The sequence below is a fragment of the Gordonia zhenghanii genome, from assembly GCF_021738965.1.
Classification (GTDB): Bacteria; Actinomycetota; Actinomycetes; order Mycobacteriales; family Mycobacteriaceae; genus Gordonia; species Gordonia zhenghanii.
Genome location: NZ_JAKKOQ010000021.1, coordinates 1 through 56,479 on the forward strand (window position 1 = coordinate 1; position 56,479 = coordinate 56,479).

The 56,479-nt window shown below is 67.3% G+C and carries 50 protein-coding genes; 32 read left to right on the forward strand and 18 right to left on the reverse strand.

Going from position 1 to position 56,479, the window contains the following annotated elements:
• Positions 1-320: 320 nt before the first annotated feature.
• The 4 genes from L5G32_RS18145 to L5G32_RS18160 form a co-directional block, all read right to left on the reverse strand.
• A complete protein-coding gene (locus L5G32_RS18145) occupies positions 321-1,094 on the reverse strand; it encodes an alpha/beta fold hydrolase (RefSeq protein ID WP_237012484.1) in 774 nt (257 codons plus the stop codon).
• 90 nt (positions 1,095-1,184) lie between these two features.
• Positions 1,185-2,015: an HTD2 family dehydratase gene (locus tag L5G32_RS18150; RefSeq protein ID WP_237012485.1), complete on the reverse strand. Its 831-nt coding sequence runs from the start codon at positions 2,013-2,015 to the stop codon at positions 1,185-1,187.
• Positions 2,012-2,797, reverse strand: coding sequence for a 3-oxoacyl-ACP reductase FabG (fabG, locus tag L5G32_RS18155; protein WP_237012486.1), 786 nt, complete (start codon positions 2,795-2,797; stop codon positions 2,012-2,014). Before fabG ends, L5G32_RS18150 begins: the two co-directional genes overlap by 4 nt.
• Positions 2,797-3,972 carry an acyl-CoA dehydrogenase family protein gene (locus L5G32_RS18160; protein WP_237012487.1) on the reverse strand — a complete coding sequence of 392 codons (1,176 nt, stop codon included), beginning with the start codon at positions 3,970-3,972 and terminating at the stop codon, positions 2,797-2,799. Before L5G32_RS18160 ends, fabG begins: the two co-directional genes overlap by 1 nt.
• Positions 3,973-4,059: 87 nt before the next feature.
• Between L5G32_RS18160 and L5G32_RS18165 the strand changes: the two genes are divergently transcribed.
• The 3 genes from L5G32_RS18165 to L5G32_RS18175 all read left to right on the forward strand — a co-directional run bounded on the left by L5G32_RS18165 (position 4,060) and on the right by L5G32_RS18175 (position 8,099).
• Positions 4,060-5,280, forward strand: a complete 1,221-nt coding sequence (locus tag L5G32_RS18165; RefSeq protein WP_237012488.1) for a CoA transferase — start codon at positions 4,060-4,062, stop codon at positions 5,278-5,280.
• 108 nt (positions 5,281-5,388) lie between these two features.
• On the forward strand, positions 5,389-6,090 hold the full coding sequence (locus L5G32_RS18170) for an ATP-binding cassette domain-containing protein (protein WP_237012489.1): 702 nt from the start codon (positions 5,389-5,391) through the stop codon (positions 6,088-6,090).
• A complete protein-coding gene (locus tag L5G32_RS18175) occupies positions 6,090-8,099 on the forward strand; it encodes a YhgE/Pip domain-containing protein (protein WP_237012490.1) in 2,010 nt (669 codons plus the stop codon). The genes L5G32_RS18170 and L5G32_RS18175 overlap by 1 nt, the downstream gene beginning before the upstream one ends.
• 88 nt (positions 8,100-8,187) lie before the next feature.
• Here L5G32_RS18175 and rnhA read toward each other — a convergent pair whose 3' ends face one another.
• The 4 genes from rnhA to L5G32_RS18195 are packed head-to-tail and all read right to left on the reverse strand — an operon-like array spanning position 8,188 to position 10,494.
• Positions 8,188-8,652 carry a ribonuclease HI gene (rnhA, locus tag L5G32_RS18180; protein WP_237012491.1) on the reverse strand — a complete coding sequence of 155 codons (465 nt, stop codon included), beginning with the start codon at positions 8,650-8,652 and terminating at the stop codon, positions 8,188-8,190.
• 22 nt (positions 8,653-8,674) lie between these two features.
• Entirely contained in the window at positions 8,675-9,013 is a 339-nt protein-coding gene (locus L5G32_RS18185) for a YidH family protein (protein ID WP_237012492.1), read from the reverse strand.
• Positions 9,010-9,537 (reverse strand): DUF1697 domain-containing protein, encoded by a 528-nt coding sequence (locus L5G32_RS18190; protein ID WP_237012493.1) that lies wholly within the window; start codon positions 9,535-9,537, stop codon positions 9,010-9,012. The genes L5G32_RS18185 and L5G32_RS18190 overlap by 4 nt, the downstream gene beginning before the upstream one ends.
• 48 nt (positions 9,538-9,585) lie before the next feature.
• Positions 9,586-10,494, reverse strand: a complete 909-nt coding sequence (locus L5G32_RS18195; protein ID WP_237012494.1) for a LysR family transcriptional regulator — start codon at positions 10,492-10,494, stop codon at positions 9,586-9,588.
• A 91-nt stretch (positions 10,495-10,585) separates the two neighbouring features.
• Here L5G32_RS18195 and L5G32_RS18200 point away from each other — a divergent pair, with 91 nt between their 5' ends.
• The 4 genes from L5G32_RS18200 (at position 10,586) to L5G32_RS18215 (ending at position 15,253) form a co-directional block, all read left to right on the forward strand.
• The gene (locus tag L5G32_RS18200) at positions 10,586-11,518 is read left to right on the forward strand and encodes an EamA family transporter (protein ID WP_237012529.1); all 933 of its coding nucleotides are present in this window, start codon (positions 10,586-10,588) and stop codon (positions 11,516-11,518) included.
• 228 nt (positions 11,519-11,746) lie between these two features.
• Positions 11,747-12,694 (forward strand): phosphate/phosphite/phosphonate ABC transporter substrate-binding protein, encoded by a 948-nt coding sequence (locus L5G32_RS18205; RefSeq protein WP_237012495.1) that lies wholly within the window; start codon positions 11,747-11,749, stop codon positions 12,692-12,694.
• 22 nt (positions 12,695-12,716) lie between these two features.
• Complete coding sequence (phnC, locus tag L5G32_RS18210; RefSeq protein WP_237012496.1) at positions 12,717-13,532, forward strand: phosphonate ABC transporter ATP-binding protein; 816 nt, start codon at positions 12,717-12,719, stop codon at positions 13,530-13,532.
• Positions 13,526-15,253, forward strand: coding sequence for a PhnE/PtxC family ABC transporter permease (locus L5G32_RS18215; RefSeq protein WP_237012497.1), 1,728 nt, complete (start codon positions 13,526-13,528; stop codon positions 15,251-15,253). Before phnC ends, L5G32_RS18215 begins: the two co-directional genes overlap by 7 nt.
• A 37-nt stretch (positions 15,254-15,290) precedes the next feature.
• Here the strand turns inward: L5G32_RS18215 and phnF are convergent, their stop codons facing one another.
• Positions 15,291-16,022 (reverse strand): phosphonate metabolism transcriptional regulator PhnF, encoded by a 732-nt coding sequence (gene phnF / locus L5G32_RS18220; RefSeq protein ID WP_237012498.1) that lies wholly within the window; start codon positions 16,020-16,022, stop codon positions 15,291-15,293.
• Between the two features lie 177 nt (positions 16,023-16,199).
• Between phnF and phnG the strand changes: the two genes are divergently transcribed.
• The 9 genes from phnG to phnN are packed head-to-tail and all read left to right on the forward strand — an operon-like array spanning position 16,200 to position 23,414.
• Positions 16,200-16,694, forward strand: a complete 495-nt coding sequence (gene phnG, locus L5G32_RS18225) for a phosphonate C-P lyase system protein PhnG (protein WP_237012499.1) — start codon at positions 16,200-16,202, stop codon at positions 16,692-16,694.
• Entirely contained in the window at positions 16,691-17,302 is a 612-nt protein-coding gene (phnH, locus tag L5G32_RS18230) for a phosphonate C-P lyase system protein PhnH (RefSeq protein ID WP_237012500.1), read from the forward strand. Before phnG ends, phnH begins: the two co-directional genes overlap by 4 nt.
• The gene (locus L5G32_RS18235; protein ID WP_237012501.1) at positions 17,302-18,489 is read left to right on the forward strand and encodes a carbon-phosphorus lyase complex subunit; all 1,188 of its coding nucleotides are present in this window, start codon (positions 17,302-17,304) and stop codon (positions 18,487-18,489) included. Before phnH ends, L5G32_RS18235 begins: the two co-directional genes overlap by 1 nt.
• Positions 18,486-19,376 carry an alpha-D-ribose 1-methylphosphonate 5-phosphate C-P-lyase PhnJ gene (locus tag L5G32_RS18240; RefSeq protein WP_308192064.1) on the forward strand — a complete coding sequence of 297 codons (891 nt, stop codon included), beginning with the start codon at positions 18,486-18,488 and terminating at the stop codon, positions 19,374-19,376. Before L5G32_RS18235 ends, L5G32_RS18240 begins: the two co-directional genes overlap by 4 nt.
• The gene (gene phnK, locus L5G32_RS18245) at positions 19,373-20,152 is read left to right on the forward strand and encodes a phosphonate C-P lyase system protein PhnK (RefSeq protein WP_237012502.1); all 780 of its coding nucleotides are present in this window, start codon (positions 19,373-19,375) and stop codon (positions 20,150-20,152) included. The genes L5G32_RS18240 and phnK overlap by 4 nt, the downstream gene beginning before the upstream one ends.
• The gene (gene phnL, locus L5G32_RS18250; RefSeq protein ID WP_237012503.1) at positions 20,149-20,919 is read left to right on the forward strand and encodes a phosphonate C-P lyase system protein PhnL; all 771 of its coding nucleotides are present in this window, start codon (positions 20,149-20,151) and stop codon (positions 20,917-20,919) included. Before phnK ends, phnL begins: the two co-directional genes overlap by 4 nt.
• Positions 20,912-21,682, forward strand: coding sequence for a DUF1045 domain-containing protein (locus L5G32_RS18255; protein WP_237012504.1), 771 nt, complete (start codon positions 20,912-20,914; stop codon positions 21,680-21,682). Before phnL ends, L5G32_RS18255 begins: the two co-directional genes overlap by 8 nt.
• Entirely contained in the window at positions 21,679-22,860 is a 1,182-nt protein-coding gene (locus tag L5G32_RS18260) for an alpha-D-ribose 1-methylphosphonate 5-triphosphate diphosphatase (protein ID WP_237012505.1), read from the forward strand. The genes L5G32_RS18255 and L5G32_RS18260 overlap by 4 nt, the downstream gene beginning before the upstream one ends.
• Positions 22,857-23,414 carry a phosphonate metabolism protein/1,5-bisphosphokinase (PRPP-forming) PhnN gene (gene phnN, locus L5G32_RS18265; RefSeq protein WP_237012506.1) on the forward strand — a complete coding sequence of 186 codons (558 nt, stop codon included), beginning with the start codon at positions 22,857-22,859 and terminating at the stop codon, positions 23,412-23,414. The genes L5G32_RS18260 and phnN overlap by 4 nt, the downstream gene beginning before the upstream one ends.
• Here phnN and L5G32_RS18270 read toward each other — a convergent pair.
• The 5 genes from L5G32_RS18270 to L5G32_RS18290 form a co-directional block, all read right to left on the reverse strand.
• On the reverse strand, positions 23,402-25,360 hold the full coding sequence (locus tag L5G32_RS18270; RefSeq protein ID WP_237012507.1) for an ABC transporter ATP-binding protein: 1,959 nt from the start codon (positions 25,358-25,360) through the stop codon (positions 23,402-23,404). The two genes, phnN and L5G32_RS18270, sit on opposite strands and share 13 nt — an antisense overlap.
• Complete coding sequence (locus tag L5G32_RS18275; protein WP_237012508.1) at positions 25,357-27,090, reverse strand: ABC transporter ATP-binding protein; 1,734 nt, start codon at positions 27,088-27,090, stop codon at positions 25,357-25,359. Before L5G32_RS18275 ends, L5G32_RS18270 begins: the two co-directional genes overlap by 4 nt.
• A gap of 53 nt (positions 27,091-27,143) precedes the next feature.
• Positions 27,144-27,935 (reverse strand): family 1 encapsulin nanocompartment shell protein, encoded by a 792-nt coding sequence (locus L5G32_RS18280; RefSeq protein ID WP_237012509.1) that lies wholly within the window; start codon positions 27,933-27,935, stop codon positions 27,144-27,146.
• A gap of 63 nt (positions 27,936-27,998) precedes the next feature.
• Entirely contained in the window at positions 27,999-29,003 is a 1,005-nt protein-coding gene (locus L5G32_RS18285) for a Dyp-type peroxidase (protein ID WP_237012510.1), read from the reverse strand.
• A 162-nt stretch (positions 29,004-29,165) separates the two neighbouring features.
• Positions 29,166-30,131, reverse strand: a complete 966-nt coding sequence (locus L5G32_RS18290) for an alpha/beta hydrolase (RefSeq protein ID WP_237012511.1) — start codon at positions 30,129-30,131, stop codon at positions 29,166-29,168.
• Positions 30,132-30,432: 301 nt separating this feature from the next.
• Between L5G32_RS18290 and L5G32_RS18295 the strand changes: the two genes are divergently transcribed.
• Positions 30,433-32,100, forward strand: coding sequence for an FAD-binding dehydrogenase (locus tag L5G32_RS18295; RefSeq protein ID WP_237012512.1), 1,668 nt, complete (start codon positions 30,433-30,435; stop codon positions 32,098-32,100).
• 8 nt (positions 32,101-32,108) lie between these two features.
• Here the strand turns inward: L5G32_RS18295 and L5G32_RS18300 are convergent, their stop codons facing one another.
• The 3 genes from L5G32_RS18300 to L5G32_RS18310 all read right to left on the reverse strand — a co-directional run bounded on the left by L5G32_RS18300 (position 32,109) and on the right by L5G32_RS18310 (position 35,832).
• Entirely contained in the window at positions 32,109-32,729 is a 621-nt protein-coding gene (locus L5G32_RS18300) for a hypothetical protein (protein ID WP_237012513.1), read from the reverse strand.
• A gap of 112 nt (positions 32,730-32,841) precedes the next feature.
• A complete protein-coding gene (gene pgfA, locus L5G32_RS18305; protein WP_237012514.1) occupies positions 32,842-34,404 on the reverse strand; it encodes a cell envelope lipid trafficking protein PgfA in 1,563 nt (520 codons plus the stop codon).
• Positions 34,405-34,452: 48 nt separating this feature from the next.
• Positions 34,453-35,832, reverse strand: coding sequence for an ABC1 kinase family protein (locus L5G32_RS18310; protein ID WP_237012531.1), 1,380 nt, complete (start codon positions 35,830-35,832; stop codon positions 34,453-34,455).
• Between the two features lie 156 nt (positions 35,833-35,988).
• On the opposite strand from L5G32_RS18310, the gene nadB reads away from it, so the two are divergent.
• From nadB to L5G32_RS18385, 15 genes are all read left to right on the forward strand, one after another.
• A complete protein-coding gene (gene nadB, locus L5G32_RS18315; protein ID WP_237012515.1) occupies positions 35,989-37,653 on the forward strand; it encodes an L-aspartate oxidase in 1,665 nt (554 codons plus the stop codon).
• A gap of 97 nt (positions 37,654-37,750) precedes the next feature.
• A complete protein-coding gene (locus L5G32_RS18320; RefSeq protein WP_237012516.1) occupies positions 37,751-39,223 on the forward strand; it encodes a hypothetical protein in 1,473 nt (490 codons plus the stop codon).
• A 36-nt stretch (positions 39,224-39,259) separates the two neighbouring features.
• A complete protein-coding gene (locus tag L5G32_RS18325; protein WP_237012517.1) occupies positions 39,260-40,333 on the forward strand; it encodes a TIGR03857 family LLM class F420-dependent oxidoreductase in 1,074 nt (357 codons plus the stop codon).
• Positions 40,330-41,355 carry a phosphotransferase gene (locus L5G32_RS18330; protein WP_237012518.1) on the forward strand — a complete coding sequence of 342 codons (1,026 nt, stop codon included), beginning with the start codon at positions 40,330-40,332 and terminating at the stop codon, positions 41,353-41,355. The genes L5G32_RS18325 and L5G32_RS18330 overlap by 4 nt, the downstream gene beginning before the upstream one ends.
• A gap of 69 nt (positions 41,356-41,424) precedes the next feature.
• On the forward strand, positions 41,425-41,763 hold the full coding sequence (locus L5G32_RS18335) for a metal-sensitive transcriptional regulator (protein WP_237012519.1): 339 nt from the start codon (positions 41,425-41,427) through the stop codon (positions 41,761-41,763).
• Between the two features lie 76 nt (positions 41,764-41,839).
• Positions 41,840-42,046 carry a heavy-metal-associated domain-containing protein gene (locus L5G32_RS18340; protein ID WP_237012520.1) on the forward strand — a complete coding sequence of 69 codons (207 nt, stop codon included), beginning with the start codon at positions 41,840-41,842 and terminating at the stop codon, positions 42,044-42,046.
• Entirely contained in the window at positions 42,043-42,222 is a 180-nt protein-coding gene (locus L5G32_RS18345; RefSeq protein ID WP_237012521.1) for a hypothetical protein, read from the forward strand. The genes L5G32_RS18340 and L5G32_RS18345 overlap by 4 nt, the downstream gene beginning before the upstream one ends.
• Positions 42,219-44,489: a heavy metal translocating P-type ATPase gene (locus tag L5G32_RS18350; RefSeq protein ID WP_237012522.1), complete on the forward strand. Its 2,271-nt coding sequence runs from the start codon at positions 42,219-42,221 to the stop codon at positions 44,487-44,489. The genes L5G32_RS18345 and L5G32_RS18350 overlap by 4 nt, the downstream gene beginning before the upstream one ends.
• Complete coding sequence (locus L5G32_RS18355) at positions 44,486-45,331, forward strand: hypothetical protein (protein ID WP_237012523.1); 846 nt, start codon at positions 44,486-44,488, stop codon at positions 45,329-45,331. The genes L5G32_RS18350 and L5G32_RS18355 overlap by 4 nt, the downstream gene beginning before the upstream one ends.
• 128 nt (positions 45,332-45,459) lie before the next feature.
• Positions 45,460-46,917 (forward strand): FAD-binding protein, encoded by a 1,458-nt coding sequence (locus L5G32_RS18360; protein WP_237012524.1) that lies wholly within the window; start codon positions 45,460-45,462, stop codon positions 46,915-46,917.
• Positions 46,918-47,183: 266 nt separating this feature from the next.
• Positions 47,184-48,716, forward strand: a complete 1,533-nt coding sequence (locus L5G32_RS18365; protein WP_237012525.1) for a Re/Si-specific NAD(P)(+) transhydrogenase subunit alpha — start codon at positions 47,184-47,186, stop codon at positions 48,714-48,716.
• Between the two features lie 5 nt (positions 48,717-48,721).
• Entirely contained in the window at positions 48,722-50,179 is a 1,458-nt protein-coding gene (gene pntB / locus L5G32_RS18370) for a Re/Si-specific NAD(P)(+) transhydrogenase subunit beta (protein WP_237012532.1), read from the forward strand.
• Positions 50,180-50,285: 106 nt separating this feature from the next.
• Complete coding sequence (locus tag L5G32_RS18375; protein WP_237012526.1) at positions 50,286-51,233, forward strand: ERCC4 domain-containing protein; 948 nt, start codon at positions 50,286-50,288, stop codon at positions 51,231-51,233.
• A gap of 55 nt (positions 51,234-51,288) precedes the next feature.
• Positions 51,289-53,061: an HSP90 family protein gene (locus tag L5G32_RS18380; RefSeq protein ID WP_237012527.1), complete on the forward strand. Its 1,773-nt coding sequence runs from the start codon at positions 51,289-51,291 to the stop codon at positions 53,059-53,061.
• Complete coding sequence (locus L5G32_RS18385; protein WP_237012528.1) at positions 53,058-55,916, forward strand: hypothetical protein; 2,859 nt, start codon at positions 53,058-53,060, stop codon at positions 55,914-55,916. Before L5G32_RS18380 ends, L5G32_RS18385 begins: the two co-directional genes overlap by 4 nt.
• 366 nt (positions 55,917-56,282) lie before the next feature.
• Here L5G32_RS18385 and L5G32_RS18390 read toward each other — a convergent pair.
• A partial coding sequence (locus L5G32_RS18390; protein WP_372491725.1) for a transposase occupies positions 56,283-56,479 on the reverse strand: 197 nt, incomplete at its 5' end.

Here is a 56,479-nt window from a genome sequence, read left to right on the forward strand (position 1 = left end):
AAAGCCAACCCCACCAAAATGTAGGGCGGCAAGACTCCGCGAAGTCATACCCGAAGCGCCAGCAACCATCCTCCCCCAACCAGCCTCCGGCCAGTCACCATCTATTAGAGACTCCGCTCGACCAACGGAGAAGGGCTCGACCGGCGGTTGACTAGCGGTCATGTAGTTGGTTGAGCCGGTGAGGAGCGTAGCGACGAGGCGTGTCGAAACCCGGTGCGTCGGAGGGGGTCTCGACTTCGCTCGACCGGCGGAGGGGCGCTCGACCGGCGGGGTCTCGACTTCGCTCGACCGGCGTGGTGGGGCTCGACCGGCGGGAAGGGCTAGTGATCCGCGATGTGCTCGGCGATGGCCGTGTTCACCACGGAACGCTGCTCGTATGAGGCGAGGTGCGCTGCGTAGTCGAGGATCTGCAGGCGGGCGCCCGGGATGCCGTCGGCCAGTACCTGCTGGTGGTCGAGAGGGACGGCCTGGTCGTCGGCGCCGCCGATCACCAGGGTTGGCGCGCTGATCGACCCCAGGTCGGCGCGGGCGTCGAACCCGGCGATCGCCTCGCAGCACGCGGCGTACCCCTCGTCGGACGTCGCGGCGACCATTGCTCGCATCCGTTCGACGATCGCCGGATTGCGTTGCGCGAACGCGGTAGTGAACCACCGTTCGACGACGGACGCCGCGACGGACGCCGTGCCGTCGATCCGTACGGCCTGCGCGCGGTCGACCCACGGTTCGGGGTCGCCGAAACGCGCCGACGTGCACAGGAGGGTCAGTGTGCGGGCGAGGTGGGGGTGCGTGATTGCGAGTTCCTGGGCAGTGGCGCCGCCGAGTGACAGACCGACGAGGTGAGCGGCACCGACGTCGAGGCGACGCAGGAGTGCTGCGACGTCGTCGGCGATCGCAGCAACGGTGGATGTGCCGACGGAATCCGGCGACTCGCCGTGCCCGCGCAGGTCGACGGCGATGACGTCGTGTGCGTCCGAGAGCCCGCTGATCTGGGGCCGCCACATCGAACGATCAGCGCCCAGCGCTCCCAGAAGCACGATCGTCGGACCGTCGGCGAGTCCGTGTCGCTCGTAGGCGAGATCGACTGGTGCGGGCATGTGGGCTTCCGTTCGTATCGTGGCGAGTTCGCACGGAGGCGCGAGGTGTCACCAGGTGAACAATCGTATGACGAAGACGCGGCGGTGCGCTCAGCGTGTGATGAAGGTGATCGTCGTGCGCGGACGTCCGTCCGGACCGATCAGTGTTCGCGTCGACTCGTCGACGATGATCGTCGCGTCCTGTCCGCAGAACAGCGGCGCACCGTTCCGATGCTCGATCGCCGATACCGTCGGACTGTCGGCCAGGCGGTGGGTCTGCGCCACTGCCAGGGACATCAGCGGCCCGTGCACCACCAGCCCTGGATACCCCTCGACGCCGGTCGCGTACGGCCAGTCGTAATGGATGCGGTGTGCGTTGGCCGTTGCGGCGGAGAAGCGCATCAGCAGCGTCGGATCGGTGCGGAACGTCCACGCGTCATCGGTCCATGTCAACGGTGGGCCCGCGGGGACGAACTCCGGCGGCTCGGGGCGTTGGTCGGACACCGTCGACGCATCCCGGTAGATCAGATTCTGCCGCTCCACCACGGCGGGCTCACCAGCCGAGTCGTGCAGAACGGTCTCCACGGTGACCAGCACGAGTCTCCCGCTGCGCCCGTTCTTCTCGGTCACCTCGGCGACACGCGACTCGCGGCGAGTGATGTCACCGACCCGCAGCGGACGGACGAACTCGACGCGTCCACCGGCGAACATCCGCCTCGGCAGGTCGACCGGCGGAAGGAACGATCCGCGGAACGGATGGCCGTCGATACTGAGCTCCGACGACGACGCCCACCGAGGGAGTGCGGCCCAGTGCCACAGTGGAGGCAGTTCGTCGCCGAGTGCGGGTGCTCCGAGCCCGTCGTCGAACAGCGCGGAGAGCGCCGCGACGGGAGCTGGATCGACCAGCTCATCAGTGACGACAGTGTGCGGCGCCCAACTCACATGTACCGTCCACCGGTCACTTCGAGCACCGTCCCGGTCATGTACGACGACAGATCTGATGCGAGAAATGTTGCGACGCCCGCGATCTCATCCGGCTCGCCCGCGCGTCCCATCGGGATCTCGGACATCTTCTGATCCCAGATCCGTTCGGGCATCGCCTCTGTCATGGCGGTGCGGATCAGGCCCGGCTGGATGCAGTTGATGCGGACACCGAGATACGCGACCTCTTTGGCCGCGGCCTTCGACAGGCCGACGATCCCCGCTTTGGCCGCCGAGTAGTTGGTCTGGCCTGCGAGCCCGACCTTCCCGGAGATGGACGACAGGTTGATGATCGATCCTGTCTTTCGTTCACGCATGTGCGCAGCGGCCGCCCGGGTGCCGTGCCAGACGCCTTTGAGGTGCACGTCGATCACCTGGTCGAATTGATCCTCGCTCATCTTGCGCATGGTCGCATCGCGGGTGATGCCCGCGTTGTTGACCATGACGTCGACGGTGCCGAACGCGTCGACTGCCGAATCGATGAGCCGCCGGACGTCGTCGCCCGACGTGACGTCGCATGCGACGCCGCGTGCCGCCTCGTCGCCGCCGAGTGCGGCTGCGGCGTCGGCGACCTTCGCAGCGTCGAGGTCGCCGAGTACGACGCGAGCGCCTTCCGCGACGAAACGCGCGGCGACGGCGAACCCGATGCCTTGCGCTGCGCCGGTGACGACGGCGACCTTTCCGGCGAGGAGGTTGCTGGCACCTCCGCCGCTTTCTCCGTTTGTCGAGCGCAGTCGAGACATCACTTCCCCTTCGCTTGTTTCTTGGCTTCGCGGACCAGGCCGCCGCCGATGATCAGTCGTTGGATCTCGCTGGTCCCCTCGTACAGGCGCAGTAGCCGGACGTCGCGGTAGATCCGTTCGACGACGGTCTCGCGCATGTATCCGGACCCGCCGTGCACCTGGACGGCGGTGTCGGCGACCCGACCGACCATTTCGGTGCAGAACAGTTTCGCGACCGACGGCGCGATCCGACGGTCTTCCTCGGACACCCATTTCGCGGCGGCGTCGCGTACCAGGGCGCGTCCAGCCATGACATCGGTCTGCATGTCGGCGATGTGGGCTTGAACGAGTTGGAAGTCGCCGATCGGCGTCCCGCCCTGCGTCGTCACGGCCACGTGGCGCAGCGACTCGTGGAGAGCCCGTTGGGCGGAGCCGACAGCGAGTGCCGCGATGTGCACACGACCACGAGCCAACGACGTCATCGCAGCCTTGTAGCCGACGTCGACGTTGCCGCCGACCAGTGCCGAACCGTCGACGTGGACGTCGTCGAAGTGCACGTCGGCCGTCCATGCACCTTCCTGGCCCATCTTCTTGTCGCGATCGGCGACCGAGACGCCTGGTGCGTCGGCGGGCACGAGGAACACTGCAATGCCGGGGCCGTCGTCGTCCGCGGGTCGGACACGCGCGAACGTCACGAACAGATTCGCGGTGGGGGCGTTGGTGATGAAGCACTTGCCGCCGTCGATCACCCACGACCCGTCGGACCGCTGGACGGCTCGTGTGCGCAAACCTGCCGGATTCGATCCGGCTCCGGGTTCGGTCAGCGCGAACGACGCCACGACGTCGCCCGACGCGATTCGCTGCAGCCACGTCGACTTCTGTTCGTCGGTCCCGAAGTTCACCAGGACCTGACCGGCGATGCCGTTGTTGGTGCCGAACATCGACCGCAGTGCGAGTGCCGTGTACCCGAACTCCTGAGCCAGTTCGACGTCCTGCTGCAGATCGAGTCCGAGACCTCCCCACTCCTGTCCGATCGCGTACCCGAAAAGACCGATATCTCTTGCTGCGGTGACGAGATCATCGGGGACGGCATCGGCGTCGGCGATCTCGCGTTCACGCGGGACAACCCGCGTGCGGACGAAATCGCGCACAGCGTCTCTGATCTGGACGAAGTCTTCCGCACTGACCTGCGACATGGTCCTCCTCGTGTTCGATCGTTGATCGATCTGCTGCGCACTGCTCGGCGAAATCTGTTCTGCCAGCCGAATATACAATCCTCTCCTATGGCCGATGAGACGCAGATTACATCCGCACCATTGCCCCTCGACGGGATCCGGATCATCGAATTCGCGAGTTTCGTGGCCGGGCCGAGCGCGGGAATGTCGTTGGCGCAGTTGGGTGCGGACGTGATCCGGGTGGACCCGATCGGCGGGAACGCCGATGTGCGACGGTGGCCGCTCTCGAAGCGGACCGGCAGGAGCCTCTATTGGACTGCGCTCAATCGAGGCAAGCGCTCGGTGACCGTCGACGTCCGCAGCGAGGCAGGCCGTGACTTGCTGCTCGCACTGGCGACCGCACCGGGCCCGGACGCGGGCATCGTCGTCGACAATGCCGTCGGCCGCGACTGGTTCGCGTACGACGCGTTGCGCGCCCGTCGCGAGGACGTGATCGCTGTCCGCGTCCAAGGTCGCGCCGACGGCGGTCCCGCCGTCGACTACACGGTGAACGGCGCGATGGGGATGGCGTCGTTGACCGGGCCGTCGTGCACCGATGCACCGGTCAACCACGTGCTTCCGGCGTGGGATCTGCTGTGCGGCCAACAAGTCGTCACCTCGGTGCTCGCGGCCCTGCGGCGTCGCGACCGGACCGGGCGCGGCGCGCTGGTCGAGATTGCTCTGGCCGACGTCGCTGCGGCCGCCGTCGCCGATCTCGGCGTGTACACCGAGGCCGCCGAACGCGGCGACCGAGTCCGGCACGGCAATCACATGTACGGCAGCTTCGGCGTCGACTTCGCAACCGCCGACGCCGACCGCGTCATGATCGTGGCGTTGACACCGCGCCAATGGTCGGCGATCGGAACAGCGACCGGGATGACCGAGGTGCTCGCATCGTTGGCCGAATCGCTCGGCACCGATTTCGCGACCGACGAAGGCCGGGCGACGCACCGATTGGTGATCGAGGCGCTGCTCAGCCCGTGGTTCGCCGACCGGTCGACGGCGCAGGTGCAGGCCGCGCTCGACGCCGCGGGCGTGCTGTGGGGGCCGTACCGGTCGCCGGCTCAGGTCGCGGCCGAGCCGGCGTCGCAGCCAGTGCTCGCACTGCTCGATCAACCGGGCATCGGCGAGGTGATCTCGTCGAGTTCGCCCGCGCGATTCGACGCGCAGTACTCGGGAACCGTGCCCGCGCCGTCGCTCGGAGACCACACGGACGCCGTCCTGGCCGAGGTACTGGGACTCGGCGACGGTGAACTCGATCGGCTCCGCGGCGACGGCGTCATCGGCTGACGTCTCCCGCAGGTGACGCGCCGCACGCCTGAGATGTGACCGTTCGTCCGGGCACGCAGACACTCGACCGCTCGTGTCCGCCTGCCTGCGGCATTATGGTCAATATCCATGACTAACGCGTCGCTCGTCGCAGCTGCCGTCGCTGCTCGGGGCCTGAGGAAGAACGGTCCGTCGGGACCGGTGTTCGGACCGATCGATCTCGACGTCCCCGCGGGTGGACTGACCGTGCTCCGGGGCCCGGCCGGCTCGGGTCGGACCTGCCTGTTGTTGACGCTCGCCGGCCGGATGAAGCCGAAGTCGGGCGAGCTGTCGGTATTCGGGAAGACGACGCCGAAGCGCATCTTCAAGGTCGCTTCGATCGGAGCCGTCGACGACCTCGACGCCGTCTACGACGCGGTCCGGGTGATCGACCTCGTCACCGAGAAGTTGCGGTGGGACGCGCCCTGGTACCGGGTCGTCGGCAAACGAGCGCAGTCGGTCCAGAACGTGTGCGCCCCCGTCTGGGGGCCGCTTCCGCTGCCGGACCCGCGCGCATTCGTCGAGGACCTCAGCGAACTCGAGGTCTCGCTGCTGCGGATCGCCCTCGCGAATACTCGCCGCACGCCGCTGCTCGTGGTCGGCGGCGTCGATCAGTTGAGCAGCGTCGCCGACCAGCGGACGCTGATGCAGCGACTGGTGGAGTTGGGTCGCGAGCAGACGGTCGTCTGTGCGACGAGTAACCCGGTCGACGACGACCTGGGGATACGAACGGTCGTCGAGGTGCCGAATCTGGCGGGAAACGATCTTGTGCACGGAGAAGGGACCAACTGATGTTGGCGGGACTGTCGCTCGGTACCGAGTTCACGCGCTACGGCAAAGGCGCGATGCCGAAGATCGCGTTGGTCACCATCATTCTGATGCCACTCCTGTACGGCGCCATGTACCTGTGGGTCTTCTGGGATCCGTTCGACGAGGTCGACAAGGTGTCGGTCGCCGTCGTCAACGAGGACGTCGGTGCGCAGTCGCAGGGGACGTCGCTCAACGCGGGCGAACAAGTGCAGGACCAGTTACTGAAGTCCGGTCAGCTCGACCTGACGGCGACGGACCGGGCCGATGCCGCCGACGGGCTGGCGCACGGCCGCTACTACTTCACCATCACCATCCCGAAGGACTTCAGCAGCGCGATCGCCTCGGCGATCAGCGACAACCCGCACAAGGCGACGATCGAGTTCAAGTACAACGACGCCAACAGCTATCTGGCAGGCATCATCGGGCAGAACGCTGCAGCTCAGGTCTCGGAAGCAGTCAACGGGGCGATCGGCGAGCAAGCGGTCGACCAAGTCCTCGTCGGACTCGTCTCTGCAGGCAAGGGATTGACCACGGCGGCCGACGGCGCCAAGCAGCTCGCCGCGGGCATGGACACCGCCAACAGTGGCGCGCAACAACTCTCGAGCGGAGCCGACGAGCTAGCCGTCAACATGGTGACGGCCCGGGACGGGTCCGCCGAACTCGCGGCAGGCGCGCAACAGTTGGCGTCCGGCGTCGACCAGGCGACGGCGCCGCTCACCACCGCACTCGAGGACGTCGCGAACTCCGGGCTCAAACCGACGCAGTACGCCGACGACGTCGCCGACCTGACCAAGAAGGCGTCGACGGTGCTCGACGGGATCGGCACGATCGGTGCGGGGCAGTCGCAGGCCGAACAGGTGTTGAGCGGCGTGATCACGCAACTGCGCAGCAGCCATGACCCGACGGCGCGATCGTTGGCGGCCGCCTTGCGCCCGGTGCAGAACTTCCTGCGGACCGAAGGCGTCGACCCGACCACCACGCAACAAGTGACGACGCTGTCGCAACAGTCGAAGGCGTTGTCGGCCCAACTCGGTGACCCGAACTCGGGGCTGCGCGGCCTCCTCGGACAGTTGGAGAGCGGAGAACTGCCCGGAAAAGTCGGCGAACTCGTCGACGGAGCCAACCAACTGTCAGCGGGCGCCGGGCAGCTCAACTCGGGTCTCGTGCAGCTCACCGACGGCAGCCAACAGTTGGCCGCAGGCGCCGGTGAACTCGCCGACGGCACCCCGAAACTGTTGGACGGCGCGAACCAGTTGTCGACGGGGCTCGCCGACGGCGTCAAGCAGGTCCCCGACTTCGGCGACTCCGAACAACAGGCGAAGACTGCGGCCAACCTGTCGCAGCCCGTCGAACTGAGCTCGGTCACCGAGAATCGGGCACCGACGTTCGGTGCTGGTTTCGCACCGTTCTTCCTGCCGTTGGCGCTGTTCATCGGCTCGTTGATCATCTGGATGCTGATCAAACCGCTACAGACACGACCGGTCTTGGACGGTCTCGGCGGACTCCGCTCGGTGCTCTCGTCGTACTGGCCCGCGATCCTCGTCGCCCTCGCGCAGGTCGTCGTGATGTTCCTCGTCGCGCACTTCGCCGTCGGTCTCGATCCAGCGCATCCGCTGGGGATGGCCGCGTTCATGCTGCTGATATCCGGCGCGTTCCTAGCATTGATACAGATGTTCAACGCGCTGTTCGGAGTGGCTGTCGGCCGAGTCGTCTCGTTGGCGTTCCTGATGGTGCAGATCGTCGCATCCGGCGGCATATATCCGGTGGAGACGACGGCGAAGCTCGCCCAAGTGGTGCATCCGTACGATCCAATGAGTTATGCGGTGACCGGGTTGAGACAGCTGATCTCGGGCGGCGTCGACGGCCGAATGTGGACGTCAGTCGCGGTCCTCGCCGGCGTCATAGTCGTCGCCGTGGCCATCAGTTCGTGGGCGGCGCGCCGAAACCGGCAACTAACGATGGACCAGCTGTATCCGCCGATCGAAGTGTGACGGCGCGCGTCTCGCAGCTGGTTGAGCCAGCAGGCCCTTTGCGGTTGGTTGAGCGAGCGGAGCGAGTCGAAGCCGGGGGATGGCGGCGTCAGTCTCGCAACGTCTTCGCGGCCGTCGTGGCGAGCGTGTCGGCGATCTCGTTGTACTTGTCGCCCGCATGGCCCTTCACCCAGCGCCATTCGACGGTGTGAACCTTCTCGGCCTCGATGAGCTCCTGCCAGAGGTCGGTGTTCTTGACCGGCTGCTTGCTCGCGTTCTTCCATCCGTTGCGGACCCAGCCTGCGACCCACTTGGTGATGCCGTTCCGGACATAGCTGGAGTCGGTGTAGAGGATCACCGTCGACGGCCGGGTCAGGGCGTTGAGCGCCTTGATCGCGGCCGTGAGCTCCATCCGGTTGTTGGTGGTGTCCGGCTCGGCCCCCGACAGTTCCTTCTCGACGTCGCCATAGCGGAGGATCGCGCCCCAGCCGCCGGGGCCGGGGTTGCCGAGGCATGCACCGTCGGTCGAGATCTCAACGGTCTTGGCCGCAGCAGCGAGGGGCGAGTCAGTCATGGGACATGAGGTTACCGGGGTGTCAGCGGACGAAGACGAATGCCAGGGAGACGACGACGAGGCCGCCGATGAGGACCCAGATGGCGAACGGTCCGGGCATGTGCCCGCCGTTCTCGAGGGCGTGCGTCGTCTGATACCAACGTCGTCCGCCGACGGCAGCGCACGCCGCCCCCAACAGAACAAGCCCGACGCCGAGAACGGTCTGCAAGACGGGTGAGGTGAACTCGCCGATGACGTGCAGGACGGCGACGCCCGCGGCCACCAGACCGAGCGAGGTTCGGATCCACGCGAGCATCGTGCGCTCGGCGGCGAGCGTGAATCGGGCGTCGACGGACCCGGGCGGGCTGGGCTGCTCGCTCATGTGCGGGCTCGTTCCACGAGGGTCGAACTCGTCCGCAGGTTGCGGCCGGTTCCGGTGACGCCGAGCGCGCGTTCGATCAGCTTCGGCGTCAGCTTGGTCGCGCCGGCGCCGTTTCGGTAGTCGATGTGCAGGTCGCGGCCGATGACGGCGAGACGCTCGCCGTTTCCGAAGTCGCGGGCGCAGAACTCGTCCGCGGCGGCCGCGTTCGGAGTCCCGGTCAGGAAGTAGAGGTGGCCGTGGGCGGCGTCGCCGAACGCGAATGCGGCCAGAGCGGCGGCGATCTCGTCTGGTGTCCTGCTGATCACTTCTCGAAAGTAGCCGAACTCGGCGGAGATCGCCTGCTCGAGAGCACGATCGAACTCGGTGGGGTCGCCAGGCGGCGTGCACAACAGGTTCCCGGACGCAATGTACGTCGAGACGTCGTCGGCGCCGAGTTCGGTCGCGATCTGTCGCAGGCGCACCATCGGTAGCTTGGTGCCGCCGACGTTGACGGCGCGGATCAAGACGATGCGTGATGCAGGCACGGACGGCTCCTCAGTGTCCTCGATCGGGATGTCCTGAACGTTAGTCCGTCATGAGTTCGTCTGGTGGGCGTGTGCGACTTCGGCGATGGCCGTGCGGAACGCACGGACCGCCGGGTGGGCGGTCCGCCCCGTGCGGGTCGCGGTGTAGAGCATCCGATGCGGGTCGTCCGGGAGCGACGCCAACCGCGTCCCGGCGAGATGCCGTGCCGCCAACAGCGACGGCATCAATGCGGCCGCGTGACCGGTGCGGACGAGATGAGCCTGCAACAACGGGTCGGGGGTGTCGAACCGGACGATCGGTTCGAAGCCTGCCGCACGGCAGACGCCCCGCGACCAGGCCCCCATCGCGGTGTCCTCCGGGTCGAGCGCCCACGGTGCATCCGCGAGCCGGTCGAGCGTCGACGGCAGGTCGGCCCACCGCCCGTGCGACGGCAGCGCCAACATCACCGAGTCCCGAAGCAGATCCTCGCGGTGCACGTCGGGCCGAATCGGATGCGGTCGGCCGGGGAACTCCTCGCCGAGGACCACGTCGAACTCCTGGGCCATCATCCCGCTGCTCGCCAGATCCTCGTCGCGCTGGATGATCTCCACCTGCAGTGCCGGGTGACGTTCGCCCAGGAGCGTGAGGGTGGCCGGAGCGAGTTCGAGGACGACGGACTGGAACAGCGCGACGCGCAGAACGCCCTGCACCGTCGGCTGTGATGCGGCGAGGTCGGCCTCGGCGGCTTCGAGTTGGGTGAGGATCACATCGGTGTGTCCGACGAGAGTCAGCGCCGCGTCGGTCGGCCGGACGCCTCGTCCGACCCGCTCCAACAGTGGAACTCCGGCCTCGCGTTCGAGCTGCGACAGTTGCTGACTGACAGCCGACGGTGTGTATGTCAGCGCCTCCGCGACGGCGGCCAACGTTCCCCGAAGATGCAGTTCTCGCAGAATTCGCAGCCGAGCGACATTCAGCACCGGGAACTCCAATCATTAGATCAGCTGATGTGTATCAGCCAGAAAGGTTCGCTGGACTGACTCTACTGCGGGACGGAGACTGGACGCTGTGATGACGACGAACGACGGTCAGCGGCCAGGCGCCGCAGTGCTCATGATCGTCGGATCGTGTACCTCGCTGCAGTTCGGAGCCGCGATCGCCGTCGACCTGTTCGACGAGATGGGGTCGTGGGGCGTCACGTTCCTGCGTCTGGCGATCGCCGCCGCCGTCCTCCTGGTCGTTGTCCGCCCGCGACTAGGCAGCTGGGGGCGTGGCCAGTGGGCGGCCGTCGTCGCCTTCGGTCTCGTGACAGCCGCGATGAACGGCTTCTTCTACACCGCCATCGGTCGCATCCCGTTGGGGACGGCGGTGGCGATCGAGTTCCTCGGCCCGCTGGTCCTGTCGGCGGTGCTCTCCCGGCGACGCGCTGACCTGCTGTGGGTCGGGCTGGCGTTCATCGGGATGAGCCTGCTCGGCGTCGACAGCGTGCTTGGGTCGTCGTCGCTCGACCTGGTCGGCATCGCGTGCGCGCTCCTTGCCGGGCTGTTCTGGGCCGGCTACATCCTGGCCGGTGCCCGCGTGAGTAGGACGGTGCCCGGCACGGGCGGTCTCGCCGCAGCCCTCACCGTGTCGGCAGTCGTGCTGCTTCCGATCGGAGCGCATCAAGCGCTTCCGGCCCTGCACGACTGGCGAATTCTCACGCTCGCCGCGGCGATCGCACTCCTCGGGTCGGTGATCCCGTACAGCCTGGAGATCGCCGCCCTCCGTCGACTGCCTGAGCGGGTGTTCGGCGTGCTGCTCAGCCTCGAACCCGTCGTGGCCGCCCTCGTCGGGCTGCTCGTGCTGCATCAGCCGATCGGTCTGCTGCCTGCCCTCGCCATCTGTGCTGTGATCGCCGCGACGGTCGGGACCACTTTGAGTTCCTCGCGTCGAGAGAGCGTTCAAACGGAGGTCGACGTGCCCGGTGAGACGCGTGTCCTGGCGTCTGCGGGCTGCTCCGACTAGCGCCTCGGCACTGCCGTCAGTCAGCGGCTTCCTCGGAACTTGTCCACAAAAGTAGACATGTTCCGGGTTCTTCACGTGGATCTAGCGCTCTCGTCGCGCGGCGTTCACCGAGTGCGTCGACTCTGGTCGCCGGTACCTCTGAACGAATCGGTCCCGACTTCGATCGGACGCCGAACCTCCCGACCTCGCGCGCCGCTCCGCCGTGCGCGTCGCCCCGAAAGGCCCGCAATGCGTATCCCCAGCATCAAGAGCATGCTCTCCGTCACCGCAGCGACGCTCGTCGCCGCGGCCGCGGTCACCGGATGCTCCTCGACCAGCTCCGGCTCCGAAGGATGGGCCAAATCGGCGGACACCATCGTGTTCGCGGCCGTCCCCGACCAGGCCGGATCGGACGCCAACTGGAAGCCGCTCCAGGAATACCTCGAGAAGAAGACCGGGTACAAGGTCGAATACCACCCGACCAGCGACTACACGGCGCTCATCGCCTCGCTCGTCTCGGGTAAAGCCGACGTCGGCACCATGGGCGGCCTGCAGTACGTGATGGCCGTCAACAAGGGCGCGAAGATCGATCCCGTCGCCGCGAACCTGTCGTCGCCGGACGTCAAGGACGCTGGCTACTACTCGGAGGCCATCGTCCCGGCAGGGTCGCCGATCAAGTCGCTCGCCCAGGCCAAGGGGAAGTCGGTGTGCTTCGTCGACCCGAACTCCACATCGGGCTTCCTGTTCGGCCTGTACGCGCTCTCCAAGAACGGCATCAACGTGAACGCCGACGGCACCGACGCGAGCGGTCGTCCGACGTTCACGGACTTCAAGCCCTTCTTCGCCGGCAGTCACGACAAGTCGGCGCAGGCCGTGGCCTCGAAGCAGTGCGATGTCGGTTTCGCCGAAGACACGGTGGCGCAGCCCCTCGAGAAGGCAGGCAAGGTCAAGGTCCTCGCCCGCGAGTACGTCCCCGGCGGCCCGTTCACGGTGTCGTCCACCCTGCCCGCCGACGCTAAGACAAAGGTGACTGAGGCGCTGCGAGGCGCCTCCGTGGAGGCGATCAAGGCATCGGGAGCGCAGCTGAACGACGGTTTCACGTCGAGCTACTTCGGCACCCAGACCGTCGACGAGTCGTACTTCAAGGCCATCAGCGACCTGTGCAAGAAGATCCCGACCGCCAAGTGCGCGTCCTGACCGGAACGGATCGGAATCTGTCATGACCAACAAGACGATCACACCGATCATCAACGTCAATTCAGTCGTGAAGGACTTCGGCGGTCCCACTCCCGCCCTGAACGGCGTCGACCTCACGGTTCGCCGCGGTGAGGTCGTCGTGTTGCTCGGGCTCTCCGGGTCGGGCAAGTCGACCCTGCTGCGGCACCTCGACGGACTGGACACACCGACCTCGGGCTCGGTCTCGGTCCTCGGTCGCGAGCTGACGTCGTGCAGTGCCAAGCAGATGCGCGGACTGCGCGGCGACGTCGCGATGATATTCCAGCAGTTCGAACTCGTCGGGCCACTCACCGTCATCGAGAACGTCCTGACCGGAGCGCTCGGCAGACTGCGGGGACCGCGGCTGGGGCTGTGGACGTATCCGAAGGCCATGCGCACCACGGCGCTGGAGAACCTCGAACGCGTCGGCCTCCTCGAGAAGGCGTACGACCGTGCCGACCAGTTGTCCGGCGGTCAGCAGCAACGGGTGGCCATCGCCCGCGCGCTGATGCAGGACCCGGAGGTCCTGCTGGCCGACGAGCCGGTCGCCAGCCTCGACCCGGAGTCCAGCGATCAGGTCATGTCCCTGATCCGACAGATCGCGGCCGACCGCGGACTGACCGTGGTCTGCAGCCTGCACCAGGTGGATCTGGCACTCGGCTGGGCGGACCGGATCATCGGACTCCGCGGCGGCGAGGTCGTCATGGACAGCCCGTGTGGTCCGACCCTCCCGCGTGAGCGCGTCATGGAGATCTACGGCCGGCTGCCGTCGTCGCCCGCCGAGTTCGCGCCGGCGGGCGTGAGCGCGTCGTCATGGTGACGACGCTCGACCGTCGGCGGCCCGAGACGCCGCCCGCAGCGCCTCGCCCGTCCCGCAACCGGGGCCGGACCGCAGGCCTGTTCGTGCTTCTCGCGCTCGGCGTCTTCGCTGTCTATTCTCTTGTCTCGCTCGACTTCTCGTGGGCCAGCATGATGTCGAGTCTGGACAACGCGCGGGACGTCTTCGCCCTGATGGATCCGATCAGTCTGCCGCCGCTCGGCGACCTGGCGTACCTGATCGGCCTCACTCTCGGCATCGTCGTCCTCGGTACGGTCGTCGCCGCCGTGATCTCCGTCCCGGTGGCCTGGGTGGCGGCGTCCAACACCACCCCGGCCCGAGGCCTCCTGTGGATCGGACGAGCGATCGGGGTCGTGACCCGAGCGGTACCGGATGTGGTTCTGGCGCTGGCGTTCTCGCTGACCTTCGTCCTCGGCAGTCCGCTGCCCGGCGTCCTGGCGATCGGCATCCACTCCATCGGAATGATCTCGAAGCTGTTCGCGGACGCGATCGAACAGATCGACGACGGTCCGCGCCTGGCGATCCGAGCGGTCGGCGGTTCGCGCGCTCAGGAATTCTGGTCCGGAGTGTTCCCACAGGTGATGCCGTCGTGGATCGCGACGACGCTGCACCGTTTCGACATCAACCTCCGCGGATCGGCGATCCTCGGCTACGCGGGCGTCGGCGGACTCGGCTACGCGATGAAGATCGCGTTCGAGGACTTTCCGCAAGGCTATGGGCGAGGCCTGGGCATCGCAGGCGTGATCTTCGTGCTCTGCGTCGTGGTCGAGGTGATCTCGTCGACGATCCGTCGCAACCTGCTCGGGGTGCATCCCACCGGTCGGGGACTTGGCGACACGATCGTCCGCCGCGCGACGCGCGATCGGGTCCATCGCACGCGCGTCGCGTCACCGGCGACGGTATCGGCAGTCACCGTCGAGACGATGGCGCGCCGACTATGGTCGCCCCGCCGAGTTCGCAACGCGGCGTGGACGGCGGGCGCTCTCGCGCTGATCGTCGGCAGCTACTGGCTGGCCGACATCGAGTTCGGCGACGTCACCTGGGGATACGTGTGGCCGACGATTCAAGGGTTCTGGCCGCCAGACACCGGTACGCACACCCTGATCGACTTCGGGGAGGCGCTCCTGGTGACGGTCCAGGTGGCGTTCGGTGCAGCGTTGCTCTCCCTGGTCTTCTCCCTGATCTTCGGCTCGTTCGCGGCCCGCAACATCGCTCCGAACGGCGTGGTCCGCAGTATCTTCCGCGTGATCCTCGTGGTGTTCCGCGGTATCCCCGAACTCGTTCTGGCGATCTTCCTCATCATGGTCACCGGCCTCGGGAATCAGGCGGGCGCGGTCGCGCTCGCCATCGGCGGCATCGGGCTGCTCGGCAAGCTCATCGCGGACTCGTGCGAAGAAGTGGACGCCGGTCCCGAACGTGCGTTGACGGCAGTCGGTGCATCGCCGGGCCAGCGATATCTCTCGGCGACGTGGCCCCAAGCGGTGCCGTCGTTGATCGGCAACACGCTCTACCTCGTCGACACGAACATCCGCGCCGCGACCCTCCTCGGGATCGTGGGCGGCAGCGGCATCGGCTTCTACCTGACGAATGCGTCGACGATGTCGACCATGCACGGTCAGGTGACGTTCTTGGTCATCATGTTGATCGTGACGGTGCTGGTGGTGGAAGGCCTGTCGGTATGGCTGCGACGAGTGTTCAATTGAGGCCCGCCGGGTGACTCGATGCCCGGCGCGCTCGACGTCAGAGGGACTGCTCGATGTCGAGCTCTACCCGGTCGGCTGGAAAACGGGTGCTTGCGAACTGGAGTGGCGTCCCGTCGGGCAAGGTGTCCAAGCCCTGCACGGCGAGGACGACCGCTCCCTCGTCGAGTGTGAGATCGGCCAGCTCGGTAGCCGTCGCGTGTCGTGCGGCGACGACGGTGCTCGCGCGCACGTAGTCGGCGATGCCAGCCTCCTGGAGCGAGACCGTGATAGAGCCGTGCTCGCGGAAGCGGGCGCCGAGCCCGGGCACCCGCTCGGCGTCGAACCATCCGGTGGCACGGGAGATCGGTCGGCCGTCGACGGCGCGAACGATCTCCAGGCGGAGCGCGGGGCGGTCGCCCAGTCCCAGCCGTTCGGCGATGGGCGGCGGCGCAGGCGCGACCTCTTCCTCCAGCAGGATTCCGGTGGCCGACGAGCCTGCGCGCAGACTGTCGCGCAGTCGGGTACGCACGCCGATCCGATGGACGAGCAGCGTGTGCTCGGCGACGAACGTCCCGCTCCCGCGGCGGGCCACCACCAGACGGTCGGCGACGAGCGAGGCGACGGCCTGCCGCACGGTGTTGCGGTTCACGGCGAATCGCTCGGCCAACTGGGCTTCGGACGGGAGTCTGGTGTCCGGCGGGAGTCCGCCGTCGACGATCTCCCGCCGCAGCTCCTCGGCGATCCGTCGCCACACCGAGAAGCCGCTGGAGGATCTGGTCGGGTTCGACATAGTGGTGCGAATACTACTCGGAATCACCGATCGTGCCTGTTCACGAACAGTTCACCGCCGCGATCCGGGACGGACACGCTCACGCGTCGAACTGGACCGGTTCAGCCCCTACCATCAAGATGTCTAGATAACTGGATAACTACTAATCGGGTGGACGACCACCTACTCGGAGGATTGATGAGTGTGACCACCGGCCCCGCAACTGTGGGCAGCGAGGTGAATGCCGAGCGCCAGGAATGGATGCGCATCCTGGCGTCCGCGGACTCCGTCGCCGTCGAGGACGCGTGGGAACAGTGGCAGCCTAAGCCGCACACGCAGAACATTCGTGGACCCGAAGTCGGTCTCGTGATGATCCGGGCGCGTACCGATTCGGCAGGGCCCCGGTTCAATCTGGGTGAGGCCACCGTGACCCGCGCGACCGTCCGTCTGCACGGCGAGCCGATGAGCGAGGACACGGTCGGCACGGCCTACGTGCTGGGGACCGACCTCGCTCATTCGCAGGCGGCAGCGCAGTTCGACGCATTGCTCGCCGACCCGGCTCAGCACGATCGGGTCATCGCCGAGGTCATTGAGCCGCTGCAGGCAGCGCAGACCGAGCAGGATCAGGCGCGCCGCGCGCAGGAGCGGAGCACACAGGTCGACTTCTTCACCGTCGCAAGGGAACACGAATGAGCCAGCAGACCACCATCCCCGCTCCCGGCTTCGCCGATGCCACCCACGACGCCCAATTGGTGTTCCGAGCGGTCCTCGACGCACTGTCGCAACCCGGGCGCTTGTTCGATCTCGTCACTGCGCCGCACGCTCCCGCACCGTTGGGGCCGGCGCTCGGGGCTGTCGCGCTGACCCTCCTGGACGACGACTGCACGGTGTGGCTGGATCCGGAACTGGCGAACGCCCCCGCGGTGACGTCCTGGCTGGCCTTCCACACCGGTGCACGGACGACCGACGATCCAGCCGCCGCGACATTCCTGTTCGCCGTCGACGCCTGCGCGCTGCCTGCGCTCGCGACCCTCGCACAGGGCACTGACGTGGCGCCGCACCTGTCGGCGACCGTGGTGCTCGGCGTCGGTCCGAACACGCCGATGCGAACCACGGTCGGCCGCGGGCCGGGGATCGAATCGACTGCGTCCGTGTCAGTTCCGGAGACATGGCCGGACTTCGACGCCCAGTGGCAGGCCAACACCGAGACCTTCCCCCGCGGCGTGGACGTCGTGCTCGTCACTGACTCGTGCGTGACGGCGCTCCCGCGGACCACCAGCCTCGAACGAGAGGACATCTGATGTACGTAGCAGTCAAAGGCGGTGAGCGGGCGATCGCCAACGCCCACGCGCTCCTCGCCCAGCAGGGGCGCGGCGATCCGGACCTCCCCGCGATCGACCCGAGACAAGTGGCCGGACAGCTCGGCGTGCTGGTGGCTCGCGTGATGACCGAAGGGTCCCTGTACGACCCGGAACTGGCCGCACGCGCTCTCGTCCAGGCACAGGGCGACGTCCTCGAAGCGGTGACCCTGGTGCGTTCCTACCGGACCACGATCCCGCGGTTCGGATACACCGAACCGATCGACACCGCAGCCTTGCCGCCGCAGCGACGAGTGTCGGCGACGTTCAAGGACCTGCCCGGCGGCCAACAGCTGGGTGCGACCTTCGACTACACCCATCGCCTGTTCACCGAACGCGGCACCGAAGGACCGACGACCGATAGGTCCGGCACGACCGGCAGTGCGTCCGACTCGGATGGGTCGGCCCCGGAGGCGGAAGGCACGCCGATGCCGAGGGTCGCCGATCTTCTCGCGGCAGGCGATCTCATGGAACCGTGTGCGGCCGACGACGGTCAGGACCCGATCGACATCACTCGCGACCCGGCCGCCTACCCGATGTCGCGTGCAGGCCGCCTGCAGGCGCTGGCACGAGGCGACGAAGGGTATCTGCTGGCGCTCGGGTACTCGACGCAGCGCGGCTACGGTCGTACCCACCCGTTCGCCGGGGAGATCCGCACGGGACAGGTCGAGGTGTGCTTCGACGCTCCCGAACTCGACTTTCCCGTCCCGCTCGGCCGCATCGAAGTCACCGAATGCCAGATGATCAACCAGTTCACCGGCAACTCCGAGACGCCAGCGCAGTTCACCCGCGGCTACGGCCTGGCCTTCGGTCGCAGCGAGCGCAAGGCCATGTCGATGTCGCTCGTCGACCGCGCACTGCGCGCCGACGAGTTCGCCGAGCGCATCACCGCGCCAGCCCAGGACGAGGAATTCGTCCTCAGCCATGCCGACAACGTGCAGGCGACGGGTTTCGTCGAGCATCTGAAGCTCCCGCACTACGTCGACTTCCAAGCCGAGCTCGTCCTGGTCCGGCAACTGCATGCCGACTTCGAACGCCGCGCCGCTGCGGCAGCCGAATCCGCAAGCATGCCAGACGATCTCGCGTCAGACGATCTCACCGATCCGACATCCGAGAGGCAGGCGTCATGAGTCCGACATCCACAGCGATGGCGGCGCCCATCGAGTACAACATCGGCTACCTCGACGAGCAGACCAAGCGGATGATTCGCCGCGCGTTGCTCAAAGCCGTCGCGATTCCCGGCTTCCAAGTGCCGTTCGCGTCGCGCGAAGTACCCATGCCGCGCGGATGGGGGACCGGCGGAGTGCAGGTGACGGCGGCCGTGATCGGCACCGGCGACGTGCTCAAAGTGATCGACCAAGGCGCCGACGACACCACGAACGCGGTGTCCATCCGAGCCTTCTTCGCGGAGGTCGCCAAGGTCGAGACCACCACGAGGACTGAGGACGCGACGATCATCCAGACGCGTCACCGGATCCCCGAGACCCCGCTCGCTGCGGGGCAGATCATCGTCTACCAGGTCCCGATCCCTGAGCCGCTGCGCTTCCTGGAACCCCGCGAGACCGAGACCCGTCGCCTCCACGCGCTCCAGGACTACGGCTTGATGTACGTCAAGCTGTACGAGGATATCGCCAAGCTGGGACACATCGCGACCGCGTACGACTACCCGGTCCTGGTCAACGGACGCTATCTGATGGCTCCGTCGCCGATCCCGACATTCGACAACCCGAAGATGCACATGAACCCGGCCCTGCAGCTGTTCGGCGCCGGACGAGAGAAGCGGATCTACGCCGTCCCACCGTTCACCTCCGTCGAGAGCCTCGCCTTCGAGGACTACCGATTCGAACCCCAGGTGTTCGACGACCCGTGCGCGCTCTGTGGATCGTTCGGCGTCTACCTGGACGAGGTGATCACCGACGACGACGGCACCGCGATGTTCGTCTGTTCGGACACCGACCACTGTGAACAGGCCGTCGGTCAGACGTCTGTTCGGACCGACGAGGAGGTCGGCGCGTGAACACCGAGACACCACTGTTGAGCGTGCGCGGCGCAGGCCACCTCTACGGCGACCGCTACGGCTGCCGGGACGTCGACTTCGACCTGTGGCCGGGCGAGGTCCTGGCCGTGGTCGGCGAGTCCGGCTCGGGCAAGTCGACGCTCCTGAGCACGCTGTCGCAGCGTCTGACCCTGTCGGAGGGCTCGATCGCCTACCGGCTCGCCGACGGCGCGACCGTCGACCTGGCGTCCCTCAGCGAGAGCGAGGTGCGCCGACTGTGGCGGACCGAGTGGGGCTTCGTGCACCAGAACGCCGCAGACGGCCTGCGCATGCATGTCAGTGCGGGCGGCAACATCGGCGAACCGCTGATGGCGACCGGCTCGCGCCACTACGGCGACATCCGCGCCACGGCTGCGCAGTGGCTCGAACGCGTCGAGATCCCCACCGACCGCATCGACGACGTTCCGGCCGACTTCTCCGGCGGCATGCGACAGCGACTGCAGATCGCTCGGAACCTCGTCGTCGCACCGCGACTGATGTTCATGGACGAGCCGACCAGCGGGTTGGACGTCTCGGTGCAGGCGCGACTCCTGGACCTGCTCCGCAGGCTGGTCGCCGACCTCGGACTGGCCGTGATCATCGTGACCCACGACCTCGCGGTGGCCCGACTCCTCGCCCATCGGACACTCGTGATGAAGGACGGCCGCGTCGTCGAATCCGGTCTCACCGACCGGGTGCTCGACGATCCGCACGCCGCCTACACGCAGCTGCTCGTCTCCTCGATCCTCCAAGGATGACTGTGAACACTTCCGAACTCTCCCGCACTCGTGAGTCCCAGACACCAGTTCTCGATGTGCCCGTTCTCGCTGTAGCCGACGTGCACAAGACCTTCACGATGCACCTGCAAGGGGGCGTCCGACTCCCCGTCCTGTCCGGTCTGACATTCGAGGTCCGTGCGGGCGAATGTGTGGTCCTCGACGGCGCGTCCGGCGCAGGCAAGAGCTCGATCCTGAAGATGGTGTACGGGAACTACGGGGTCGACGGCGGCCGGATGGTGTTGCGCGGCAACGGCCCGTGCATCGACCTCGCCGACACCGATCCCCGGTCGATCCTCGACGCACGCAGCCATCGGATCGGGTACGTCAGCCAGTTCCTGCGTTGTGTGCCGCGCGTGGACGCGCTGCACGTGGTGGCCGAGCCTCTCCTCGAACGCGGCGTCCCTGAAGCCGACGCCCGGGACCGGGGGGCCGAGATGCTGCAGCGGCTCGGGATCCCCGAGCGGTTGTGGGGCCTGCCGCCCGCGACCTTCTCGGGCGGCGAACAGCAACGCGTCAACGTGGCGCGCGGATTCCTCCCCGACCTCCCGCTGCTCCTGCTCGACGAGCCGACCGCATCGCTGGACGCCCGAAACCGTGACGTGGTGATCGACCTGGTCCGCGAGAAGTGCGCGCGGGGCGTCGGCGTTCTCGGGATCTTCCACGATGCGTACGTGCGAGAAGCAGTGGCCGACCGACTGATCGACGTGCCGTCGTTCACCCCGTCGCTCGGTGCGACTCATGACTGAGTCGTCGCGCGCCGCCGTGTACGCGGCGCCGGGATTCGGCGACGACGCGGTCGCGGCCCGGCTGTGCGAGCGTGCGCAGGCGTGGCTCGGGCGCGCAGTCGACGGCGCCCCGGTGGCTCGTGAGTGCCCGCCGGGCTGGACCCGAGAGCAGGTCGACGAGATCACGGTCGCCGCTCGGTCGTACGGGTTCCACGGCACTCTCAAGGCGCCGTTCCGACTCGACGCGGGACGCACGCTCACGGGCCTGTGCGACGCGGTGGACGAGCTGGCCGCGGCCTCGCCGCCCGTCGTGATCCCGCGTCTCACGCTGGCCCCGCTCGGCGGCTTCCTCGCACTCGTCCCGGGCGGGGAGGCCCCCGACCTTCGGGCTCTGGCCGACGCCGCGGTGACCGGGCTCGACCGTTTCCGCGCCCCGCTCACCGCGCCCGAACGGGAACGCCGACGTCCCGAGACGCTCACCGAACGGCAACGCGACCTCCTCGACCGATGGGGATATCCGTATGTGCTCGACGAGTTCAGATTCCACCTGACTCTCACCGACTCGATCCCGAGCGGACGTCGTCCCGGAGTGCAGCAGGCGCTGCAGTCGTGGTTCGGCGAGTACCTCGGCGCCGACCTGGTCCTGGACGCCGTCGCCGTCTTCACCCAGGAGAGTCCGACCGCCCCGTTCGTCGTCCACTCCGTGCACCGGCTCGCCGGGCCGGACCGCACACACTCGACGGCGCGCCCCGCGTCGCCAGCTCTGGAAGGAACCGACCGATGAGTCGTGACACCGTGCTCGCCAACGCCAATGTCGTCCTCGACGACGAGATCGTCCGCGCCGACGTCCACATCCGTGACGGACTGATCGCCGACGTATGCACGACGTCGACGTCCGTGGCGTCCGAGGACTTCGACGGCGACTACCTCGTCCCCGGCGTCGTCGAACTGCACACCGACCATCTCGAATACCACTTCTCACCGCGCCCCGGCGTGCAGTGGGATCCGGTTCCCGCCGTCCTCGCACACGACGCGCAGATGGCGGCGGCCGGCGCGACGACGGTGTTCGACGCCGTCCGGATCGGATCCGAGGGCGCCACGTCGAACGATGAGGGCGCCGCCGCAGCAGCCCATCGACTCGTCGACGCCGTCATGGCGGCGTCCGACGGGGACATGCTGCGCGCGGACCACGCCATCCACCTGCGCTGCGAAGTCTCATCGGCGGACTGCGCCGACGTGTTCAGTGAGTTCGTCGACAATCCGAGAATCCGGCTGGCCTCGCTGATGGACCACACCCCGGGGCAACGTCAGTTCGCCGACGTCGACGAGTTCAAGCGCTACTACCTCGGCAAGGGGACCGTCCTGGCGGAGAACATCGACGCGCACATCGCGTTTCGCCGCGACCAGTCGGCACAGTTCGCTGTCCGGCACCGCCAGCTGATCTCGGGTCTCGCGGCCGACCGCGGCATCACGCTGGCCGCCCACGACGACGCCACCCAGGAGCACATCGACGAGTCGATGAGCCTCGGTGTCCACATCTCGGAGTTCCCGACCACGGTCCTGGCGGCCGAAGCCGCGACCGCAAACGGGCTTCAAGTGGTGATGGGCGCACCGAACATCGTGCGCGGCGGCAGCCAGTCGGGCAACGTCGCAGCAGCCGCCCTCCTCGAACGAGGATTCCTGCACGTCCTCTCCTCCGACTACGTGCCGTCGAGCCCGCTGCAAGCGGTGTTCCAACTCGCCGCCGACCACACTCTCGACCTGGTCGACGGGATCAAACTGGTGAGTGCGAACCCCGCCCGAGCCGTCGGATTGGACGACCGCGGCGAGATCGCCGTCGGAAAGCGGGCCGACCTCGTCCGCGTCCGTGCGCACGACCTGCCTGCCACCGAACGGCACCTGCACGGCAGGCAGGTCCCGATCGTTCGGGCGGTGTACCGGGCCGGAGCGCGGACGTCGTGACGATCGGGCCCGGAGCCTTCGTGGCGGTGGTCGGCGGAAGCGGCGTCGGGAAGGACTCGATCCTCGATTACGCGCGTCAGCGATGCGACGCCCGGTTCGCCCGTCGCGTCATCACCCGTCCCGCGGGGCCAGGCGAAGAGCACGACGCCGTCGACGAGGACACATTCGCGGGTGCGTGTGCCCGCGGTGACTTCGCCGTGCACTGGGCCGCACACGGACTGCGCTACGGGATCCCCACCGGCGTCGACGACGTCGTCTCCGCGGGCGGCGTCGTCGTGGCCAACGTGTCGCGCGGCGTCCTCGCCGAACTGGACGCTCGGTACGAGCGACTGGTCGTGGTCCGCGTCCTGGTCTCCGACGAGGTGCGCCGCGCGCGACTGCACGGTCGCGGTCGGGAGTCCGGCGACCTGGTCGACGCCCGCGTGACCCGACCGGATCCGGCGCCCGACCATCCTGCCGTCGAGATCCTCAACGACGGCGCGCTGGCCGACGCGGGCGACGAATTCCTCCGGGTGCTGCGGTCCGTCGAGACCTCGCCGAGTCAGCCGAGCTGACTGGGCGCGGGCGCGCCGTGCTCCGGCTCGTCGTCGAGCGTCTCCGACGGGCCGCTGAACTGCGCGTTGTACAAGCGGTGGTACGCGCCCCTCGCCTTGAGCAGCGCATCGTGGTCGCCCTGCTCGACGATGTGTCCGTCCTCCATGACGATGATCGTGTCGGCGTCGCGGATCGTGGACAGGCGGTGGGCGATCACGAAGCTCGTGCGATCGGCGCGCAGATTGGCCATCGCCTTGCCGATCAGCAGCTCGGTGCGGGTGTCGACCGAACTCGTCGCCTCGTCGAGGATCAGGATCGACGGTTTGGCCAGGAACGCGCGAGCGATGGTGATGAGCTGGCGTTCGCCTGCACTGACACCGCCGCCCTCGTCGTCGAGCACGGTCTCGTAACCGTCGGGCAGGGTGCGGACGAAATGGTCCACGTGGCTGGTCCGCGCGGCGTCGATGACTTCCTCCCGCGTCGCGGTCGGATCGCCGTACGCGATGTTGTCGTAGATCGTGCCGCCGAACAGCCATGAATCCTGCAACACCATGCCGGTGCGTTCGCGCAGATCGTCTCGGGTCATCCTCGACGCGTCCACGCCGTCGACCCAGATGGCGCCGCCGTCGAGTTCGTAGAACCGCATGATGAGGTTCACGAGGGTCGTCTTGCCCGCACCAGTGGGGCCGACGATCGCAATGGTGTCACCGGACTCCGCGCTCAGCGACAGATTCTCGATGAGCGGTCGGTCGTCGACGTAGCGGAACGAGACGTCGTCGAAGACGATACGGCCGGCATCCGACTTCGGTGACTGCGCGTCGGCGGGATCGGGGTCCTCCTCGTCCTCGTCGAGGACGGCGAAGATCCGCTCGGCCGACGCGACACCGCTCTGCATCAGATTGAACATCGAGCCGATCTGGGTGAGCGGCTGCGTGAACTGACGCGAGTACTGGATGAACGCCTGCACCTCGCCGAGGCTCAACTGCCCGGAGGCGACGCGGAGTCCGCCGACGACGGCGACCGCCACATAGTTGAGGTTCCCGAGGAACATGATGGTCGGCATGATGATGCCGGAGATGAACTGGGCGCGCCACGACGATTGGTAGAGCTTCTCGTTGCGATCGTCGAACGCCGCCTCGACGGCTTCCCGGCGGCCGAACGCCTTGACCAGCTCGTGCCCGGTGAACGACTCCTCGATCTGGGCGTTCAACGCGCCGGTCGACGACCACTGACCGACGAAATGCGGTTTCGAGCGCTTCGCGATCAACCCGGTCGCAATGGCGGCGAGCGGGACGGTCGCGATTGCGATCACCGACAGCAGCGGCGAGATCGACAACATCATGATGAGGATGGCGATCACCATGAGCACGGAGTTCAGGAACTGGCTGATGGTCTGCTGCAACGACTGCGACAGATTGTCGAGGTCGTTGGTGACGCGGGACAGGAGGTCGCCGCGCGCCGATGTGTCGTAGTACTTCAGCGGCAGTCGGTGGACCTTCTCCTCGATGCGGCCGCGGAGCCTGGTGACGGTGCCGACGACGACCTTGTTGAGCAGGTAGGCGCCGAGCCAGCCGAGCAGCGCGGCCGCCACGTAGAGGAAGAGCACGAATGCGAGGATGCGGCCGACCGCGTCGAAGTCGATGCCTTGGCCGGGGACGACGTCCATCGACGACACCATGTCGGCGAAGGTGCCGTGGCCGGAGTCGCGAAGACCCGCAATGGCCTCCTCTTTGGAGACGCCCGCCGGGAGCTGCGACCCGATGACGCCGTCGAACAGCTCGTTGGTGGCGTCACCGAGGACGCGCGGGGTGTACGCGTTGAGGGCCACCGAGCCGAGGATCGCGATGAGGACGACAGCCATGGCGGCCCGGTGTGCGCCGAGCTGCCGGATCAGCCGCTTCAGCGACGGGCCGAACGAGTGGGCCTTCTCCAGCGACGGTGCGCCAGGTGCGCCGGGGCGGCTCACTGTGCTGCTCCGATCGCCAGCTGGGACTCGGCGATCTCCGCGTAGGTCGCGCACGTTTCGAGGAGTTGCTCATGGGTTCCGACACCGACGACGGAGCCCTGTTCGAGGACGACGATCTGGTCGGCCGACGTGATCGTCGAGATGCGTTGGGCGACGACGATCATCGCGGCGTCGCGCGTCGCGGGGGCGAGGGCGGCGCGCAGGCGGGCGTCGGTCTGCAGATCGAGCGCGGAGAACGAATCGTCGAACACGTAGACGGACGGTCGGCGGATCAGCGCGCGGGCGATCGCCAGGCGCTGACGCTGTCCGCCGGACACCGTCGTGCCGCCCTGGGCGATCGCGGTGTCGAGTCCGTCGGGCATGGCGCGCACGAAGTCCGCGGCCTGCGCGATCTCCAACGCCGACCACAGTTCGTCGTCGGTGGCGTCGGCCTTGCCGTGTCGAAGGTTGGTGGCGACGGTTCCGGAGAACAGGTACGGACGCTGCGGGACCAGCCCGATGCCTGCACGGAGAAGGTCGGGGTCCTGATCTCGGACGTCGACGCCACCGATCCGGAGTCGGCCGCCGGTCGTGTCGATCAGGCGCGGGATGAGGTTGACGAGCGTCGTCTTGCCGGATCCGGTCGAGCCGACGATCGCCGTCGTCGTCCCCGGACTCGTGGTGAATGTGATGTCGGAGAGGACGGCCTCGTCGGCGCCCGGATACCGGAACTCGACGGCGTCGAACTCGACGACGGCCGGATCGTCGGTCATCGCGACCGGCTGGTCCGCGGTGCGCACCGACGACTCGGTGTCGAGGACTTCGCAGATGCGTTCGGCGCAGACGCCTGCACGCGGAGCCATGATGGCAAGGAACGAAGCCATCATCACCGACATCATGATCTGCATGACGTAGCTGATCATCGCGGTCAGCGAGCCGATCTCGACGTCGCCGTCGCCGATCGCGTGGCCGCCGAACCAGAGGACGGCGATCAAGGTCAGGTTGGTGATCAGCATGACGGCCGGGAACATCAACGCCATCATCCGGCCGACGCGCAGCGAGGCGTCGGCGAGCAGATTGTTGGCGACGTCGAAACGGTCGATCTCGTGGCGCTCACGCACGAACGCGCGGACCACTCGGATGCCGGTGATCTGTTCGCGCATCACCCGGTTCACTCCGTCGATCCGTTCCTGCATGGAGCGGAACGCGGGGATCATCCGGCCGATGATGAGTCCCATCGTCACTCCGAGGATGGGGACGGCGACGGCGAGGAGCCACGAGATCGGCAGCGCCTCGTACATGCCCATGACGATGCCGCCGATCCCCATGATCGGGGCGGTCACCAGGATCGAAATCGACATGACGGCCAACATCTGTACCTGTTGGACGTCGTTGGTGGTGCGCGTGATCAGCGACGGTGCACCGAAGTGACCGACTTCGCGTGCCGAGAAGTCGTTGACGCGGTGCACGAGATCGTGCCGGATGTCGCGGCCTGCGCCGAGTGAGGCCTGCGCTCCCGAGTACATGGCGATCACCGAACAGACGATCTGGACCAGCGAGACGAGCAGCATGATGCCGCCCGTCCGCAGGATGAAGCCGGTGTCGCCGGTCGCGACGCCCTCGTCGATGATGGCGGCGTTGAGTGTCGGGAGATAGAGCATCGCCGCCGTCGCGACCAGTTGGAGCGCGACGACGACGATGATCAATCGCTTGTACCTTGCGAGGTACGTGCGGAGCAGACGGATGAGCACTCCGTCGACTCTATACGTCTGTCCGTCGATCGGACGAGCGGTTTTCCCTGGTCTCAGCGCAGTGCGACGGCAGCCTCAGGCGTGTACGTGAGGTAGGTGAACGACTCGGTGAAGTAGAGGTTCACGACGTCGGCATCGTGCGAGTCGTAGCCGATCGACACGTCCTGGCCGATGGTCAGCTCGAAGTCGCCGCCGCGCGTCGAGACCAGGTAGGCGCCGTCGATCGCGGGAGCCCAGACGATCTCGCCGTCGGTCAGGATGCGACGCAGGTGCTCGCGTACCGGGTAGCCGTGGTTCGACGTCTCGTTGACCTGTGCGTACAGATCGGCCGACAGGGCGAGCGAGTACGGGCCGTCGACGGAGGCCAGCCGCAGCTTGTTCATGGCCTGGCTGATCGCGTCCGTGGACTCGCGGACGTCGTCGGGCAGCGCGATGTTGGTGGCGCCTTCGCCCAGCCCGGTGATGTTGGCCGCACCGTATCCGCTGAAGATCGCGCGGTCCTCGGCGAGCGCGAGTTCGCGCGCGGCCTTGACGACGGGATCCCAGTCGGAGTCGGCCGCGCCGCGCTCGACGTCGTCGATCGCCTCGCGGGTGACGGTGAACGGAACCTTCAGTTCGACCAGGGGCTGCGCGTTCCGCAGGTAGGCCGAGATGCCGTCGGCTGGCGAGTCGATCTTGGTGCGGTGGCCGATGGTCACCGAGTCGGTGTCGAGACCGAGCGGGCCCTTCACGTCCACCAGGCGTCGACCGGCGACGTTGCGCTTGAACGAGCGGCTCGCCTCCTCTTCGATCTCGGCCCATGCGGCACTGGAGATCGGAGCTAGATCGCGGTGCAGGTTGCTCATCGGATGTTCCCTTCTACGTTCTGTCGGTCGTGGTGGTTGTGGGAGTTCGGTCGGTGGCGGGGGTCAGCGCAGCGAGCCGATGCCGAGGCTTCCGTCCGACGGCCCGGGGTCCTCGGCCGGTTCTTCCTCGTCGACGGCGGGCGCGGGCGGCGGGTCCTCGAGGAACTCCATGGTCGGCGCGAAGTACTGGCTGCCGGTGACGGCGGTCGTGAAGTCCAGGAGTCGGTCGTGGTTGCCTTCCGGTTCGCCGATGAACATGTTGCGCAGCATCTGTTCGGTGACGTCTGGGGTGTTCGAATAGGCGATGAAGAGGGTGCCGCTCTCGCCGTCGCCGCCGAACTCGCCGTACGGCATGTTGTCGCGCACGATGTCGAGTTCGTTGCCGTCTTCGTCCTCGATCACGTTCAACGCGATATGCGAGTTCGTCGGTTTCACGTCGTCGCCGAACTCGACATTCTCCAGTTTAGTCCGGCCGATCGCGGCTTCCTGCTCGGCGACGGGCAGTGCGTCCCACTCGTCGAAGTCGGTCACGTACCGCTGGACCGCCACATACGTGCCGCCCGCGAAGTCCGGATCCTCGTCGCCGACGACGATGGCGTCGACCGCGTCGTCGCCGGTCGGGTTCTCGGTTCCGTCGACGAAACCGATGAGGTCGCGCATGTCGAAGTACCGGAATCCGTGCACTTCGTCGATCACGGTCACGGCGTCGCCGATCGAGGCCGTCCACAGGCGGCCGACCTCGTATGCGAGATCCATGCGGTCGGACTTGATGTGCAGCAGCAGGTCGCCGGGCGTGGACGGCGCCGTGTGCACATCGCCGGTCAGCTCGATGAACGGATGCAGCAAGGCCGGTCGCGGCCCGCTGAACAGGCGGTCCCACGCGTCCGAGCCGACCGCGATGATCGCCGACAGCGTCGCTTCCGGCGCCCGAGACGACACCGTCGTGACCAGGTCTGTCAGTCCGCTGATGCCCTCACGCACCGCGTCTTCGCCGTCGTCGGCGATCGTCATGACCAGAAACATCGCCGATGGAGTCTTACGAGTCAGAATGTGCTGTCCGGTTCCCACACTCTCAACAGTAGCGACAACACACGACATCGGCCGACGTCTCCCTCAGGAGACGCCGGCCGATGTCGGTTTGCTGCTGGTCGAGCTCTAACTCCGCTGGTCGAGCGGAGTCGAGACCCGGAGTCGAGCCCTAACCACGCCGGTCGAGCGGAGTCGAGACCCTCAGAAGAACGCCGGGCGGAACGTGGTCTTCCACGACTGCTTGAAGCGAGCACCCCAGTAGTCCCACCAGTGTGCGCCGTCGGGCGTGATGTTGGTGGTCAGCTTGACGCCCGGCACGGTTGCGAGGCGAGCGATGTAGAGCTGCGAGCTGGTCGACGCGGCCACCTCGAGCGGCACCATCTGAGCGAACTTCGTCGGGTTGAACCGCGGGCTGCCCGGGGTGAGCGACGAGTCGTACTTGGAGCCGACACCGGTGCCGGACGAGACGTAGACGCGCTTGCCCGCAAGGTTGCCTGCGGTCAGGAACGGATCATTGGCCGCCCACTGACCTGCGGGCCAGATGCCCCACATGTTGACCGGGTTGCCGCCCATCTCCATGACAGCGGCCTGGATGCCCTGACCGAAGCCCGGCATGGTGACGGTCGGGTACCCGCTGTACGAGGCGACTGCCTTGTAGAAGCTCGGATGACGCGAGGCCAGGTTCAGCGCGGCGGTGCCGGACATCGACAGGCCTGCGATGCCGTTACGACGGTTGTCGCTGTTGTGGCGCTTCTTCATGTAGGCGGGGAGTTCCTTGGTCAGGAACGTCTCCCACTTGTTGAGGCCGAGCTTCGGGTCGCGGCGCTCCCAGTTGGTGTAGAAGCTGCCAGCGCCGCCGAACGGAATGGCCACGTTGGTGCCCTTGCCCGCCATGTACTTGTCGACGTTGGTGTTCTGCAGCCAGCCACTGGTGTCGTTCGGCGCACGAAGTCCGTCGAGGAGGTACAGGGTCGGCTTGGCGCCGCTGCCGCCGCCGTCGATGATCTGCACCGGCACACTGCGGTGCATGGCGCGCGAGTAGACGTTCTCGACGGTGCCTGCGGCCGAAGCCTCCGGTGCGGGCGTGACGGCGACGAGCGTGCCTGCGGCAGCTGCGGCCACCGCCAACACACCGGCGGTCAAGCGCTTGCGTGCGCTAGAGAGCATGCGTAAGTCCTTCAGTCAGTGGCCACGCACGCGCGGCCGAGGTAGAAAATGCCAGGCTGTACAGCCCTGACCCCCGTTCGGTGGAGAGCGTAATCGAACTGTGACCGTCTGTCCAAAGGGAGGAACGAGTCGAAATCGGGTTGTGACGTCACGAACCGGTGTCGGCGTCCGTGGCAGTCGTGAATCACCGCAGCCCGGAGGCGGTGGCGTACGTCGCCACCGCGGATTGCGATGCGCGGTGGAACGGTAGAGTCGCGGGTGTGATGTGTGCGACGATCGGCGCGCTAGAACAGGGGAACACGTGAGCACTCGGGATGACGTCGACGCGGTGGTCGTCGGAGCTGGACTGGCTGGTCTGGTCGCCACCTACGAGCTGACGAAAGCGGGTCGGCACGTCGTCGTCGTCGACCAGGAGAACCGGGCCAATCTAGGCGGACAGGCGTTCTGGTCGTTGGGCGGGATCTTTCTCGTCGACAGTCCGGAGCAGCGACGGCTCGGCATCAAGGACTCCCCGGAGCTGGCCTTGCAGGACTGGATGGGGTCGGCCGGTTTCGACCGGGATGACGAGGACTACTGGCCGCGGCAATGGGCCCGCGCGTACGTCGACTTCGCGGCGACCAGCAAACGACAGTATCTCCATGACCTGGGACTGCGGTTCACGCCCGTGGTCGGCTGGGCAGAGCGCGGCGGCGGTTTCGCCGACGGGCACGGCAACTCGGTGCCGCGGTTCCACCTGTCCTGGGGGACCGGCCCCGACGTGGTGCGCGTCTTCCTCGATCCCGTCCTCGAAGCGGAGAAGCGTGGACTCGTCACGTTCGCGTTCCGTCGTCGCGTCGACGAGGTGATCGTGTCCGACGACGGTGTTGCTGTCGGCGTCCGCGGTCGGGTGCTCGAATCCAGCAGCGCCGAGCGGGGCGTTCCGTCGTCGCGCGTGGAGACCGACGACTTCGAGATCCGTGGAGGCGCGGTGATCGTGACGTCGGGCGGCATCGGCCACAACCATGACCTCATCCGCGAGAACTGGCCGGTGGAACGGCTCGGTCCGGCACCGGAGTTCATGATCTCGGGCGTCCCCGACTACGTGGACGGCCGGATGCTGGCGATCACCGAATCCGCGGGCGGCAACATCGTCAACCGGGACCGGATGTGGCACTACACCGAGGGCATCCAGAACTGGGACCCAGTCTGGTCCGACCACGCCATCCGCATCATTCCCGGGCCGTCGTCGTTGTGGCTCGACGCGAACGGGAACCGCCTCGCGGCGCCGAACTTTCCCGGCTTCGACACGAATTCGACGATGAAGGCGATCCTGGACACCGGGTACGACTATTCGTGGTTCGTCCTCAGCAGTTCGATCATCGAGAAGGAGTTCGCGCTGTCGGGCTCCGAGCAGAATCCGGACATCACCGAGAAGTCGCTGAAGGTCGCTGCGAAGAGCCGCCTCGCCAAGGGGATGCCCGGTCCGGTCGCGGCGTTCACCGAGCACGGCGTCGACTTCGTCGTCCGGGACACCCTGCCCGAACTCGTGAACGGCATGAATGAGATCGGCCGCGGCGGGCACATCGACCTGCAGGAGCTCGAACGCACGATCTCCTCGCGCGATGCGCAGATGGAGAACGGATACAGCAAGGACGCCCAGGTCATGGCGATCCATAATGCCCGGAACTATCTGGGCGACAAGGTGGTCCGCGTCGCGAAACCGCACCGTCTCCTCGATCCGGCGCACGGACCGCTGATCGCCGTCCGACTGAACATCCTCACGCGCAAGACGCTCGGCGGTCTCGAGACCAACCTCGACTCGCAGGTGATGCGGCCCGACGGCGCAGCGTTCGACGGTCTGTACGCGGCAGGCGAAGTCGCGGGCTTCGGCGGCGGCGGCGTTCACGGCTACAACGCGCTCGAAGGCACCTTCCTCGGCGGCTGCATCTTCTCCGGTCGTGCGGCAGGACGGGCCGTCGCGCGACGCTGAGAGCGCTCCTACCCCGGAATTCGCGTTCCGCGATTGAACGTTCGATCGCCCAACGCGAATTCGAGGGCAGTGCGCGTCAGATCAGGCCGAGTCGCTGCAGCCTCGGCTTGATGCGCGGTACGACGCGGCGATTCTCCAGGTGGGCCCACTCGAGACGGACGATGTCGACGCCGAGATCCTCGAGGCGCCTGCCTGCGGTTCTCTCGTTTCAGGACGTCGATCGGTGTCTCGCCGTAGATGTTGTAGTCCTCGTACTTGCCGTAACCGTCGAACTCGGCGACGAGGACACCCTCCCAGTCGAAGTCCGAGCGGGCGACGAAGCCGTCCGCATCGTAGAACTCGTGTTGTAAACGCGGGAGCGGCAGCGCGCCCTCGATCATCTGGGCGCGAGTCCACGACTCGGCGGGGTTCGCCGAATCGCCGTCCGCGAGGGTCCGCAACCGCAGCGACCGTTTCCGGACCCGTCGCGCGCTGACGACATCGACGAGCGCGAGCTTCGGTTTGAGCAGCGGCAGGCGATGAACGACGGCGGCACTCTGGTGGGTGACGACCAGATCGGGGTCTCTCTCGAGAGCCGCTCGCGCCCGCAGTAGGTGAAGGTCGGCGGGCGGTCGGGGCGTCGCCGCCACGGCACTCTTCCAGGTTTCGTCGACACGCCTAGTGCCCCCGAATATGCGTTGCACGATTGAACGTTCAATCGCCCAACGCGAATTCGAGGGCAGAGTAGAGAGGCTAGGGCCGCTATTCGGGCCGCTGGTACCGGTCGTAGTCGGGCATCGGCCGGGTGGGGTCGGTGATCGGGCGGAACGAGCCGGTGTCGGTGTCGTCCGCGGGGCTCGGGGCCACGTGATCGTGCCCTGCCTGATCGTGCCCTGCTGGGCCCCGATCCGCCGGGCTCCAGTCGGACTGGCTCCAGGCCGAGGTCGCTGAGTCATCGGCGGGCGGCTGCGACCAGTACGGGTCCTGGGCGGTCTGCTGCGCAGGCATCACCGTGGTGTCGTCGGTGGACGAGACCGCCGGGATGGCCGTCGTCGCCTCCGTCGAACCCGAGTACGCGTACGACGGCTCGTTGGCGTTCGGATCCGTCGGGTAATCGTCTGGACCGTTGCCGTCCGGGTCGTATCCGCCGGGACCGTCGCCATCCGGCCCGTTGCCGTCTGCCGTGTCGTCGCCCTTGCGGCCGCGCCAGACGAGGATCGCCCAGCCGACGAGCAGCAGGACACCGAGGACGCCGAGTGCGATCGGCACGTACTTGCCGCCCCAGTCGAGGAGTCGCAGGTAGTGCTTGGAGCGGTCGGCCTGAGCTTGAACCGTCTCATCGGACCACTTGAAGGAGGCGTTCAGCGCGTCCATCCGGAAGTCGCGGATCGCGGCGGGCGACTCCTCGCTCTGGTCCGGCGACTTGAAGTACTGGTGCTGGTCTTCGTAGCCGTAGATGATCGTGCCGGTCGTCGGCTCCACGTAGACGTGGCGGGTGGCCTTCGCATAGCGGTGCATCTCCACCAGGTCACGGCTCTTGACGCCCCTGCCCGAGATACCCCACCACCGCGCGGGCATGTTCAAGATCGTGCCGAGAGCGGCTTCGCCGGAAGCGTCCGGGAGGTCCGAGAGGTCCTTCTCCGGGACGTCGGCCACGAAGTGGTACGTGTCGACACCGTCGATCTTGCGTTCCTCGACGAACTTCGCGACCGAGTCCTGGCGGGTGTTCGAATCGAAGTAGTAGTAGTCGCGTTTACCGACGTCGAAACCGAACTTGTACTGGAATCCCTTGCGGTCCTCCAACTTCACGGAGGCGTCCTCGACGTTGCCGCCCTCGGGGACGGCTTCGAGCTGCAGCGAGCTCACCGCACCGTTGGGCACCGACGTCTTACGGTCCACCGAGACGCGGTCGACAGTGGCGTTCAGGAGCGCGTCGTCGCACGGCAACTCGCCGTCCGTCGCCATCGACAGGTCGCGTTCCTCACCGTCCTGGTCGCGAACGCGGTCGATGCGCACGGTCTGGGCCGACTGCAGGGTGGCCTGGTTCTCGTCGGACGGGTCGACGATCACCGAGCGTCGCTGCTGGGTCAGGTGTGCGTCGTACACGGCGGCGCGGCGCTCGGAGACCGAGCACCGGTCGAAGATGCGCGCCGGAAACCGGTCGCCGGTCTCGCCTGCAGGCGTCACGGTCTCGGCGACCGACGTGATGTCGAGGTCGAGCGGGACCACCTTCAGCTTCGGGACGAGATACGTCGGCAACGCGATCGCCGCCGCGATGCACGCGACGCCGAGGAATGCCATCAGTGCGAGTAGGACGCGCTTCACGTTGTTCGGCTCCTCATCGAGGGTGCAGGGTCGGTGTTCTCGACGAGGTCAGGCATTGCGGGCCCGCCGGTCGCGTTCGGCTTCCTTCAGGATTCCGGCCATATAACCGTAGATCTCGCGGTCGCTGATCGCCTTCCAGCGTGGCGCGAGCAGCTTCATGTACTTCTCGACGTATAGCAGTTGCTTGCCGACGAGCACGAGTTCGCGCGGCAGGCGCGCGTCGTGAGCCTTCGCGACGGCGGCCATCTGCCTGCCCAGGTCGGTGTAGCTCATCGCACCGAGTTCGGTCGTCGACAACGGTTTGGTGACGGTCCGCAGATCGTCGGCGCCCTTCTGCGTGGAACTCGGCTTGTGGACGGCTCCGAGTAAGAAGATCGCACGCCCCGCGGAGTCGTAGTCCTGCTTCACGATCAGGTCGACGACGAGTTGCCGCAGGATCCGCCGCGTCCGGGCGTCGAACCGTCCGACGATTCCGAAGTCGAGGAGGACGAGCTTGCCGTCGTCGTCGACGAGGACGTTGCCCGCGTGCAGATCGCCGTGGAAGAGGCCGCCGTGGAACGCCGAGTCCAGCAGGGAGAGAAGGAGGTTGCGGCATAGCGCCTCACCGTCGTGGCCTGCGGCGCGGACCGCGGCCACGTCGTCGATGCGGGTGGCGTAGATCCGTTCCATCGTCATCACGCGACGCGTCGTCAGATCGTCGTAGACGTGCGGGACGCGCACGCGGTCGCCGAACGGTCCCGGCTGCAGGCACGCGAACCATTGGCCCATCGTGGCGGCCTCGTTGCGGAAGTCGAGTTCGGCGTCCAGGCCGTCGGCGAAGTCTTCGACGACGTGCCGGGCCGACAGCATCCTGCCGTACTCCGAGACCTCCAGCAGGCCGGCGAGCCGCTCGAGGATCGCGACGTCGGGCGCCAAGCGGTCGGCGATCCCCGGTCGTTGGATCTTCACGACCACGTCTTCGCCGCTGTGCAGCGTGGCTGCGTGGACCTGAGCGATCGACGCCGACGCCATCGGCGTCTCGTCGAACGTCGCGAAGATCTCGTCCGGCGTGGAGCCCAGGTCTTCGATGAAGATACTGCGCAGCTCGGCGTAGTCGGCGGGCCGGACCTTGTCGAGCAGCGTCTCGAACTCGCCGGCCATGGTCGGACCGAACACGCCGGGGCTCGACGCGATGAGCTGGCCGAGTTTCACATAGGTGGGGCCGAGGTGCTCGAAAGTGCGGCGGACTTCGTGGGCGACGTCCTTGGCGTCGGGGGCGTGCCCGCGCAGCAGGCCGCCGATTCCTCCGGCGAGGAAGCGTCCGACGCCGAAGACGGTGTGCCCGGCGGTTGAGGTGAAACGCCCCGCCTCGGCGACTGCTGAGACCGAGGGCAGCTGACCGCGCGCGGCCCCCGCGTCTTCGTTCTCCACGTCTTCTCTCATGGTCATCACCATTGTGGAGTGTAGTTGACTCGCGTCGGACACTGGTTCTCCCTGATCCGGGCGTGGGGCGCGTCAGCGCAGGCGTTGCCTCGGCGGAAGCGGCGGACTAGCGTCGAGACCAGTTTTCGACCATCAGTCGAAAATCGGATGTGAAGGACCGAGATGACCCGAACCCAGCAGCGTGCCGACCTCGTCGTGATCGGCGCGGGCATCGCCGGACTGACGGCGGCGTTGTCGGCGGCCGAGCGTGGACTCGATGTCGTGGTGCTCAACAAGGGCTCCAGGTGGGATGGGGTACAGCGGACTGTGGGGCAGGGGGATCAAGCGCAGGGGAATCAAGCGCAGGGGAATCAAGCACAGGGGGAGCACTCGACGTCGACGTTCTATGCGCAGGGCGGTATCGCCGTCGTCGATCCGGCTGTGCCCGAGGACTCGATCGAGCTGCATGTCGCCGACACGCTCGGCGCAGGCGCCGGTCTGACCGACCGCGTCGCCACTGAACCTATCCTCGCCGACGGCTGGCCCGCGGTGACCCAACTCGTTCGACGGGGTGCGGACTTCGATTCGGTTGACGGTCGTTTCCTGCGCACCCGCGAAGGCGGGCACAGTGTCCGGCGGATCATCCATGCAGGCGGTGATGCAACAGGGGCCCGCGTCCAGGCCGCACTCGGAGCCGCAGTCGGCGGCTCACCGGTCACCGTGCTCGACGACAGTTGGGCCTCTGACGTGCTCACCTCCGACGGCACGGTGTCCGGTGTCGCGTACGTGCACGGCGGAGTCCGCTCGGTCCTGTGGGCTCCGACGGTCCTGATCGCAACGGGCGGGGTCGGGCACGTCTACGCCGCCACGACCAATCCGTCCGGTGCCACCGGCGACGGGATCGCCCTCGCGCTGCGAGCCGGGGCGCACGTCGCCGACCTCGAGTTCGTGCAGTTCCATCCGACGATGCTGTTCGTCCCGGGTGCGCGGGGACGCCGCACGCTGGTGAGTGAGGCGGTCCGCGGCGAGGGCGGCCGGCTCGTCGACGTCGACGGCCGATCGGTGACCGACGGCGTCCACCGACTCGGCGATCTTGCGCCGCGCGACGTCGTGGCCCGCGCGGTGCGCGCAGCGATGGCGCGGACGGGGGCCGACAGCGTCTACCTGGACATCACCGGTGTCGACGACTTCGAGGAACGCTTCCCGACAGTCACCGCAGGCGTCGGCGCCTCGGGCATGGACATCGACGGCGGCCTGCTGCCGGTGGTTCCCGGGGCGCACTACCTGTGTGGCGGCGTCGTCACGGATGTCGACGGCCGGACGAACGTGACGGGGCTGCTCGCGGCGGGGGAGACCGCTCGCACCGGGTTACACGGCGCCAACCGGCTCGCGTCCAACAGTCTTCTGGAAGGCCTCGTGATGGGGCGCCGGGCCGCCGAACAGGCGGTCGAACGTGCCGGACTGCCGGTCCGCGAGGTCGATGTCCCGGGCGTGCGCGTCGCGCCAGTCCTGGACCGGGCGAGTCTGCAGGACGCGATGTCGGACAAGGTCGCACTCGACCGTGACGCGCACGGACTGGCCGAGGTCGCAGCGCTGCTGCGCGGTGCCGCCGAGCGTCGACTGGATGACCTGGCCGCGGCCGAAGACGCCGCCCTGCTGCTCACGGCGAAGGCGATCGCCGCCGCCGCCCAGGCCCGCGAGGAGTCACGCGGCTGCCACGCGCGCACCGACTTTCCGGACCGCTCGGCGGTCGGCGTGTCGCGTGGTTTCGCGTTCGTCGATGACCAGCTGGTGCCCGTCGCCGAGGTCGAGACGCCGCAGGCGGTCGGTGTGTCGGCCGGGCTCTAGCCCCGGACATCCAGGGCGCCGCGTCTCACCGAGGTTCTAGTGTCGCGTCGGTAAGCTCCGTAGACTGCATGGAGTCCGTGATGATAGGGGTGTGTCCATGAGTGGTGGCCAGTGCTGGTCGTCGATCGTCGCCACCCCTGATGAGCGAGCAGCCCTCGGCCTCGGTGCCGACGGCGAATGGCTGGTCGGATGCGTCCTGCGCGAAGGGCATCCCGGCGCGCATGCGTCCGACGGCGCCCAAGCGCACCGTGGACGGCGGCGGTGGCTCGTGTGGGGCGACTTCGCGCGCGGCGCGCAGATGCTCCGCGACGAGGATCCGTGCCCGATGGTCGAACTCGACGGCGCCCCGTGCCTCTACTACTTGGGACACAGTGGGCCGCACCGGTATCCGGGAATCACCGAGAGCGCTGTCAGCGGGGATGCCCCGTCGCCGCTGGACCGTCGGCCGCCGCAGGTAGATCCGGGTCCCTCGGCAGAGCAGGCGCAGCGTGGTTTCCCGCCAACCCAGCCGTGGTCCGCACCGACCGCGTTCGACCTCGATCCCGAGCCGACGACGGATCGGTTTCCAGCGTTGCCGAAGCCTGCCGGGTGGCCGAACCGCGCGCCCGAGACGTCGAGTGAGTTCAGGTCCGAGTGGTCGTCGGATGTCGGGGTGTCCGCGATGGACCGACTGTTCGCCGAGCTGCCGTCTCTCGCGCCCCAGGACGCACCGGCAGTGAGTTCGCGCAGCGACGTGTGGACGATCCCCGACGTTCAGAGCCACGTCGACCATCCCGTGTCGCCGGACACCCAGGCGCCGCCCGTTCCGATGCCGGACCTTCCGATTCTGGATGTCGATGCCGATCACGTCGAGTTCGCCGACCTCGATGCGCCGGACGTGTCCGCTCTCGCCGGTGAACTTCCCACTGATGAACTCCCTGTCGTCGAAGCCCCTGTCGTTGAAATCCCTGTCGTTGAAATCCCTGTCGTTGAAGTCCCTGTCGTTGAAGTCCCTGTCGCCGAGATCCCTGTCGCTGAAGCCCCTGTCGTCGAGGGGTTTGTGGCATCCCACGACACACCGGCGTTCGAGGACGCCGACCTCGCGCCGGTCTCGAGCGGGCCGACGCGGTTCGAACCCGCCGACCACGTCGAGGGCTCCGACGGCTCGCCGCGGCAGCATCAGCCGGTCGCGGTCGTCAACGAGTACGAGCCGTCGCTGGGCGAGGACACGCCCGGCGGCGCGACGACAGTCGTCTATCGCGACGACCCGAACGCGTCAAGCATGGAAGTCCGGCCCACGTCGAACGACGTGTTGACGACGTCGATTCTGCAGGTCATCGCGTCGAACGGTGATCCGGTCCGGATCGGCGTCCCGACCACGCTGCGGCCGATCTCCGGTCCCGCCCGAACCGCCGACCCGGCGAACGAGCACGTGTCCGGCGACGACGTGAAGGCGATGACCGAGGCCGTCCGCGATGCCGCGGATCGGTTGCGAGCCAACCCCGGCGCCGACGACACCTACGCGATCAGCGAGGCGCTGCGGGATATGGCTTCATCGCTGGGGCGACTAGCCGACCGTTTCGGGAAATAGGGCGACCGTTCATCGTTGAGACCCTAGTCTGGACATATGTCCACGACGTTGCCCGAGATCGGCTACTACGCGCTGTCTCGACATCCCGTCGCGCCTGCGGATCTGGTCGCCGAAGCGCGAGTCGCGGACGAGATCGGACTCGGCGCGGCATTCGTGTCCGAGCGGTTCAACGTCAAGGACGCGACGGTGCTGTCCGGAGCGCTGGCGGCCGCGACGTCGCAGATGGGGATCGGCGTCGCCGCGACCAACCACCACACGAGACACCCGATCGTCACGGCGACGGCCGGGGCGACGCTCGCCGAGTTGAGTGGCGGCAGGTTCGCGCTGGGGTTGGGGCGGGGAATCGGCGCCCAATGGCAGATCTTGGGTCTGCCAACCGTGACCGGAGCGCAGATCGCCGATGTGGCCGGCGTCCTACGCCGCCTGTGGTCCGGCGAGATGATCGTGGGGCACGACGGGCCGGTCGGCGCGTACCCGCTGTTGAATCTCGGTGTCACAGTGCGTGTCCCGATCATGCTGGTGACGATGAGCCCTGCGACGCTGCGACTGGCGGGCGAGATCGCGGACGGCGTCGTCCTGCACACCTTCCTGTCCGACGACGCGACGCGCAATGCCGTCGACACTGTTCGGACGGCCGCCGACCGCGCAGGACGTGACCCTGCGTCGATCAGGATCTGGTCCGTCGTCGCCACGGTCTCCGACGCGCTGGATCCTCCCGACCGCTGCAGGCGGCTCTACGGCCGTCTCGCGACATACCTCCAGGGATACGGCGATGTACTGGCGCGGGCCAACGGTTGGCGCACCGTCGACCTCGACGCCGTCCGGGAGTCGGCGCCGTTCACCTCGGCGCGCGGACCGATCGATGCCAGCGCCACCGACGACGAGATCGCTGCTCTCGCAGACGTGATACCCGCATCGTGGGTCGCGGATTGCGCTACCGGATCGGCGACCGAGTGCGCACAGACGATCGACGCCCAGTTCGCTCTCGGTGTCGACTCAGTGATCCTGCACGGCGCGACGCCGACCGAACTCGCGCCCGTCGTCGACGAGTACCGGCGGATCCGATCGAGATCGGTCGAACTGCCGACGAATCCGGGGTGGATGCGATGATTCCGACGAGTGCGGACGGGCTGACCCCGGAGTATCTGACCGGGCTGCTCCGTCGTCACGGCCGCATCGCGACGGTGACCGGCGTCACGGCCGAGCCGATCGGATCGGGACAGATGGCTGGTTCGTATCGGCTGGCTCTCGATGGCTCCGGTGACGACGTGCCCCGCACGCTCGTGGCGAAGATGGCCGTCGGCGACGAGGCGCAACGAGAGTTCGCCTCGGGCGCCTTCCGCAATGAGGTCCGCTTCTACGCCGAGCTCGTCGGGACCCTCGACGTCCCCGCGCCGCGCACGTACGGGTGGGACATCTCGGAGTCGGGGGCGGAGTTCGTGCTGCTGTTGGAAGATCTCGCGCCCGCTGAGCAGGGCGATCAGATCGCCGGGTGCACGCCGGAACAGGTGGCGGCCGTCGCCGTCGCCGCTGCCGGGCTGCATGCTCCGCGCTGGTGTGACGAGACCTGGTTCGACGTCGACGGGTTCGGCCCGGTGACACACGACGACCGACTCCTGCTCGAGTCGGTGCTGGAGCCGATGGCCGATGCGCTTCGAGGTCGGCTCGATCTCAGTGACGAGGAGGAGGCTGCCGTCGCCTGGCTCGTCGACGGGGCAGGGGACTGGATCGAGCGACCGCCGAGCAGGTTCGCGTTGACGCACGGCGACCTGCGCGTCGACAACGTGATGTTCGCGCCGGACGGGCGGGTCACGATCGTCGACTGGCAGACGATCACGCCTGGACATCCGTTGCGGGACATAGCGTTTCTAGTGTCGACGAGCCTGTCCGTCGACGATCGCAGACGGGAAGAGCGCGGCATCGTCGCCGCCTATCATCGGGCGCTGTCCGAACGGGGAGTCGTGGACTACTCGCCAGACGAATGCTGGGCCGACTACGTCGGTTCGCTGATGCAGGCGCCGCTCATCGTCGTGTTCGGCGCGGGTGCGGCACGGCCGACCGAACGCGGTGATCGGATGTTCCACACCATGCTCAACCGAAGCGCTGCGGCGATCGCCGACCATACCCCCTAGGGGTAGACAAATCCTCTCGAACGGAGTACACCTGGATACCACCAGGGGGTATAAGAGAGGATGGTGAGCATGTCCGAGGAACACACCGCAGACTCCAGTTGTCACGAGGGCGCGGCGACGAGCGGTCACCACGGCTACATCGGCAACCAGGCAGGCTACCTTCGACGACTCAAGCTCATCGAAGGGCAGGCGCGCGGTCTGCAGCGAATGGTCGAAGAAGAGGTCTACTGCATCGACATCCTCACCCAGGTATCGGCGATGACGAAGGCCCTCGAGTCCGTCAGCCTCGCCCTCCTCTCGGACCACATGAGTCACTGCGTCGTCTCCGCGGCCCGCGAAGGCGACGAAGCCGCCGACGAGAAGATCGCCGAGGCCATGAAGGCCATCACCCGCTTGGTCAAGTCCTGACCTTCCCTGTCGGCCGCAGCCGAGACAGCTCCGCTGGTCGAGCGGAGTCGAGACCCAAAAACACGAGGAGTACCCCATGAGTGAGACCACCACCATCGCCGTCGACGGAATGACCTGCGGGCACTGCGCCGCGTCGGTGCGCGAGGAGATCAGCGAGATCGCCGGTGTGACCGACGTCGCCGTCGATGTCGAGTCCGGCCGTGTCGACATCACGAGCGATGCCGCCCTCGATCCGTCAGCCGTCGGCGCCGCGGTGACCGAGGCCGGATACACAGTCCGATGAACGCGCTGTCGCGTCCCGGCGTGCGGATCGCCGCGTTCGTCGTCGGGCTCGCGGCGGCATTCGGTCTCGCGTTCGGGATCGGACGCGCTGTCGGCCCGTGGGACACCGACTCCACACCTGATCACGCGCCGACGGTGAATCACGGTGCGGCGCATCACGAGGAGACGTCGTCATGACACAGACCGTCGACACGGGCCACGAAGTCGATCTGGAACTGATCGGCATGACGTGCGCGTCGTGCGCCAACCGAATCGAACGCAAACTCAACAAGCTCGACGGGGTGAGCGCCACCGTCAACTACGCGACCGAGCAGGCACACGTCGCACATGACGAGTCGGTGACGCCGGACGATCTGATCGAGACCGTCCGTGCCGCCGGGTACGACGCGACGCGTGTGCTGCCTGTGCAGCCGGATGCGAGCGGCGAATCCGCGCCGACTCGTGCCGAACTCGAGGTCGCCGCCCTGCGTCAGCGGCTCATCGTGTCGGCGATCCTGACCGTCCCGGTGATCGTATTGGCGATGGTTCCGGCGTGGCAGTTCACCAACTGGCAGTGGCTGTCGTTGACCTTGGCGGCGCCCGTCATCGTCTGGGGCGCGCTGCCGTTCCATCGGGCGGCGTTCGCGGGTCTCCGTCACGGCACCACCACGATGGACACGCTGATCTCGGTCGGCACGATCGCTGCCTTCGGATGGTCCCTGTACGCCCTGTTCTGGGGCGACGCAGGCGTGCCCGGCATGCGCCACGGATTCGACTTGATCGCGTCGCGGGGCGACGGAGCGTCGAACATCTACTTGGAGGCCGCCGCAGGCGTCACGACGTTCCTTCTTGCCGGCCGGTACTTCGAGAAGCGGTCCAAGCTTCGTGCGGGCGACGCTCTGCGAGCGTTGGCCGAAGTCGGAGCGAAGGAAGTGACTGTGGTCCACGACGGCCGCGAACAGTTGGTCCCGATCGACCAGTTGCAGGCCGGCATGCGCTTCGTCGTCCGACCGGGAGAGAAGATCGCGACTGACGGGGTCGTGGTCTCCGGTGCATCCGCGGTCGATCAGTCGATGCTGACCGGAGAGTCGGTCCCGGTCGAGGTCGCGGTCGGCGACGCCGTGGTCGGCGGAACCGTCAACGCGCACGGCCGACTGGAAGTGGATGCCACCGCCGTCGGATCGGACACGGCACTCGCCCACATGGCGAAGATGGTCGCCGACGCGCAAGCAGGCAAGGCCCAGGTCCAACGACTGGCCGATCGGGTGTCGGCGTACTTCGTTCCGACCGTCATCGCGCTCGCGGCAGCCGTCCTCGGCTTCTGGTTCGGCGTGGGCGGAGGAGCCGCGCTGGCCTTCACCGCCGCCGTCTCGGTCCTGGTGATCGCGTGCCCCTGCGCACTCGGGCTGGCCACGCCGACCGCCCTCATGGTCGGCACGGGACGTGGTGCGCAGCTCGGCATTCTGTTGAAGGGGCCCGAGGTGCTCGAGTCGACCCGCCGAGTCGACACCGTGGTCCTCGACAAGACGGGCACCGTCACGACCGGCGAGATGGCTGTCACCGACGTGATCGCGGCCGACGGCGTCGACGTCGACGACGTGCTCGCGTGGGCGGCCGCCGTCGAGTCGGGGTCCGAGCATCCGATCGGACGGGCCGTCGTGCGGCGAGCTGCGGGAGTTGGGGTTGACGGGCTCGATCTGCCTGAGGCCACCGAGTTCGCGAACCTCGCCGGAGCCGGCGTCACGGCGGTGATCGACGGGTGTGAGGTGTCGGTGACGGGGCCGCGCGACGTCCGCGGTGCGGTGAGCGCGCGCCTGCAGGCCGCAATCGACGACGCGTCGGCCCAGGGCGGGACACCCGTCGTCGTGAGCGGTCCCGACGGAGTCGCCGGAGTGATCGTCGTCGCCGACACGGTGAAGGCGACGTCGGCGGCCGCGATCGCCGAACTCAAGCGGATGGGGCTGCGACCGGTCCTGCTGACCGGCGACAACGAGGGGGCGGCCCGGCATGTGGCCGCGCAGGTCGGGATCGATGCCGACTCCGTGATCGCGAACGTGCGACCGGAAGGAAAGGTCGACGCGGTCGCTCGACTTCAGTCCGACGGCCGGGTGGTCGCGATGGTCGGCGACGGCGTCAATGACGCCGCGGCGTTGGCCTCGGCGGACCTCGGCTTGGCGATGGGTACCGGCACCGATGTCGCGATCGAAGCCAGTGACCTGACGCTGGTCAGTGGAGACCTGTGGGCCGTCGTCGACGCGATCGCGTTGGCGCGCAAGACCCTCGCAACCATCAAGGGCAACCTGTTCTGGGCGTTCGCCTACAACGTCGCGGCTATTCCGCTCGCTGCCGCGGCATTGCTCAACCCGATGATGGCTGGACTGGCGATGGCGTTGTCCTCGGTGTTCGTCGTCGCGAACAGCCTTCGCCTCCGCGGGTTCTCGTCGCGTCGTAGTCTGACCGCATGAGCACTCCGTCCTGGCCCGAACTGGCAGGCCGTAATGTGGCCGCCGCCATGATCCCGTTCTCGGGGAGACTCACCTCCACCTCGCCGGACGGCGTCGACGTCCTCGACTTCTGGCACGCGAGCGGCGGACGGTGGCGGATCGAACGCGACGGCGAGGTGCAGTACCTCAGCGACGGTGAGACGGCGTACTACCGCGGGCGCGACGGCCGGATGGTCGCGGCCGTCAAAGGTCGCCGCTTCGGCATGGTCTGGGTGACGAACGGATTCGGGCCCACCGATCTCATCGGGCCCGACGGCATGCTGCACAAGATGAGCCGGGAGGTCGGAGCCCTGACCGACCCGGTCGAGACCACTCTGGACGGTCGAGCGTCGTGGACGGTCGGGCTGGGACGGCCCGGCGCGGAACCCGACGCGCAGCTCACCGTGGTGATCGACGCGCAGACCGGGGTGGTCGTCGGGCTTGCCTCGGCGCGTGAGGCGTCCGTCGCCGTCGCCGGGCTCTCGTCGGACACTCTCGACGACGAGCTGTTCGTGTGGAGCACGGGGAGCGATCCGATACCGCGGCCCGACCCGGAGCAGACGCGCGCCGTGCTCGCCGAACGGTTGGAGATCCTGTCCGCAGTCGAGACCGGACTCGATCGGCGCGCCGAGGTCCTCGCTGCGGTGGAAGCGTCGGAGACAGCCGACGATGCACGGACGGTCGTCGCCGACCTCCTCGGTATCACCCGCGGAGGCGCGGACGCGGTCCTCGCGCAGCAGGTCCGCCGATTCACCGTGACCGAACGTGCGAAGATTCGCGACGAGGCGGCGGACCTTCGGACGCGCCTCGCCAGCCTCGCGTGAGTGGTACCGCGCAGAAGCTAGGCCGAGATATAGACGCTCGTACGGCCTGAGCGGTACCACTCGCGCGATCGGACTGACGGGAAAAGAAAACTAGAACTTGTTCTAGACAGTCGTCTAGGGTGGGACCCATGAGTGGTCTGGACATTCCCGAAGTAATCAACGCGACCGAAGTCACCGAGTGGAATGACGACGTCGACGTCGTCGTCCTCGGTGCAGGAATCGGTGGATGCTGCGCAGCGGTCGAGGCGTCGGCGGCCGGTGCGAACGTCCTCGTCTTGGAACGGTCGGCCGCAGCGGGCGGCACCACCTGCATGGCGGGCGGGCACTTCTACCTCGGTGGCGGCACCGCGGTGCAGAAGGCGACCGGGCACGAAGACAGTGCCGACGAGATGGCCAAGTACATCACCGCCGTGTCCCGTGACCCGGAGCCCGACAAGATCCGCGCCTACTGCGACGACAGCGTCGACCACTTCGACTGGCTCGAGAACCTCGGCTTCGAATTCGAGCGGAGCTACTACCCGGAGAAAGCGGTCATCCAGCCGCAGACTCAGGGCCTGATGTTCACGGGCAACGAGAAGGTGTGGCCGTTCCACGAGAAGGCGGTGCCCGCACCGCGCGGACACAAGGTGCCCGTCGAGGGCGATACCGGCGGCGCCGGAATGGTGATCGAACTCCTCGTCAAACGACTCGACGAGATGAGGGTGCCGATCCGTTATGAGGTCGGCGGTCGCCGACTCGTCGTCGACGACGCGGGCGCTGTAGTCGGCGTCCAGTACAAAGACGGGCCGAACGTCGGATTCATCCGGGCCAAGGCCGTGATCATCGCGGCGGGCGGGTTCGTGATGAACCCCGACATGGTGGCCGCGCACGTACCGCAGCTCGCGGAGAAGCCGTTCACCCTCGGCAGCACTTACGACGACGGGCTCGGCATCCGGATGGGCGTCTCCGTCGGAGCCGAGCTCAAGCACATGGACCAGGCGTTCATCACCGCACCCGTCTACCCGCCGTCGATCCTGTTGACCGGCCTCGTCGTCAACAAGGAGGGCAAGCGGTTCGTTGCTGAAGACTCCTACCACTCGCGGACCTCCGGATTCGTGATGGACCAGACCGATCGCGCGGCATTCCTGATCGTCGACGAATCGCATATGGAGCGCCCGGAGTTCCCGCTCGCGCCGTTCATCGACGGATGGGAGACCGTCGAGGAGATGGCCGACGGTCTCGGCCTGGACCGCGAAGCTCTCGTTTCGACTCTCGACCGTTACAACGCATATGCTGCCAAGGGCGAGGACCCCGATTTCCACAAGAGCCCGGAGTTCCTCGCACCGCAGGATCGCGGGCCCTGGGCGGCCTTCGACATGAGCCTCGGCAAGGCGCTGTACGCCGGTTTCACCATCGGCGGCATGGCGACGACCGTCGACGGCGCGGTCCTGAACGAGAGCGGTTCGGTAATCCCGGGCCTGTACGCCGCTGGAGCCTGCGCCGCGAACCTCGCGCAGGACGGGAAGGGCTACGCATCGGGCACTCAGCTCGGTGAGGGGTCGTACTTCGGGCGGCGTGCCGGCGCATCGGCTGCAACACACACCTGAGCAGCGCCTGTGACGCAAATTACAGCGGCATGTGGGTTTCGCCCATCATGCTAAGTTCGTCGCACGTTTTTCATAAGCGGGATCGGCCGAGTGTCACCCGCGCGCATCGAGCGAGTTCGACGTAGCACTGGCCGATGGATGCAGACCGCCCCTGACCGGGCGGCCTCTTTTCTGCTATCCGTCTCACCTGGCGCTGCATCGAGTCCGACTCGGCGCGATACCAGATGAAGTGAGAACAGGAATATGAGTGTGGGAGAGGCAGTGACATGCTGATCGGCATCCCCAGGGAGACAAAGGCAGGCGAGACGCTCGTTGCGGCCACCGCGAAGACGGTGGGTCAACTGCAGCAGCTCGGCTACGAGATCGTCGTCGAATCCGGTGCCGGTGTGCTCGCAGAGCAGCCGGACGAGGTGTTCGCCGACGCGGGCAGCCGAGTCGGATCGGCCGACGACGTATGGGCGGCCGACGTGGTCGTCAAGGTCAACGCCCCGTCCGACGACGAGATCGCACGGATGCGCCGCGGCGCGGTGTTGATCTCGATGATGGCTCCGGGGCGCAACCCGGAACTGGTCGAGAAGCTCACGAACGCGGGCGTCACCGCACTCGCGATGGACGCGGTTCCGCGTATCTCGCGTGCGCAGTCGATGGACGTGCTGTCGTCGATGGCGAACGTCGCGGGCTACCGCGCCGTCGTCGAAGCGGCGCACGAGTTCGGCCGCATGTTCACCGGTCAGGTGACGGCTGCGGGCAAGATCCCGCCTGCTCGTGTGTTCGTCGTCGGCGCCGGTGTCGCAGGCCTTGCCGCGATCGGTGCGGCGTCGGCCATGGGCGCCGTGGTGCGCGCGTTCGACGTGCGTCCCGAAGTGGCCGAGCAGGTCGAGTCGATGGGCGCCGAGTTCGTCAAGGTCGACTTCGAGGCGGAGAAGTCCGAGGACGGCTACGCCAAGGAGATGACCGCCGAGCAGGAGGCGGCCACCGCGTCGATGTACGACGAGGAGGCCCGACTGGCCGACATCGTCATCACCACCGCGCAGATCCCGGGGCGTCCGGCTCCGAAGCTGATCAGCGCCGAGACGGTCGCGGCGATGAACCACGGTTCGGTGATCGTCGACATGGCTGCGTCCAGTGGCGGCAACGCCGCAGGTGCGGTCGCCGACCAGAAGGTCGTCACCGACAGCGGTGTCACGATCCTCGGCTACACCGACCTTGCCGGCCGGCTGGCCGCTCAGACCTCGCAGCTGTACGGCACCAACATCGTCAACCTTCTCAAGCTCATCACGCCTGAGAAGGACGGCGAGCTCACGCTCGACATGGACGACATCGTCCAGCGCGGCATCACCGTCACGCGCGACGGCGAAGGCATGTGGCCGCCGCCGCCCGTGCAGGTGTCCGCGGCTCCGAAAGCCGCAGCTGCCGAGAAGGCTCCGGAAGAAGAACCGAAGGAGCCGATGTCGGCCGGTGCGAAGATCGGTTTGGTCCTGTTCGGGGCTGTGCTGTTCTTCCTGGTCAACGCATTCGCGCCGGACCCGATCCCGCAGCACTTCACGGTGCTCATGCTGGCGATCGTGATCGGCTACTACGTCATCGGCAAGGTGGCGCACGCATTGCACACGCCGCTGATGTCGGTCACCAACGCCATCTCGGGTGTCGTGGTCGTCGGCGCGCTGCTGCAGATCGCCACGGGCAACACCACGATCCTGGTGCTGTCGACGATCGCGATCCTGCTCGCCTCCATCAACATCTTCGGTGGCTTCGCGGTCACCCGTCGCATGCTCAGCATGTTCAGTAAGGGGGCATGACAGTCATGGACATCAACTCCATCTCCATCGCGGCGTACATCGTCGCATCGCTGCTGTTCATCCTGTCGCTCGCAGGACTGTCGAAGCACGAGTCGGCCAAGAGCGGTCTGACCTACGGCATGGTCGGCATGGTCATCGCGCTGGCGGCGACGATCGCCCTTGCGGTCAGTGACCTGAACGATCTCGACTTCGCGGGCGCGTCGTTCAACAAGTGGCTGCCGATCGGTCTGCTCATCGCGGCCGTCGTCGTCGGTGGTCTCATCGGTCTGTGGCGCGCCAAGATCGTCGAGATGACCGGCATGCCCGAGCTCATCGCGTTGCTGCACTCGTTCGTCGGTCTCGCCGCTGTCCTCATCGGCTGGAACGGCGCGATCCAGGGTGCTCACCTTGGCGAGGTCGCCCAGGACGATCAGGGTGCGATCATCGGCATTCACGCGGCCGAGGTCGCGATCGGCATCTTCATCGGTGCGGTCACGTTCACCGGTTCGATCATCGCGAACCTGAAGCTGTCGGCCAAGATGAAGTCGGCGCCGCTCATGCTGCCCGGCAAGAACTTCATCAACGTCGGGTCGATCGTCGTCTTCGCTGTCCTGACTGGCATCTACGTCGCACGTGATGCCCACAGCGATACCACCGGCTACATCCTGCTCGCGGTCATCACCGTGGTCGCACTGCTGCTGGGCCTGCACCTGGTTGCGTCCATCGGCGGCGGCGACATGCCGGTCGTCGTGTCGATGCTGAACTCGTACTCCGGTTGGGCTGCTGCCGCGTCGGGCTTCCTGCTCAACAACGATCTGCTGATCGTGACCGGTGCTCTCGTCGGCTCGTCCGGTGCATACCTGAGCTACATCATGTGCAAGGCGATGAACCGCTCGTTCGTCTCCGTCATCGCAGGTGGCTTCGGTATTGCCGCCGGGCCTGCGGACGACACCGACTACGGCGAACACCGGGAGATCCAGGCCGACGCGGCCGCGGAACTGCTGGCGAACGCGAAGTCGGTCGTCATCACCCCCGGCTACGGAATGGCTGTCGCGCAGGCGCAGTACCCCGTCGCCGACATGACCGCCAAGCTGCGGGCCAAGGGCGTCGACGTCCGCTTCGGCATCCACCCCGTCGCGGGTCGTCTCCCCGGCCACATGAACGTGCTGCTCGCCGAGGCGAAGGTGCCGTACGACATCGTTCTGGAAATGGACGAGATCAACGACGACTTCCCAGAGACCGACGTCGTCCTGGTCATCGGAGCCAACGACACAGTCAACCCGGCAGCCGCCGAGGATCCGAGTTCGCCGATCGCGGGCATGCCCGTCCTCGAAGTGTGGAACGCCAAGGACGTCATCGTGTTCAAGCGTTCGATGGCCGCTGGCTACGCGGGCGTCCAGAACCCGTTGTTCTTCCGCGACAACACGCAGATGCTGTTCGGTGACGCCAAGGACCGCGTGGAAGCCATCATCTCCACGCTGTAAGCCTTCGCGCTGAGCACGACTCAACGGCCCCTTGCCTCGTCAGAGGCAGGGGGTCGTTGTCGTCCGACGGTCGACAGAGTAGGACGACCCGATAGCCTGAACACCGATGCCCGACGATTTCCTCATCGCCCGGAACCCCGAAGAGGGTTCGGCACTGCCGTACCTGGTCCGCATTCCCCTCGGACCGCGCGGTGTGGTGCTCAAGACCAAGGACACGTGGCCGGGCGCGACCAAGCTGTACTGTCATCGCGCCGACGGATGGCCGGACGACCCCGACATCGTCGAAGCGCTGCCCGTCCGGTCGGTGAGCAAACGAGGTGCGGCCATCGACCTCGTCCTCGAGCGGGTTAGACGAGGTCGGTCGCAGTTCGTCGTCACTCGGGCGCGTGGTCGGGAGATGATCTTCTGGCAGTCGCGCCAGACGTCCAAGCAGGCGCGTCCGAACATCGCGCTGCCGACCGCCCGCGCGCACGGCGAGGAGCTCGACATCGTCGTCGACTCCGGCGAGAAGTATGCGTGGAAGTTCAGCCACCAGCAGGCGAGCATCGATAAGCGGCGACTTCCAGTCGGCGACTACGCGGTCTTCGACGACGAAGTGTTGATCGCCGTCATCGAGCGGAAGTCCGTCGCCGACCTCACGAGCAGCCTGATGAACGGCAAGCTGAACTATGCGCTCGCGGGGATGGCATCGGAGTTCCGTGCGGCGGTCGTCGTCGAAGCGCCGTACAGTGCGGTGTTCAAGCAAGAGCATGCGCGAGGGGCGTCCGTGGCCGAAGCAGTCGCCGAAGCACAGATTCGCTTCCCCTCGGTGCCGATCGTGTTCTGTGACAATCGACAGCTCGCACAGGAGTGGAGCTACCGATGGCTGGGCGCGGCACTGCACGAGCACCGGCAGCGCGCAGCGACCGATGCCGTCGTCGACACCCTTCCGTCCGGTCCGGCGGCGTCGCCGAAACAGATTCGCGAATGGGCGGTCGCGAGCGGACTGGATGTGCCGGTCAAAGGGCGGATCCCGAAAGCCGTGCGGGAAGCGTGGGATGCACGCAACGGGTGAGCGCATCCGTCACGTGAATGAACCATGGTGAGGGCCCGTCCGTACCATCGAACCCATGGATGACGCCCCGATGTTCGACGTCGACCTGCGCGCTCTGATCGAGGTCCTCGGCACCAATCTGTACACCGGCCCCGGGGTCTACGTGCGGGAACTGCTGCAGAACGCGATCGACGCGCAGAGTGCGGCAGGACGTCCCGACGAGCCGATCGAGATCACCGCGGACGGAAGCACATTCGAACTCGTCGACCACGGCACCGGGATGAGCACGGACACCATCGCCGAGCTTCTCGGCACCATCGGTGCGAGCTCCAAACGGGACCAGTTCGGGTTCGGCTCCAGCACGCAGATCGGCCAGTTCGGGGTCGGCATGCTCAGCGGATTCCTCGTCGGCGGCCGGATCGAGGTGTCCTCGCGCGCCCCAGAGTCCGAGCCAGTCGTGTGGGAGGGGTCGTCGGACGGCCACGTCGAGATGCGGGCGGGCGACCGCACAGAGACCGGGACCACCGTGCGCATCGAAGGGCGCGGCGACACGAAGATGTGGCTCGCGCCCGATCGTGTCCGCGCGCTGGCCGCCGACTACACGGCGATGCACGCAACGCCGATCCTCGTGAACGGCGAACGCGTCAACCTCGGCGTCGGACTGTTCGGCGAGGCCTCGGGCGGACGGGACGCGGCCCGCGTCGCCTTCTGCCAGGACGAGTTCGGGTTCACCCCGTTGGAGATGTTCGACGTGAACGTCCCGGAAGCGGGACTGCACGGTGTCGCTTTCGTGCAGCCGAGCGGCGGCGATCTCGTCGCCCGCGCCGTGCACCGTGCGTATGTCAAAGGACTGCTCGTCGGGGACGTCCCCGGCCTGGTTCCCGAATGGGCGTACTTCGTGCGCATCGTCGTTGACGCGACCGGGCTCAAACCGACGGCCTCGCGCGAAGGGCTCGTCCGCGACGACCTGTTCGACGCCGTCGCAGCATCCTTGGGCGATCAGGTCCAGGCGTGGCTCACCGGGCTCGGGACTCGGCCGGCGCTCCGCGAACGATTCCTCTCCGTCCACGAGCAAGGCGTGAAGGCGCTCGCCGCGCACCGACCAGAACTCCTCGGCTTCGTCGACAAGCACTGCGTCTTCGAGACCAATGTCGGTCCGATGCCGCTCGCCACGTTCCGTGCCCGCTTCGACACCATCCGGTATGCGGGCACGATCGACGACTACCGGGTGCTCGCCGACGTCCTCGCCGGTCGCGGGATCGGGCTGGTCAACGCCGGCCACGCCTTCGAGACGGCTGCGATCAGGGCGATCGTCGCCGCCGATCCGGCGATGCGGTGCGAACCGATCGGGCAGCAGTTCCTGCTGTCGGCGCTGTCGATGCCGTCGCCGGAAGTACGCGGAGAGTTCGACGACGCAGTGCGCATCGCGCGTCGCGCAGTCTCGCCGTTCCAGTGCGAGGTTACCCTCCGTGCGTTCGAGCCGGAGTCAGTGTCGGCGCTGCTCCTGACCGACGACACGGCGCAGATCGCGCAGGACCGTTCGGCGATGCTGTCCCAGACTGCGGGCGAACCGGATGCGTGGCTCGCGGCGCTGTCGGCGATCGACGACGGCGATGCGGCGCCAACCCGGCCGTCGCTGGTGTTGAACGCGACGAATCCACTGATCAAGAGGCTGCCAGACCTGGCGGACGATGTCGTTGCGGGTGCACTCGTGCGCGTGGTCTACAGCCAGGCGATGCTGCGTGCCCGCCGGTCGGTGCGTGTCGCGGCAGCGTCCGAACTCGACTCGGCGATCACCCTCCTCGCCGACCTGGCAACCCGTGACCGACTCGAAGGGAGTTCCGAATGACCAGCACAGAGCCGATGGATCAGGCCGTCTCCGAACTGCTCGACGATCTGTGGATGGCACGACACGGCGACCCCCGGTTCGGCCACGAGGACTTCGGGCCGTTCCCGTCACTGATGGCGAGGGCCGACGAACTCGACGACCTCGACCTGAAGTTCCTCACCCGGGTGGAAGGCGCGTACGCCGCACTTTGGGCGGGGCGGACCACGGACGTGTTGACCCTCGTCGCCTGGTTGCTGCAGACGATGGACGCGCACGCAGCCGAACTCGAGGTGCAGGACTGGCAGGTCGATCAGTTCGAGACGACCTTCGTCGACCTGCTCGACTCCCTCATCGGGGTTCCTGAACTCTCCCTCGACCAGGTGGAGGCACTTGTCGCAGACTGGGCTCGCCGCGTCCGCGGCACCGCCTACTACGCACCCGCCGTCGAAGCCGCCGTGTACGCGGTGGTCGCCGTCCACCGCGGCGATCGCGCAGGCGCACTCCGGATCCTCGATTCCTGCACCGACTTCACGCCCCCGTCCGGAACGTGCGGACCGGGCACGCGGGCTACGCTCGCCGCCGTCTACAACGCGGCAGGCAGCTACGAGCAGGCCAGGGAGCTGTCGACTCCAGATCTCGACGGTGACCCGAGTGAACGCTGCGGCTTCTATCCGGCGGAGACGTACGCCGCGCTCATCGAGGGCTGGGGCAGGGACGGCCGCCGCGACGACGTCGTACGCGCGGCCGCGTCGATCGATGCCACGTACAGTCCGATCGGTCTCTACAACCACATCGCGGACACACTCGCCGCACTCATTCGCGTCGACGCGCTCGATGAAGCGTTGCCGATGGCACTGAAGCATCTCGACGCCGTCGACGAATGCAGCAACGCGTACGAGCAGGCGCAGTTGGCTGCGGCATTGTCGGCCACGCTCGCCTCCGCAGCTGCTGCCGACCCCGACACCGCCGTCGCACGACGGGACGACGACGGTGCCCCCGTCCTGGTCTCGGCGTCGCAGCTCGCGGACGAGCTGGCCGACCGGGTTCGCCTGGCCGCCAGCCGATTCGACGTGCGGAATGCGTCGACAGCGGTGTCGTCGACGTTCGAGGAGACTCTCGCGTTGCGGACGGCCGGATCGCATCGTAATGCGGGCGGCCGAGTGAAAGCCGTGGTCGATCGGTCGGCGGAGGAGCTGGTCAGCGGACTGTCGTCGTTCAGCTCGGTGTCGCCGCGACGGTCCGTAGAGTGCGCACAGGCGTTGCGCGGCAGGATCGATGAGCTCGAGGGGCGGAGCCTGGCCCGCGCCCGACACATGCTCGCGTGGGACCGGCGCCGTGAGGATCCACAGCAGGCGGTCGTCGAACTGCGGGGCATCGCCGACGAGACCAGAGAGTCGTACCCGTCGTGGGCGGCGCAATCGGACCTGCTGGCGGCACTGTTGCAAGTCCACGGCGGCGACGCGGAGCCCGAGATCCTGCTCGAGTGGCCACGGGAAGACCCGTCGTGGAGCGCGGGTGCGCAAGTCAACTTCGCCCGACTGCGCGCGATGGCCGTGGCGCCGTTCGACGCGGAGCGCGCGGTCGCAGCTGTAGACGCGGGCCTTGCCGTCCTCGATCGCGTGGACCGCGGTGAGCTCCCGCTGATCTCCGATCCCGAGGCGTTGGCCGCTGCCGTCGGCTCGATCGACGCGGACGCTGCAGCCCAGCGGGCAGTCCTGCACCATCTACGTGCCGACCTGGTTGGGGAACTGGACGTCGACGAGCTCAACGCGGGCGACCCGGCCGCAGGGTTCAACGCGGGCGACCCGGCCGCAGACATCGACGCAGCGCTCGTCGCCGCACGTCGAGCGGTGGAGTTGTCGTCCGATCCGGATCAGGCGATGTCGTTCCGCGGTGAACTCGTCGATGCCTTGCAGTTGGCGGCGGGAGCCCAAGCGCACACCGATGTCGGTGCAGCGCTCGTACTGTTGGCGGACGCGGAGTCGAACGCCAGATTCGCTCAACTCGGCCAGCTGCTGAATGCGCGAACGGCGCTGCTGCTCGAGGCAGGCGACACAGACTCGGCCCGTGACGACGCCGAGCGCGCGGTTTCGGTGTGGACTGTCGAAGGCGATCAGCATGCTGCCGATTCGTCGCGGTTCGACCTCGCACACGTCATGTTGGCACGCGACGAGGATCCGCTCGCGATCATCGAGCTCGTGGAGCCAGCCGTCGAAGTGATGGCTGCGATCGGGGACATCGGCTCGGAGATGCACGGTGCACAGGTGTTGGCCAGGGCGCAGTCGGCGGCAGGGCGCGCCGATGATGCGATCGGGTCGTTCACGCGGGTCATCGACGCGTACACAGGCCAGGCCCCATTGGTGGTGATGGGGCAGCTGTACACCGCGCGTGCGGTCGATTACTCCGAAGTCAAGCGTTTCGGTGAGGCGCTCGACGACTTGGACTCTGCCGTCGACTCGTATACCCAAGCGGGCGACCGCTTCGAGGCCGCTGACACTCTGCGGACGGCAGCGCTCACCGCGCACTTCGCGGGCGAGAGCGGCCGCTCGTTCGATTACCTCAGCCGAGGCGAGCACCTGTATGAGGAACTCGCGACGTCGGCTCCCGTCGACTTCGAACGTGCCCGCCTAGAGTTCGCGCGGGCCGACATCATCCGTGATCGCGAGCCCGAACGCGCTGAGTCGCTCCTGGGCGACGTGGCAGGTCGGGCTCGCGCCGCGAACTGGATCGGCCTCCTCATCCCCGTCCTGCACCTGAGCGCGATGCACGCGATCGAGAACGAGAAGCCAGAGCGCGCGCGCGATCTGCTCACCGAAGCGCTACGCCACGCCCCGGACCACCCCGCGCTCACCGGCCTCCTGGCCGAACTGGACTGATCGGCGGCGTAACGGATCTCGACTCCGCTCGATCGGCGGGGGTGGAGGCTCGGTCTGCGGGTGCGGATGGTGACGCTGGGTCTGGCCCACACGTGGGTCGAGCGGAGTCGAGACTGCCTACTGCGGAAGGGATCTCGACTCCGCTCGATCGGCGGTGGAGGAGGCTCGGTCTGCGGGTGCAGATAGTGATGCTGGGTCTGGCCCACACGTTGGTCGAGCGGAGTCGAGACTGCCTACTGCGGGGCTGGGGTGACGCTGGGTCTGGCCCACATGTTGGTCGAGCGGAGTCGAGACCGTGTGCTGCGGAACGGATCTCGACTCCGCTCGATCACGTGGGTTCAGGTGGTGGTTGCAACGCTGGTTGTGTTAGTTGCTGTTGGTTGTTGATAGTAGTTCGTTGAATTTTTCTGCTGGGGTGGCGAATTCGTGGACTTGACGGGGGCGGCGGTTGAGTCGGTCGGCGACCTCGCGGAGGCGGTCTTTGTCGTGCACGCTCAGGTCGGTGCCTTTGGGGAAGTATTGGCGCAGCAGGCCGTTGGTGTTCTCGTTCGTGCCGCGTTGCC

Bases quoted from the DNA above. Each gene is read 5' to 3' on its own strand.
- L5G32_RS18145 (WP_237012484.1), bottom strand. From the start codon at position 1,094: ATGCCCGCACCAGTCGATCTCGCCTACGAGCGACACGGACTCGCCGAC.
- fabG (WP_237012486.1), bottom strand. From the start codon at position 2,797: ATGTCTCGACTGCGCTCGACAAACGGAGAAAGCGGCGGAGGTGCCAGC.
- L5G32_RS18160 (WP_237012487.1), bottom strand. From the start codon at position 3,972: ATGTCGCAGGTCAGTGCGGAAGACTTCGTCCAGATCAGAGACGCTGTG.
- L5G32_RS18165 (WP_237012488.1), top strand. From the start codon at position 4,060: ATGGCCGATGAGACGCAGATTACATCCGCACCATTGCCCCTCGACGGG.
- L5G32_RS18170 (WP_237012489.1), top strand. From the start codon at position 5,389: ATGACTAACGCGTCGCTCGTCGCAGCTGCCGTCGCTGCTCGGGGCCTG.
- L5G32_RS18175 (WP_237012490.1), top strand. From the start codon at position 6,090: ATGTTGGCGGGACTGTCGCTCGGTACCGAGTTCACGCGCTACGGCAAA.
- rnhA (WP_237012491.1), bottom strand. From the start codon at position 8,652: ATGACTGACTCGCCCCTCGCTGCTGCGGCCAAGACCGTTGAGATCTCG.
- L5G32_RS18185 (WP_237012492.1), bottom strand. From the start codon at position 9,013: ATGAGCGAGCAGCCCAGCCCGCCCGGGTCCGTCGACGCCCGATTCACG.
- L5G32_RS18200 (WP_237012529.1), top strand. From the start codon at position 10,586: ATGACGACGAACGACGGTCAGCGGCCAGGCGCCGCAGTGCTCATGATC.
- L5G32_RS18205 (WP_237012495.1), top strand. From the start codon at position 11,747: ATGCGTATCCCCAGCATCAAGAGCATGCTCTCCGTCACCGCAGCGACG.
- phnC (WP_237012496.1), top strand. From the start codon at position 12,717: ATGACCAACAAGACGATCACACCGATCATCAACGTCAATTCAGTCGTG.
- L5G32_RS18215 (WP_237012497.1), top strand. From the start codon at position 13,526: ATGGTGACGACGCTCGACCGTCGGCGGCCCGAGACGCCGCCCGCAGCG.
- phnF (WP_237012498.1), bottom strand. From the start codon at position 16,022: ATGTCGAACCCGACCAGATCCTCCAGCGGCTTCTCGGTGTGGCGACGG.
- phnG (WP_237012499.1), top strand. From the start codon at position 16,200: ATGAGTGTGACCACCGGCCCCGCAACTGTGGGCAGCGAGGTGAATGCC.
- phnH (WP_237012500.1), top strand. From the start codon at position 16,691: ATGAGCCAGCAGACCACCATCCCCGCTCCCGGCTTCGCCGATGCCACC.
- L5G32_RS18235 (WP_237012501.1), top strand. From the start codon at position 17,302: ATGTACGTAGCAGTCAAAGGCGGTGAGCGGGCGATCGCCAACGCCCAC.
- L5G32_RS18240 (WP_308192064.1), top strand. From the start codon at position 18,486: ATGAGTCCGACATCCACAGCGATGGCGGCGCCCATCGAGTACAACATC.
- phnL (WP_237012503.1), top strand. From the start codon at position 20,149: ATGACTGTGAACACTTCCGAACTCTCCCGCACTCGTGAGTCCCAGACA.
- L5G32_RS18255 (WP_237012504.1), top strand. From the start codon at position 20,912: ATGACTGAGTCGTCGCGCGCCGCCGTGTACGCGGCGCCGGGATTCGGC.
- L5G32_RS18260 (WP_237012505.1), top strand. From the start codon at position 21,679: ATGAGTCGTGACACCGTGCTCGCCAACGCCAATGTCGTCCTCGACGAC.
- L5G32_RS18280 (WP_237012509.1), bottom strand. From the start codon at position 27,935: ATGAGCAACCTGCACCGCGATCTAGCTCCGATCTCCAGTGCCGCATGG.
- L5G32_RS18290 (WP_237012511.1), bottom strand. From the start codon at position 30,131: ATGCTCTCTAGCGCACGCAAGCGCTTGACCGCCGGTGTGTTGGCGGTG.
- L5G32_RS18310 (WP_237012531.1), bottom strand. From the start codon at position 35,832: ATGACCATGAGAGAAGACGTGGAGAACGAAGACGCGGGGGCCGCGCGC.
- nadB (WP_237012515.1), top strand. From the start codon at position 35,989: ATGACCCGAACCCAGCAGCGTGCCGACCTCGTCGTGATCGGCGCGGGC.
- L5G32_RS18320 (WP_237012516.1), top strand. From the start codon at position 37,751: ATGAGTGGTGGCCAGTGCTGGTCGTCGATCGTCGCCACCCCTGATGAG.
- L5G32_RS18325 (WP_237012517.1), top strand. From the start codon at position 39,260: ATGTCCACGACGTTGCCCGAGATCGGCTACTACGCGCTGTCTCGACAT.
- L5G32_RS18330 (WP_237012518.1), top strand. From the start codon at position 40,330: ATGATTCCGACGAGTGCGGACGGGCTGACCCCGGAGTATCTGACCGGG.
- L5G32_RS18335 (WP_237012519.1), top strand. From the start codon at position 41,425: ATGTCCGAGGAACACACCGCAGACTCCAGTTGTCACGAGGGCGCGGCG.
- L5G32_RS18340 (WP_237012520.1), top strand. From the start codon at position 41,840: ATGAGTGAGACCACCACCATCGCCGTCGACGGAATGACCTGCGGGCAC.
- L5G32_RS18345 (WP_237012521.1), top strand. From the start codon at position 42,043: ATGAACGCGCTGTCGCGTCCCGGCGTGCGGATCGCCGCGTTCGTCGTC.
- L5G32_RS18350 (WP_237012522.1), top strand. From the start codon at position 42,219: ATGACACAGACCGTCGACACGGGCCACGAAGTCGATCTGGAACTGATC.
- L5G32_RS18355 (WP_237012523.1), top strand. From the start codon at position 44,486: ATGAGCACTCCGTCCTGGCCCGAACTGGCAGGCCGTAATGTGGCCGCC.
- L5G32_RS18360 (WP_237012524.1), top strand. From the start codon at position 45,460: ATGAGTGGTCTGGACATTCCCGAAGTAATCAACGCGACCGAAGTCACC.
- L5G32_RS18365 (WP_237012525.1), top strand. From the start codon at position 47,184: ATGCTGATCGGCATCCCCAGGGAGACAAAGGCAGGCGAGACGCTCGTT.
- pntB (WP_237012532.1), top strand. From the start codon at position 48,722: ATGGACATCAACTCCATCTCCATCGCGGCGTACATCGTCGCATCGCTG.
- L5G32_RS18375 (WP_237012526.1), top strand. From the start codon at position 50,286: ATGCCCGACGATTTCCTCATCGCCCGGAACCCCGAAGAGGGTTCGGCA.
- L5G32_RS18380 (WP_237012527.1), top strand. From the start codon at position 51,289: ATGGATGACGCCCCGATGTTCGACGTCGACCTGCGCGCTCTGATCGAG.
- L5G32_RS18385 (WP_237012528.1), top strand. From the start codon at position 53,058: ATGACCAGCACAGAGCCGATGGATCAGGCCGTCTCCGAACTGCTCGAC.